Here is a 57,551-nt window from a genome sequence, read left to right as displayed (position 1 = left end):
TCCTTTTTACCGTATTTGGATCCGAGGATCGTTCTTCCGATCCAATCAAAAACGTCCGTGAACACGGTTTGAGGACAAGCCCATCCGCACCAGACCCTTCCGATCAATGTCGTAAAGAAAAATAGGGAAAGTCCCATTCCGATCAGGAAAAGATGTAGGTAGTATCCTTCTTGCGGAGTAAAAATATTTCCAAGAAGATAAAACTTACGATTTGGAATGTCGAGTCGGATGAAGGGGTGTTCTCCCCAACGGAGCCAAGGTAGAAAAAAATAGATGGGAAGTAAGATCGCTTCTACTAAGTATCTTGCCGAACGAATCTTACCGGTAATATGCCTGGAGATGACCACAAAAGTCCTCCTTAGTGGTCTCTGGAAAGAAGGAGAGGTGCAACGCCCGTTGAATTCTCGATTCTTTCCGGAGTAAAACAATCAGACTCTTGGATGAGATCTGTTTCAGGATTTCATCCAAGAATTTCATAAACTACTTCGACGCCTTTAAACTTGCGTTCTGAGTCGCAAGCCAAGCCATCACCTGATATACTTTTTCGGAACCGAGAGAATTCTCATGCGGAGGCATAGGTCCTCTTCCCAGTTTCGTTTTGTCTACTGCGATTCCTTTCATAATCGTCGTGTAAACTTCTGCATCGGTTGAACCGTGGATCCATTCCGCGTCGATCAGGTTCGGACCGACCAAACCTTGACCGGTTGGACCATGGCAGGCCGCACAGACCGTTTTGAAGTTTTTTTCTCCCTCTGCGATCGCTTCGGCGTTTCCACGCATGGGATTGCTTCCGTCATTGCTTGTTACGGCCACCGCTTTCGGAAACTTCGCTTCGTGTTCCTTTACTTCGTTTTCATAGGCAACGTCTTGTTGCCAACTGGAAAACTTATGATAGTAAATCGAATACACGACTGCAACGACGATACTGATCACGAAGATCCACTTCCACCATTCCGGCATCGGATTGTCCGATTGTTTGATACCGTCGAAATCTTTATTTGAATCATGCGTCATGGATCAGTCCTCCTCCAGCATTCTATACTTTGGATCTTCCATTTGTACCTTGCGTTTCTTGTTGTAAACGTATGCGGTGATAAGACCGATCGCTAAAACAAGAACTGGTAGTCTTGCAAATTTGTAGATTTGAATCAGTTCCAGTTCCATACTTGCCTCACTGAATCGACTTGGACAACTCTGCAGTGTCCCTGCCTAATTTTAGGAGATAGGCGATGAGCGCGTCTCCTTCCGTTTTGCCTTCCAATTCTTTCGCCGCGGAAAGATAATCGGCTTCCGTATAAGGAACTCCGACTTTGGAAAGACCTTTCATGTGATTTACGATCTCTTCCGCGTTTACCTTCGCGCTTTCTTCGAATAACCAAGGATAGGCGGGCATTACGGATCCGGGAGAAGTGTCTCTCGGACTGATCAAGTGTGTCTTATGCCAAGCGTAAGAAGGTTGGATCTGAGATTCGTGAGCGAGATCCGGTCCGGTTCTTTTAGATCCCCAGAGAAACGGATGATCGTAGACAAATTCTCCTGCCTTCGAATATCCGTCTCTTCCATAGGATTTCGATGGATCAAAACGATCCACTTCCCATTTGAAAGGACGAATCATCTGCGTATGACAGTTGTTACAACCTTCTTTCTGATAGATATCCCTTCCTGCGAGTTCCAAAGCGGAGAACGGTTTTACTCCTTGAATCGGAACCGCGGTTCTGGAAATAAAAAACGGAGGGATCAACTCGAAGATACCGCCGATCAAAACCGCGATCGTCGTATAAACGGTGAACTTAACTCCTTGTTTTTCCCACTGATCGGTAAAACCAGAAAACCAATCCAGAAGTATGTCGAATAGTTTCATGCTTTTCCTCCTTCCTCTTTCACTCTCAGGTCCACTTCTTGAAAGCCGGAACCGGAGGTTTGAATCGTTTTGATCACGTTATAGATCATCACAAAAACTCCACTCAGGTAAAGAACACCGGCCACACCTCTTGCGAAGCGGAAAGGTTTGAGAACTTCGGTGATTTGAACCCAGTTCGGATATTGAAGAAATCCTTTGGAATCGATCGCTCTCCACATAGAACCTTCCGTGATTCCGGAAACCCACATCGAAACGATGTAAAGAAGAATTCCGAGCGTTGCCAACCAGAAGTGAGTGTTCGCAAGTTTTTCAGAATAGAGATTGGTGTTCCACAATCTTGGAACAAGATAGTAGATCGCGGCGAAAGACATCATTCCCACCCAACCGAGAGTTCCGGAGTGAACGTGACCCACGATCCAGTCGGTGTTGTGACCCAAGGCGCTGATCGAACGAATGGAAAGAAGGGGACCTTCAAACGTCGACATACCGTAGAACGTGATCCCGACGAGCATCATTTTAAGAAGAGCGTCCGTTTTGATCTTTTCCTTCGCTTGTGTTAGGGTGAGAAAACCGTTCAGCATTCCTCCCCAAGAAGGCATCCACAACATGATCGAAAACGCCATCCCCGTCGTTTGAAGCCATTCCGGAAGTGGGGTGTTGAGCAAATGGTGAGGACCAGCCCAGATATAGATGAAGATCAAAGACCAGAAGTGGATGATCGATAATCTATGACTGTAGATCGGTTGTTTGATATGTTTCGGAAAGTAGTAATACATCAAACCTAAAAATGGGGTAGTTAAAACAAACGCTACCGCGTTGTGTCCATACCACCACTGTATGTTCGCGTCGTAAACTCCCGAGAAAACCGAGTAGGACTTAGTTAGTCCGACCGGAACGGAGAGATTGTTTACGATAAAAAGGATTGGAACGGTAACGAACGAAGCGATGTAAAACCAGATCGCCGCGTAGAGTTGTTTTTCCTCTCTTGTGAAGATCGTCGCGAAAAAGTTCACGATGAAAATCACGAACCACACAACGATCAAAAGATCGAGAGGCCATTCCAATTCTGCGTATTCCTTGGACTGATTGAGTCCTAAAGGAAGAGTGATCGCCGCGAGAAGGATTGTCAGATTGTATAACACAAAATGAATCTTCGCCAGAGAATCGCTCCAGATTCTTACTCTACAGAGTCTTTGGATCAAGTGATACGCGGTTGCAAAGATGATACTCAATGCAAATCCGAAGATGGCGGCGTTTGTGTGCAAGGGTCTGATTCTTCCAAAACTGAAATATTGCGTGAAATTCAGTTCCGGATAAACCATTTGAAATGCGGCGAGAACACCCACTAACATGGATGCTACTCCCCAAACCATAGCCGATATGATGAACCCTTTTACGATTGAATCGTTGTATTTGGCGTTCGTTTGGCTCATGAGATTTTGTCTCCTGATTCGATTATTCCTTCGGTCTAAACTCTCAAAGTCAAAAAATTATATACTATTTTAATAAAATAGAATATTCATTTTTAATTTAGAGTTTTATAATTTTACCTTATATGAAAACCGACTTGGAAAGAAAAGAAATCCCAGGGTGATTTCATTGAGATAGGACATGATAATTGTCAAGTTTCCGGGTTTTGCTTGCGGTTGAGGGAAAAAGGGACCGAAAGAATATGGTCTTTCCGAATACGAAGGATCTTGAGATTCTTTCTCAGAATTGGATTCAGTGATGGGTTGTTGTTTCTAAATTGGAAATTCCGCGGAGGGCTTCCAGATTTAAGAAACGAATTCTGTTTTTGTGAATTTCAATCCAATCCCGATTCTTAAAATCCGAAAGGGCACGGACAAGAGTTTCCGTAGTGGTTCCAACCATCGAAGCCATAATTTCCCTCGTAAGATTCAATTCGATTTCCGGTTCGTTTCCGGACGCCGTTTGAAAGGAAATGAGAAGCTCCGCGAGTTTACTGTGAACCTGTTTCGTACCGAGGGCAACGGTCTGATCTTCTAATTCTTTCCATTCTAAGGCCATTTGTTTTAGGATTTCCAATTGAAGTTTTGGATCTTCTTTCATGAGATCTTCTAAAACGCCCTTTTGAATGTAACAAGCTTCCACCGGTTCCAGAGCTTCCGCGTTTTGGGAGAACGTGCTTCCGGCTAAGAGATCTCTAAAACCGACCCATTCTCCGGACCTTCGGATCGAAAACGTTTGTTCTTTACCGGAAGGTGAGTTCCGAAAAATGCGGACGCATCCAGATTTGATGAAATAAAAACCGTCTGCTTTATCGCCTGAATGGATTACCGTTTCCCCTTTGCGAAAAAGTCGGAATTCTTTCGTAGAATTGATCTTATCCAAAGTGTCCATGGAGACACACTTCAAAACCGATTTGTGCCGATTGGAACAAAAATAACAGTCGGGGGAAAGTTGATCCTCGTTCACGAAACCCAGACTCTCCATGTTTTTCGAGGTTGTAAATGCATTTTGTTCTCTAAGCAATGGGACGGTAAAAAAATGGAGATCAAAAAAACGGTTCGAGATTTTTCTCTTTCTTGTAGAATTGGGAAAACGACCGAAACTAAAAACAATGGATCTCAATTTTAAAGATAAGCTCCAATCCGGGATGTCTTCCATAGACAATCTTTCCCGAAATCTTCCTCCTCAGGTGCAGAAGACTCTTTTGTATACTGGAATTTCTTTGGCCGTTCTGGGTGTTTCTTTGGCGATCCTTGTCGGTGTCCAGAGGGGAAAGGAAGGTGCGGCTTTTGAGGACCAAGCGAAAGAATTGGATCGAAAAGCCTTATTCTTAGAAGATATAGAACGCAATTACAATCGAAAACGAAAATCCATCCGCTACAGCGATCCGGATCTTTCCGGGTTAGAAGATTCCTCCTCTCTTGAAATCGATCGATACGAAAGGGAAAAACCGAAGAGCGGACTTTTACCGGAGTCGAATTCTCCAGAAGGAAAGGACCCATTGAGAGATGGAAGAAGGGAAGGCGGAGGAACACCGAAACTTCCGACGGAATCCGATTCTCTTCCAACCAATGACCGAGAGAGAACACCGGACTCGAATCGAAAACTCGAAGATCCGGGAACGGTGACACCCGATCGAGGGAATTCGAATTCTTCCATTGGGGACAAACCGAGTTTGATTCGTCCGCCTAAAAATAATTCGAAGGGATCCCCCGAACTGAGATGAAATCGATTCGAATTTTAATTCTTACCGTTTTCTTTTTCGGAATTTCTTTTTCGATTTTGGCGGATATGCCTCTTCCGTTTCCGGAAGAATCGACAAATTCTTCTCCTGAACCGGAAGTGATTCCGGAGAATACGTCCGGTTCCGCGAAAACACAAACGGAAGAATCGAAGGCATTGTCTTCTGAAAAACCGGATTCTTCTATAAACGCAGACGGCGAATCGAATTCAAAGGCGACTAACGTATCAAACCCTTCGACTGAGACGAAAGAATCAAGAACCTCATCCAAAGACTCTATGGAAGGGACTCCCGATGTTCCGGAAAAAACAACTCTTCCAAATTCTTCCAAGACGAGTTTGAAAAAGAAGAAGGACAAAAAAAAAGAAGATCCGTCCGAAAGCGGTTATAAGAAGGGCGTACTTCGTCTCAGAGAGAATCAGAGAAACAACGCAAAGACCGAGTTCAACCAAGCGAGCGCACAGGGAAAAACAGCAAACGCTTCCAAATTGGAAGATGCAAAGCTGACGGCTGAGAGCGCGAGTGACGCGAGTTCCATCACGGAACAAATCGATTCCGAAGACGAGAAATGGAAGGCAGTTTTTGAAGTAGCCCGTGCATTGCGGGGAAATGGAAAAATTCCGGAGGCGGAATCTCAATATCTGAAGATCATTACCGAGGCTCCGGAAACCTTCCAGATGATTTCTCTCCTCTCGCTCGGAGAAATGCTTTCACCTACGGATCGAAAGGATTCCGCGAGAAGGTACCTGCTTCAGCTCGTAAAACTTCTTCAAAAAAAGCCGGAAATGGATCCTGGGAAGCAAAACCTGGAAAAAGCGGTAACACTCATCGCAAGAATCTACGGAGATCAAGGAAAATACGAAGAGGCGGAGAATTGGGCGAAAGCGTATCTTAGTCGAATGAACCCGGAAGCCTCCGAAGATTCTCCTTTTGTAAAAGAACTCCGGAGAATTCTAAAACGACGATACTATTGAGTTCGGAAGAATTTTTGTTTTGAAGACGAGGGAAAAATCGAGACGTTTTTGAAATCCGAGAAGTAGGATTTTATTCTTTTTCTCCTCCGAAAAAAAAGACGAGATTCCTCCCTTTGAATCTGTCGGAACTCCGACAATCTTTCCGTAAAAGTCGCGCGCCCCACCCAGAATCGGGCGGAGGAGGAGAGGCGGTGGGAAAAAACGGGGAACATTTCTCTATCAGAAAATTCTAATTTTGTAAACTAAAAAAACAGAATGATTTTCTAGGAACTCCCACGAAAATACAGTTCCGGACGTTTTGCTTTTCTCTTCTTCCTTTCGATAAGGGTAGGAAAGGATTGGAAAAACGGAATCGTTACTTTCCAAAGGTTTTCTTCTACAACCGCGCCGGGAAAAAGTGAACCATTTTTTCGAAAGCTTTTGAATAAGGTTCCGGGTTATCGGTTTGAGAACCCGGAAAGGAAGAAAAAAGAAAGAAAATTAGAAAATTCTTATGTTAAAGAAACGTTTACGTCGAGTTTTCCGAACTTGGAGAATAGGCTGATTCCGAGAGAAGGTTTTTTAGGAATCTTTAATGTTTCGTTTTTGGAATCGACGATGTTTGGCGCTGTGATTTCGATAGACTGTCCCGAGGTTGCGAAAATATTCATCGCATTTCCGGTGGTCATGTTTGCGATTTCCCCCAGAATATCTTTATATTCGTTTTTGATATCCTGTTCACTCATTCCAGGCATCAAAACACCCGCGATTTTGTAGGCCGCGTCGTAGTTCAACCCGTAGACAACTTCTCCGTTGAACGTTCCGATTACACCGATGACAATCGAAAGTTCAAGGTTGGTTTCAGGGCTGTCTTTGATACCGATTTTTCCTCGGATGAGGTCCGTTTTTAAGACATCTCTAAAAACGATGGTCGCCGCTTCAAGAAAGGGATTTACCAGTTCAGCCCGGATTTGCATTATTCTTCTGCCTTTTGACCGATCCTTCGTTCAATCGGGTATTTTTCCTGAAGGGCCTGGCTGATTTCCATAACAAACCCGTTCATCAGGTTTGGATTGTCTCTCAAATCGGGGCCCTGGGAAGTAATGATTTTAGACGAATTGATTTCCATGGAAGCAAATTCGACGAAGACATTTTTTTCGGAATCCTTATACGGACCTCCGACTTTTTTAGAACCGAAAGCAACCGTTGTCAAATCTTTCAGAAATTGCGTGTTATTTCCCAAACGAATCGTCTGATTCCCCGATTTTAGTTCCCAGAGATTCAAAAGGGTTTGATCTTTGTAGTCTTGGATCGGAGTTCCTAAGAGGGAGGCGATTTTTTGCAATCCGTCCGGTTCTTCTTGGAGCGCCTTGAGTTTCGCCTTCCATTCGTCCTGAGATTTGGATCTGTTTTCCAAAAGCATCTTGCTCTTCAGGAAATTTTTTCTTTCCTCAAAAGAGACTTCTTTTCCGTCTTGATTCTTCGGAAGTTTTCCGTCTTTTTTCTCGTTTTCGTATTTTGCTCTTAGAAGTTCATCCGAAATCGGAGCTTCCTTTTCCGCGAGTTTGGTGAGTTGGTCGTCGGTATAAGAAAGAATTCTCAATTGGACCCGGGCAGACGTGGATTCTTTTTGAACGTTGATTTCTCCGTCCGTTTTTTTGAGATCGGAATTGAGAAGGGAATCATAGAGAACGCTTGCGTTTTTTCGATCGATTCGATATTGCATTGGAGCGGAATTCAGAATCTGTTTGTAGATCGCCTCGGGTTTACGAACATCCTCGTCCGAATAACCGGCTCCTCCTACGGATTCTCTGTAGATTCTTCTGGCCTCATCCGAAAGTTCTTCTCGAATTCCGGTTTCCGAGACGGAGAATCCAGTAGCGTCTGCGATCTGTTTGGTGACGACCAAACTTCGGATCGTTTGAAATGCGCAGGATTGGAGCGTCGCAGGGTCCTCAGCGAGGGAAGGAGCGATACTTCTATATTGAAAAAAACAATCCCTTCTCGCGGCCTGAAAATAATCCATAGGAATCGAATAATCTCCGATTTTGCCGGCGTTCACGCTGGAGCGACCCGAGATTACGTCAAAAAAGCTTTTTTCGGCGTCTCCGGGGAGAAAGGTGATGATCAAACCACTGACAAGAAAGAAAAGAAAGATAGCGACTACGCCGCGGATGATTTTGTCTTTGAGAGAAACGTTTTCTAATTCCATGTTTGTATCTGTAAACTGAAAGAGTTTGTGAAGGAATATTTCTGTAAAGGAGAAAAGTGAGAAAAACGCTTCAGAAACCGGCTCAATCGACAGATACATAAAATGATGCTCTTTATCGCAATTGCACTCATTCTTGTAGGACTTCTTTGTTTTATCTACGTATCTCTGAACCCGCACGGTTCCGGGCAAGAGCGTCCCACGTCCAAGGTTGGTTCCTCTCGTCCCGGGAATTCGGACATCGATCATCTGATTTCGAGGCCGAATGCGAAGAGGGGAGGGGAAATTCTCCTATCCAATAAGCGGTCTTTGCAGATGGAGAATACGGAAAAGCAGAGATATCTCGAAAACAAATTCGTGGAAGGAAGAAAAATTCCGAAGCAGAGCCCCGTTTCTCAATCTTCCTCCGAATCTCACTTGGAAATCCTTCCAGAGGAAGAGAAAGAATTTATTTCTCAAGAATCGGATCACTCTGGAATTCAGGTTCTGGAGGAATCGGATTCTTCGTCTTTTATAAAAGAAAATAAGCCGGAAGAAGTGAGAGAGATTCGATTTGAAATCGAAGGTCTTCTCTATCTGGATCAGAATCGAGAGATTCCGTTTGAGAGGCTCGCGGATAAGAAGGAAGAACTGACACCGGATCTTTTGAAAGGTCTCAAAAGAATCGGGCCGGGAAAGTTGAACGAGAGCAAGGATTCTCTTTCTTTCGAAGCCCTGAACAGCAGTTATCGATATTCTTTTTCTGAGATTGAAAAGATTCTCTTCTTTGACGAAGGGATCGTCTTAATCCCTTCGAAATCGAATTATCCGGTTCCGGTCTTTTTTACAAAAGAGACGAGCCACCTCAAATCCTATCTAGAAAATTCTTCTCAGGTATTTCCTTCTTAAGGAAATCATTGATTCTTGGTTGAATTTGTCGGAACTCCGACAAATTTTCCGTGAAAACGTCGCGCGCCCCACCCTGATCTTGGGTGGAGGGGAGCGGAGGCGGGAAAACGTTCGTTCGAATTTTTCTCTAACAGAAAATTCTACTTTTTGCAAGTAGAATTTGTGACTTCGACGCTCTGTCGGAACTCCGACAAATTTTTTAGATGTAAGAAATTGCCCTTACCGGAATCGCTCTATAAAAAATTTTCAACGTCCCTCGACGTGAAGAAGTCGAGTTGTCTTTACGATGATTCTTACAAGAATATAAAAAACAAGACCACCTCCGAAAAGAATGATCTGTGGAAGACGGATCGCTTCCAGAAGATTGCTCACCGGTTCATTAAAGTAGACGGCGACTAGGTCGAATACGCTAAAGATCACTAGGATCCCAAAGAGGCTCGGATATTCTCTCTTGATCACATTCCGGATCGAAAAAGAAAGCGTCGGTTTCTTGTAACCTCTCAACTTTGGAATAAAGGCGGGAACCGTGTTCGCCCAAGCAAGATACGCCTCACCGAATTTTTTTCTTAAGAATTGTTCTTCGGCAAACATAATTCTTTCGTAATATACCCAGAAGAAAAGAATAAAAACCGATGCGATCAGAAAGTTCTTAAGGAATAGAACGGCTCCCAAATATAAGAGAAAGTTTCCCAAGTAGAGAGGATGGCGCATGAGGGAATAAATTCCTTCCTGATTTACGACGTCCGCGACTTGTTCTTTCGTATTTCTTCCGGAAGTTCTCGCTGGAGCGTAACCGATCACAAAGCTCCGAACAAAAAGACCGAGAAGGCTGATTCCCAAACAAATCGCTTGGTAATAGAGATGATAGGTGTAAGAATTTCCGGGGAACTGATAAAAAGGCAAAAGCCCGAGGCAGAGGATCAAAATGATTCCGGGGATATAGGATCTCCAACGAAACAGAAAATTCCCCTGCGATTCAAATTCTTCGATCAAAGCCATGCTTTCGTCCTAATTTTAGATTTCTTGTGAAATGAAATTGGAAGCCTCTGGACTGTCAATAGAGAATCCGCTTCTGTTCCGGGAAGGTTAGAAAGAATCGGGGAAGGAATCCTTCCATTCAAATCTCTCTCGAAACCGATTCAAAAATTCGGGATCGAGAACATAAAAAACGGAATCGTTTCCGCTTCGAAAGATTGGTTCTTTTTGTGAGGTCTTTCCGATCCATTCTAACTCGTAGACCGATTCCGAATTTTTTCCGGAGTAAATGTTTATCCTTAGTTTCTCACCAGAAGAAAGGTTTTGGATGGTTTCATAAAACGGTTTTTTAAGAATTCTCTCCGCCTTTGTCTTAAAAAGTCTTTCGACCCAAAGTCCACAATCTTCTCCCCAACAATGATCTTGTTCCGAATTTGTAATCGTCCATTGTCCGGGTGAAACCTGTTGGATTTGTATCGTAGGATTGGTCTTTGAAGAAATCTCTATAAGAATAGTATGAATTTCTGATATTTCCATTTCATCGGGAATCAAGGAATTCGATAGGAAAAAAGTCTCGTTTCCGCGTCCGGCCAAAGGATTGAGACTCTCTTCCACAAACCAGATTTCCTTGTTCTCGGGGATTCTCACGAAGGTTCCCGTTTCCTGTTTTCCGGAGACTCCGATCTCCAACTTCCCGACTTCTCCGGATTCGGTCTGGATTTCGAGTTTTAGTTCTTCTCCGTTTAAACCGAAGTCCTGATTTTTTGAATGTGTTGCGATCTTGGAAAACTTTCTTAGCTTTAAGACGGCTGAAAGAAGTGATTCTATCTTTTTGAGATCGGGTCTTGCGGTTGTTTCCGGTATCTGTACGCTCCAGTTTCCATTCTTTCTTTCCATAAGAATTTCGTGTCCTTTTCTTCCGATTCGGATTCTTTCGATTTCGGAACTCTTGTAAGGAAAAAAAGGCTCCGCGTTGTGATAGGATTTTTGAAAAAACAAAAACGGATCCGAGAGAAGAAGAAAGATCGTTCCTAAAAACAGGTTCATCAGAAACAAAGAAAGGGCTTTGTCCTTTTTGAAAAAATTCAAGAGGGAGGCGATCCAAAAAGATCCGGAAGATAGAAAACTCATTTTGTTTCTTCTTCTCCTCGAAAAGAATTTCGATGTCGAATTCTTAAAAACGTATAGAGACCGAGTAAGAATGGAATCCCCAAAAGATTCAAAAAGCTCAAAACGAATTTTTCCCTTTCGGAGAAAGGTTTTAACTTCAACACCGCGGATTTTTTACCCCGGATTTGAATGAGATCCGTATCACCGGAGGAAATATCTAATGAATTCAATAAAAATGGAATATTCGATTCTTGATAAATGTCTCTCGTTTCCGGAAAGACGAGTAGGTCGGAAACAACGTAAGGAGAGCCGATTACGAGAATCCGAGACGTTTTTCCAATCTGTGTTTTTGAAAAAAAAGTTCTTCCGTCTTTTGGATTCGGCGGATTTGAATAACGGGAATCGAAACTTCCTTCCAAGAGCGCTCCGATGATTTGTTTTTTTCCGGACGGTCGAGGTGTGGTTGCAAAAATTTGTTTTTCTCCTAAGGCGACAATCTCGGAACGGACTTCGGATTCTTCTCCTGCGAAAAGGATCGGTTGCATTCTCACGTTCGGTTGTCTTTCCGGATCCAAACTCACACTGGAAGACCAAGGGATCAGTAGATTCTCCAGAGGTGCGGTGAAAGGATTCTCTTCGCTTAACAATTTTTCCTTTTTCCCTGCCAGAATCCATGCAGGATACGGAAATCTTCCGATCACACCGGGTTCGATTTCCATAAGAGGTCCGATCGGAAGGGAATGTTCCAGATCGAGAACGATGTCCTTGTTCACACTGAAGCCGTATGAGGAGAAGATGGAATTCAATTCTTCGATTTCTCCAGTCGGTCTCGCGATCCCCGCATTGTTAGGCGACATTCCGATTCCTTCCTCTCGATTCGGAGTTTCCAAACGAAAGTCCATCGACTTTGCGAAAAGAATCAAACTTCCTCCGCGTAGTAGGAATTGATCCAGTTGATAAGCGCCTTTTTCGGTTAGGGTTCCGGATCCGATCCAAAGAAGAGTGTGAATTTCTTCCGAAAGTTCTTCTTCGTTTAACAAAATTTCAGGGATCGGACCGTATTCTTCCTTAAGAACCTGGTGCGCCAAAACACCGATACTGTCCTTCCCACTTGCGGGTCCGGGAGGATCCGTCGATAGAACTCCGGGAACTTGAACGAGTGCGATGCCCGATTCTCCGGGGTTTCGAATCATTTTTCGAAGCGTTGTCAGTACCTGGTATTCGATCTGTTCTGCAAAAAATGCGACTGGGATCGTTTCCTTGAACGCTCCGAGTGAAAGGGTAATTCCCATATAAGCCTGTTTTATCTGAGAGGAACCTCTTTCGTTCTTTTCCAAAATCTGCGGTGAAATCCCCGATTCGATCGCTTTTTTACGATCCTCTTCCGAGACGTCCGGATCATGAAATCGTAATATTACGTTGGAACCTCCGAGGTCGCTCAGTTCGTTTAACAATTCCTTGGTGAGATCCAAAGAGGTTTTGTATTCTCCGGGAATCTGAGTGGAATAGTACGCGTCTATAATGAGTGTTTGATTCAAATTTTTGAATATATTTTTCGTACTTTTCGAAATTTCAAAACGTCCTGAAACGGAAAGGTCCTTTCTACAGGCGAAGTGACCCAGGATCCCGTTCGCGAAAAGAAAAATCAGAAAAATCTGGGAGAATAAGAATGCGGAGTTCGAGTTGAACTTCAAAAAGAGGGCGCGTATTTTTGAGATCATCGTTTCGACCTCAATCGAATCAAATTTGCATACAGAATTGTGAAGGAAAAACTCAGATAGAAAAAAATCTCTCTTCCGTCCAGAATTCCCAAACGAAAGGTTTCAAAGTGTTTCGACAAAGAAAGATACGATAGGATTCTACTTAGATCCGGGCCGAAAAATGGAAGAAAGGGTTTGTAACCCAGAAGAAAGAAAAGGAGACAAAAGATGAGCCCCAAAAGATACGAACTGATCTGATCCTTCGTCAAAGAGGATGCAAGACTTCCGAGCGCGAGATTTGCACCTCCCAAAAGAAAAATTCCGAGATAACCGGCGAACGTGGTTCCTATATCCAAATCTCCCAAGTAAAGGATCGTCGTCGGAATCGGAAGAGTGAACAAAAGAACAAATCCCAAAAAGGACCAAACTCCTAAAAATTTTCCGAGCACCAATTCGAATTCTCTGAAGGGAAGCGTGAAAAGAATTTCCAAAGTTCCGGAACGTTCTTCTTCGGCCCAAAGACGCATGGAAAGAGCGGGAATAAAAACCACATACAAGATCGGAACCCAGAGAAAGTAGGCCTCCATACTCGCGGATTTGAGATCCCAAAAAGAACCGTCTCCGAATCCAAAAAAGAAAAGGAAAGAAGTTAAGAATAGAAAAAACGCGGCAAAAATCGTTCCGATCGGGGAGTTGAGATAAACCGAAAATTCCTTCCAAAAGATCGTCTTCAGGTTTCGAAAGGACGCAATGATCGGATCGGAAAGATTCATTGCTTCGATTTTCCTGTCAGAGTTTCAAATACGGATCCTAAAGAATTTTTTTCCGGGATCAGGGAACGAATTCGAAACGGAGCTTTTTTAAGAATTCCGAATACTTCTTCCGCTCGGAATTCGGAGGATCGAATTCTGAATTCCTGAAAGCCTTCTTCCTTTTTATCCGTTTTTTGGATTTCATACGTTTTATCAGGGAAGAATTTGGAGAATTCTTCCAACGATGTTTCCGCCAAAACAAGACAACCTTCTCCCTTGGAAATGGAGGAAACCGATGCGTCCGCGATGAGTTTTCCTTCGGACAAAACGAGAATATGATCGCAGATTTCCTCCACCTCCTGCAATACGTGGGAGGAAAAAAGAATCGTTTTATTCTTTCCTAATGTACGGATCAGACTTTTTAATTCTCCGATCTGAAGCGGATCGAGACCGCCGCTCGGTTCGTCTAAGATGATATATTCAGGATCTTGAATGATCGATCCCGCGAGGGAAACTCTCTGTTTGAAACCCTTTGATAAAAAGGAAATCGGTCGATAAAGAACTTCTTTTAGACTCAAAAGTTCGACGGCGATCTCGACCTTATTTTTGAGAAAATTCTTTTCAATCCCTTTTGCGGAAGCCAAGAAGGAAAGATATTCAAAAACGGTAAGATCGAAATAAATCGGAGACGACTCGGGAAGATATCCGATTTGTTTTTGGATTTCGATTTTGTTTTCTAGAAAGTCGCGTCCATCAAAACGAATGGAACCGGAAGTGGGGAGGAGATAACCCGTCAAAAGCCGAAGTGTTGTCGTTTTGCCAGCTCCGTTCGGTCCTAGGAGCCCCGTGATTCTTCCTTTTGGAATTTCAAAGCTTAGATCGGAGACGGCGATCTTTCCGGAATAAGCGCGGTTGAGTTGTCTTACGGAAATTGTTCCCATTGGGATAATCACAAAGACTGCGGACGAACGAAGAGCGGCAATCGTTTTTCAAACGGTTAAAGACCTAATTTACCGTCCACTTTGAATTTTCTTAAAACTTCCAAAAGGTCCGGGCTTAAGTTTTTGATCTTCATCTTTACACCGAAGTTATCCATAAGATTTTTGAGAGTGAGTAGTTTTGCGATTCCGCTGGAAGTGATTTTTTTTACACTTTCTACGTGGAATTCCACATCGGAAATGATTCCACCGGAAGCCTTTCTGGAAACCTCGTCAAAAATTTTATCGTAACCGTCGATTACAGTTGTATCGATGACTACCTTTCCCGATTTTCCTTCTACATTGAATTTTGACATACGATCTTCCTTTCGTTCCCTATCTCTTTTTCATTTTTCGGACTTGTTGCAAAGTCATTCATTTTCACTCGGAAGGAATTCTTCGCGGAGTGAAGTACCCATTCCATTTTTTTCTACAGCAATAGACGTAATAAGTTGCAATCCTAAGAAGATGATATATGTCATCGATTTCGTAAATTAATTTCTGTACTTCGGCAGATATAATTTAATAAGGACGCGTCTTCCTCCAGAATCCAATCCCTGTAATCCGATCCTTCTTCCAAAAGTTCGAGTCCGCATTGCTTAAGAAGTAAATGAATGCTATTTCTCGGAAAATACGTGTGTTCATGTACTTCGGAAAATTCTTCCTTCGTGAGTTTGTGGGAGAAGGTGAGAATGGATTCTAAACGATTGGATTTTTCTAAAAATCGATTCTTCCATCGAATTTTAAAATCTCCGACCCGTTCGTGAAACGTCTGACCGTCGAAGTGAGTTTTAAAATTGTATAAACTACTCAGGTCAAAGAAGAACAAACCGTCCGGAGAAAGATGCCTTCGGATTCGTAAAAAGGCGGATTTGAGTTCGGATTCGTTTTTGAGGTAGTTGAGGGTGTCGTGTGTGGAAAGAATCAGATCAAAATTCTTCCTTTCTAGATCAAAGTTCAGTAAATCAGAATGGACAAATTCTCCATCAATCGGCTTTTTTTGAGCAATTTCGAGCATTTCCAGACTTGAGTCTACGCCGGTCCATTGGATCGACCGAGGAAATTTTTCCCAAAGTTTGCAGGTTCCACAACCCAGATCCAAGACCGTTTTGGGGAGAAATTTTTCGCTGTGATTGGAGTAGGAAGAGAGGATGAACTCGGCCCAGCGATCGTACTGGACATCTTTCATAACTGCATCATACACGGTGGAAAAGCCGGAATAAGGCTTTTTTTTAAGCATAATTTAATTTTTTCTTGCTCTTTTTACGATCTTTCCAATAGTCAATCGTAATTTGATGAGACATAATGTTTCAAGGAAAATTTCAGCTCATTTTAGAATTCAATCCTTCCAATCAGGAAGATCTCGGAAGAGTTGCAAAGTTTTCGGCTGATGCTCGCATTCTTATGTCTATGGTAAACAAAATTCAATGGGAATAGAATTACTCCTGCCGTTTATAGCCAGTGTAGGAATTACAATCCTTCTTAGAAGGCTCGATAAATCCAACTATAAACTCAGTCAAATCAAACGTTTTACCGGAAAAATTCAAGATGAATTGAGTGATATCGCTCTTGAAAAAATTCAATCCGTAAAAGACGCAGGAATCGATTTAGAAATCAGCCTCAAACAAACTCGTAAACTCGCAAACGACGTACACGGATTAAACGAAGAATCCAGACAATTATTAGAATCCATTAAAACAAACCGTGATTTTTTAGACAGCGTCGCGAGAGATCTAAAGGAAGTCGTTCAACTTTCCTCGGACATTCGGGAAGAATCGAACGCGATCCAACAGGGACTTCTTCGTATGGAATCCGGTAAAAAGGAAATCCAACTTTTGGATCAGAAGATCCTTGATCTTCGTTCCGAAGCGGAAGCGATTCTGGAAGTTTTTTCCGATAAAGTCAATCTTCGATCCGACGAACTCTTACAATCCCTCGCTTCCAAAATCGTAGAACTGGAAGAATTATTAGAAATCAAAAACGATAAGATCGATCAAGGTTTGAACGCGATCGCATCCAATTACAGAGAAACTCTCGATTCTCATACGAATTCTTTACTCAAGGAATCGGTAGGAAGGGTGGAACAACTTCGTTCCGAAATCACTTCTCTTTTTGAAACGATCACAAACAAAGAAGAAGATCTGGATCTAAGATCCGAAAAACTACAGACCGTATTCTTAACCGTAAGCGATAAACTGGAAAGACTCGATTCTCGTGTGGAAGAAAAAGCGGAAGCCGCCGATCGTAAACTCGAAGACATGGCGAGACTTTCCGAAAAATCGGTTCAGGATAAACTGGATCGAATTTTAGAACAAGTCACTCATTCGAAAGAAGCGTTTATCAACGGAGTCAAACTCGAAGTAGATTCGATCCGGAGAGAAATCGAAGGAATGAGCCTTGAAACGATGACCCGGAGAGACGAAATTCTCAACGAAACGAGACGTCAGGCGGAATCGATCAACGAATCCATTCAATTCTTCCAAGAAAAATATCTGGAAGCGGAGAACAAACTTCTCAGACAAGCCGACGCAAGAAAATCGGAACTTCTTCGCCAGATCGACAACTTCGAAGAAGAATTCAATCGTATCAGCAGTAATCTAAGAAGCGAATCCGATAGCTTGAAAAAAGATATTTCCATGGGTTTGAAAGAATTTCATTCCGCACTGGACTCGGCAAGGGACGAGGCGAAGGAAAAAACCGTCGCCGGTATCGAGGCCTTAAAACAAAATTTCGAGGTCGAACTGGCTCGCGTGCACGCCGAACGATCCGCTCTGATTCAACAGGATCTGGAAGCGGTTCGTCAATCCATCATCACACTCGACAAACAAATTTCCACTCGGATCAAGGATGTGGATTCGTATTTAGGCGATCTTCAATCTGCTATGGAATCCAGCGCCGGAGATCTTTTATCCCAAGTGGAAGGAAAGATCGATCTTCTTTCCGGAACTGTGGACGAAGAAGTCCGTAAAATCGATCAGAGATTCGAAAATCTCGGTCGTTATTGGGAAGAAGAATTGGGAACGATCCGTCTCAACACGCAGGATTCTGTTTCACATCTCCAGGAAAAACTCGGCGGAATTCACGTCGAAGGAAGACAACTCCTGGAAGAATTCAAAAACGAATACAATATTCAAAAAGATAGAATCGAAGAATTCGTTTCCCGTTATAAGTCCAATTTCCAAAAAGAAGGAGATTCTGTTTCCGATCGTCTTGGAGAATCTCTGCGGAATATCAAAGAAGAGGGAAATCACATTCTTCAAAACCTTCGGGAAGAATTTTCCGGAACCATCGATAAGATGGAACAGATCGTCAAGAAAAACGAAAAAGTTCTCGAGATCCACGCGGAAAAAATCCGCAACAGCGTGGAATCCAATCTGGAAAACGCAGGAAGAGACGCCGAACGTGTTCTGGATAAGCTAAGAGATTCCGCCGAAGATTTTTTTGAAAAACAGGAAGAGAAAATCAGTCGTCTGAACGGAACGATCGACGCGAAAATTTCAAAACAACTCACTTCCCTTATGGATAAGGGCCAGCTCCAACTCGGACAACTCGAGGAAAGAATCAGCAAATATATCCTCGATGTAAAAAAGAATCTGGAAGAATCTCTCAAAGAATCCCGCAAGAACAGCGACGAACAAATGAAAGGTTTCCAGAAACAGCTAGAACATCAGCTCCGCGAAATGGAATCCGCTTCCGAAGAATTCTTACGCTCCGGCAAAGAAGAATTCAAAGATTCTATGGAAGAATATAGATCTCTCCAGTTGGATCTCAAGCGAGACCTCGAAGAGATCGCGAACGCGAAAACGAATCTTGTCAACGAAATCCAAGAAGAAGCGGAAAACCTACGTTCTCGCGTGGAAGAAATCACGGACAAGATGGAAGAACTCGGAGAAAAAGCCGAACTCTTTCAGAAAGCGAGCGAAGTCGTCGACAGAACCGATTCTTATATACAAACGATGGAAGAACTTCTTTCGAGAGCGGACGAAAGAACTCCGTTGTTAAACGAACTCGAGGAAAAACTCGAAGAGTTGCAGACGCTCAAACATTCTCTTGTGTTGGAAACCGAGGACCTAAAAGTCAGATTGGATTCTCTTGCGTCCATCAAGGAATCCTCCGATTCCCTTCGAAAAGAATTCGAGGAATTACAAAGCAGATCTTCCGATTGGGAAGATACGTTTACAAGACTTCTCAACGCCGGCGAAAAAGCACTCGAGATGGAAGAAACATTCGGCGATCTTACTTCCAGACTCGAAACTCTCGAAACCGTTCGCGAGGAAGTCAAAGGTCTTTTTGATGAGACCGACGCGCACAAAGAAGCGGCTAAAGGACTTACGAACAAACTCTATTCTCTTCAAAACGACGTGGAGATTTTGGAAGCCAGGGAAAAGGAAATCGCGGAGACCGTTCGTAAGACCGATGATCGGATCGAGTCTTTGTTTCGTAAGAAGGAAGAAATTCGTTCCGTAGAAGCCAAGTTTGAAAAGATAGAAGACTTGATGGTCGATCTTTCGGAAAGACACAAACAGATCTCGACTCTTCAACATCGTATGGAAGACTTAAAATCGGGTGCCCTCGTCGTTAAGGAAGATCTGGAAGGTTTATTAAGCGAAGCGGACGATAAGTTCGAAAAGCTTTCCGGATTTTTGGATGCAGTAGGCGCCGTTACGGAAGGAAATTCTTCTTCCGGTAAGTCTAAAGATTCTTCCAAGGATCATCTGATCCAAAGAAAGAAGGCGACCGTATTGAATCTCTATCATAACTTTCAGTGGCCCGCTGAAACGATCGCTGAAAAGTTAAATTTAGAGACGGGACTTGTGAACACGATTTTACAAAGCGAGTCGGCGAAGAAGAAATGAAATATTTCTTGACGTCCTTTGGGTTGTCTTCTATGTCTCATTCTGTTTCATTGAAAACGGAAAACGGAACGAATCGGAGTTTTGGATCGTTCTTCGTTGGTTTGGTATCATTTTTTTTTAAAACAAAGGTAAGGTCGCAAAGGGGAAAGTTCTAAAAGGTTGTTCTTTTTCCGGGTTTCTGAAAAGAATGCAAACAGGAACCGCTAACGGAGTTAAAAACAATCGGACGACCGTGAACCGGAGCAATATTGAAGATGGCACAAAAGAAGAAAACTAAGACAGAGAGGAAGAACTCAATGGCTGGAAAGAATGTCGAAAAGGAAACCCTGATCGTAACGAGCAAAGTAAAGGCTTATATCAAGTCGAAAGGATTTATGACTTCCGGGGATGCAATTGACGGTTTGAATGAAAAGATTCATCAACTCATCGACGATGCAGTGAAGCGTACTGAGTCCAACAAAAGAAGTACGGTTCGCCCGACTGATTTCTAATTCGATTTGATCTTCATTAAGAATAAGAGCGAAATCGAAAAAATGAGGGCGGCTGGGAAACTGGCCGCTAAGCTTTTAGACTATATTTCTTCTTACGTTCAACCGGGAGTTTCGACTCTTCAGTTGAATGATCTTTGTGAAGAATTTACGAAGAAGCACGGAGCGAAGTCGGCTCCACTCGGTTATAAAGGATTTCCAAAATCGGTCTGTACTTCCGTAAATCAAGTTGTCTGTCACGGGATTCCCAAAGCGACTGAAGTTTTAAAGGAAGGGGATATCATCAATATCGATGTCACTCCAATATTGGACGGATATCATGGTGATTCTTCTCGCACCTTCATCGTAGGTGGAAAGACGAGTCCAGAAGTTGCCACCTTGGTTGCAGATACGGAACGGGCGATGTATATCGGAATCGAGCAGATCAAACCCGGAAACCGAGTTCATGATATCGCAAATGCAATCGATGATTTTCTAACTCCCAAAGGATACGGAATCGTTCGAGACCTGATGGGGCATGGAATCGGAAGAGGCTTTCACGAAGACCCGCAAATTCCTCACTTTCGTCAGAATCGAAAGCTCGCAAAGTTAGAACCTGGAATGATTTTCACGGTCGAACCGATGGTGAACCTCGGTACATGGCAGGTAAATTTTTCCAAAGAAGATCATTGGACGGTGACTACGAAAGATAACAAGTGGTCCGCGCAGTTCGAGCATACGGTTCTGGTTACCGAAAAAGGCTATGAAATTTTAACCGTATCAGGTTAATCTGGTGTCATGGAAACAGTACTTGGTTATCTGAGCACATTAGGTAAAGACGCGGTATTCTTCTTAATTAGTTTCGTTCTTTTTTATATCGGTAAAAAAATCAAAGACTGGATCGAACCAGGAGATCTCGACCATGAGATCATCATCAATAACAATACGGCGGTTTCCTCCGGACTCGCAGGGTATTATCTCGGGTTGACCTTGATTCTTCTTGTGATTCTATCTTCTCCCGGAGTGGATTTTGTTTCGGATTGTTTTCAAGTTCTATTCTACGGACTTCTCGGAATTCTACTCTTAAATCTATCTTATTTTATCAACGATAAGGTTATATTCAGAGCTTTCGATTTTAACGAGTTGATTTATTCGGGGAAAAATGTGGCGGTAGGGACGGTTGTGTTCGGAAGTAGCATCGCTTCTTCGGTCATCATCGCGGCCTCATTGAGCGGGGACAGTTCCGCACTTTCTCTTTCCGTATGGAAGGACTGGGGACTCTTAGAACCGATTCAAAAACTTTTGGACGGAACCGTCCTTGGAATCGTATTTTTCTCGATAGGCCAAATTGCACTCATTCTATTTACGTTTGCGTATCGCAAAATGATTCCGTATTCTTTAGATCTGGAACTGAAGGATCGAGAGAATCTTGCGGCGGGAATCTCATATAGCGGAGCGTTGATCGCACTGGGAATCATCATAGCAAGAGCCTTGCATAAGGATCCGGTTTCCATGGAACTGACCCTGTTTCATATCTTTTTGGACTTTATCTTAGGTCTGATCGTTATTCCCGCTGTAAGACTTCTCACCGATGCCGTGATCCTACCCGGAAGCACGTTAAAGGAAGAAATCAGCCGGGATCAAAATGTGGGAGTCGGTTTGCTCGAAGCGGTCGTTCTGATCAGCTTTGCTGGAATTTTATTCTACGCGGTTTAAGAAGAATCAAAAGATTTCTCTCGATGTGTAAAGTTTCCATTCCAAGTGGTAGACTTTTCGGATTCCGAACTCGAAGGCTTCTTTTAGAATTTTGATTCTTTCTTCGTTTGAAATTTGATCGATGCTACCGATGTCTTTCATCGTATTTAAAATCTCCGAACTCAATTCTCCAAAGATATATTTATGATTGGCGTGAAACGGTTTCAGATCTCTTTCTTGAAATCCGCGAAGAGCTCCAACTACGGAAGCGAATACGATTTGTTTTGCGAGTTTTTCTTCGGGAAGTGTTACAAGACGAATCGCACCGATGACATCGGAATAGGGAAGCGCTTCGGAATTTTTAGGAAGTAAAGAAAGATCGGTCTTAGGAAATTTGATTCTTTCGGATAATTCTTTTTGCATACTTCTTCTATATCAAATTTATGATCGAAAGTAAAGAAATAATTTCCGAACTGTCTCCTTTGATTGAAGAATGCGGATTCGACTTCTATGGAATCAGTGAAGCCGTGATCCCGGAAACGGATCGAAAGAATATCCTTACTTGGGTGCAAGAAGGGAAACATGGTAAGATGGATTGGTATCCTAAGAATATGGATCTGCGTCTCCATTTTAAGAATCTGGGATTCGAACCAAAGTCCGTTATAGCGCTCGGTACTCTTTATAACGATTTAGATTATGATACAATTTCCAAGACGATGTCATTTCGGTTTTCCCGCTATGCGGTCGGAGAGGACTATCATCAAGTTCTCAGAAGAATGGCGAATCCCTTGCTCCAAGAGCTAAGAAAAAAATTTCCGTCGAATCAATTCCGTCAAGGTGTGGATTCTCTTCCGATATCGGAAAAGGTCTTAGCAAGAGAAGCCGGACTTGGTTGGCAAGCGAAGAATACGAATCTCATACATCCCGAATTTGGATCTTATTTTTTTATCAGTGTCATTCTCACCGATCTTCCTATTTCTGTGGCTAAGATCCCAGTTAAAGATCGATGTGGAACTTGCAACGCTTGTATCGATGCCTGTCCAACAAACGCTCTCGCTCCGTACCAAATCGACGCCGGAAAATGTATCTCACATCATACTTTGGAGGATCGCTCCGAGAAGATTCCGAATACGTTCGGTTGGATCGCCGGTTGTGATATTTGTCAGGACGTTTGTCCTTGGAATCAAGTGAAGGCACGTAAGAAAGGGATTCAAACGGAGAGGGAAGAATTGAAGACAAGGCCGATATTCAAGGAAAATCCCGAATCCATTTTAGATTTGGATCAAGATGGCTTTGAACGAAACTTTGGGGATTCGGCGATTTCCAGGATGAATTTCAAAATGTTCCGGAGAAACGTAGAACTCGCGAAAGAATGGGCTCTGAAGAAAGAAACGTTTTGAGTTTTCTATTTCGGATTTTGCAACCGATTTTTTTCAGAGGTGCTATTTGTTCCGACGAACCGTCGGTCGTCGAAACAATTCGTTGGGGATTGCAATTCGATCTTTGCATAGGGAGCCAGAGTCTTTGAGAATATGAGACTTTTTAAAAACTAAAATGTGGGAACTCTTACGAAAGAATGGAATGAAAAAGAGGGATTGAAGGTTTGCGATGGCCTTGCCGGAACTGAATTTGTAGGAACTCACGCATAAGATTGAAATTTAAAAAGAATTTCTTTTTGTTCCCTATAAACTTTTTAAAGAACCTGTTTCGCTCCTTTCAATAGAACCTGTCCCTTTTATTTCGAATTTTTCTTTGTCCTTACGCTCTTTTTTTAAAAGACATCGTCTAGTTTATAATATTCTAATAACATGTTTTGCGCGAGGGAGAGCGCGTCCTGCAAAAGAACTTCTTTTCGATCAAAATTCCACTGAAGATATAAACCGTCGAACAGCGCGATGAGAAGAGAGGCTTTAAAAGAGAAGATTTAGAATTGGGCTTTCCTAAATCGACGATTGTCTCGGAAAATATTTCCGGATAATCTTATCCATCTCTTAGACTTTTTTTCGAACCTTGGAATTCGAAGGTTCATTCAGGATGAGAGTCAAAACTCCATTCGCCTCCGGAGCCTCTAGAAAGAATTCAGTATATTTTTCGAACAAACGTGGAAGTGGTTCTTATCTCTTTTGCAAGACCTTCTCGTACTGATTCCTCCACTTCGAGAAAGAGTTTAGCGAGGAGCTATATGAAAATACTTTTCGGAACCGAAATGCCAGAGAATCCTCTTCTTCGTGGTACGAGAAGGTTCAGAAAGACGATCCAGACTCGTATTCATGATTCCGTGAATCGTAACAAGATATCTGAAGTCCCGAGAGTATTTTTTCTTTTTTAATCTTTCCTCTCGAAGTCCTTCCCAGATTCACCATGTTTATCCCAAGATTCTAATTTTTTTTGCCGGCGAGAAGACGGAAGGAGCCATAATCGTAAAACTCGGATTCGCAGAAGAAGACGATGGAAAGACGGAAAAAACGCTTAGATAGAGATTTTTCGTTCCGTGAACACGGCGTGAACTATCGACTACGAAAGTTTTCGGATCTGTACCCATACTACAGCCGCCACTCTAGTGCGGAGCCGGCATCAAGGAAGTCACTGGTTCGGGAGCAAGCAAATCGATTTTGACATTCGGATCTTGAGCGAATGGTCAAGGAGTCGAATTCGGAATCAACACACCGTTGGCCCCGTTTTCAGATTGAGTAAAACATGTTTTTTGTAAGTATCTCGCATCGTTTTTTGTGAGCCGTCCGAAGGAATAATTTACGTTCCTTCTTTTTTTCTTTACGCGGACGTTTCTCAGTTCCGTTTTTTTGTTGTCCATCCACGCGATCGTTTCGCCCATTTTTGGTAAATTTTCCGTACCAATGCGTATGTTGTTCTCCGAATCCGGAAATTGTCGCGGCGATCGCACTAGAAAAAGGGTGTGTGGGAACGGACTTTTTGCGAAGTCTACTGAATTCTTTTTGAAAATGGAGGGTTTTGTTCTGTATCGTTTGTTTTTTTCCGCAAAAGGGAGTCGAAAGTCATAAATAGAAATTTATTTCCTAAAAAGTGATTTCAAAAATCCAGATGTTCGGATAAATCTTGTATCCCTTAAGTGCTTGAGGAGGTAGTTGGCGTATGAATTCCCACTTTGGATCTCGAGAAAGCCACCCTCCCATCTTTCACACGAATAAGTTCGGGGAATATCTATCTTCGAATCCTCAGTTTCTGACTTTTTTAGAATTAGAATCAATCGAGGACACTGCAACCGTCTTCTCTCAATCCGCTTCCGAAATCTTTGCCGAATTCGCAAAGAATGCCTTCGAGGACAAGGTCATCGTTTCTGTGGACTTTCGGATCCCCTCCGGCTTTATCAAACGAAGGTCCGTTTTTATTCGAAAGATCATACAAAGCGAGGAGGTGTTGGAAATCGAAGGAGTCGTTCTCCCCGAAATTCCGAAAGCGAAAAAGGCCCGGGGAAAAAAGACGATCGCCGTGAATCGATCCTATTTGATTCGAAACGAGGTGAACCAATGGATTTTACGATCCAAATCCGTTCAAGAACTCTACGACGGAGTCTGTAGAATTCTCAAAGCAGAGGAGAATTTCGGTTTTGTTTGCTTCGGTGCCGTCGAATCTAGAAAAAATATAATATTCCAAGTTTCTTATGCGGGCGAAGATCCTTTTTTCTTGAACACGGACTCGAAAACGATGAATTTAGGACCCGGGATCAAAGTTTTAAAGACCGGTCAACCGCTGATCATTGAAGATATCCAAAACGAGGTCGATTTTGATCAATGGAAAGAAGCCTGTCTCCGGTTCGGCTATCAATCGATGGGAGTTTTTCCGATCTTTTTGTTAAGCGAATTGATTTCAGTGCTTTGTATCTTTTCAAAGGAGAAATACTATTTTTTAGAGGATGAGGCCGGGATTTATACAGAAATCGTAAAGGACTTGGCCTTGGGTCTAAAAAACATCCGAGAGAGCGAGCAAAGATTCCTAGCTGTCAACGCGTTACGCGAAAGCGACGAGAGATTTCAAGCTATTTTCGAAACAGTGGTGGATGCGATCATCATGATCACTCCGAAGGGTTCGATTCTTATGTTCAATACCGCCGCTGAAAAAATGTTCGGATATTCTTTTACGGAAGTCGTAGGAAAGAATGTGAATTTTCTGATGCCCGAACCGTATCACTCCGAACACGACGATTATTTAAAACGATATAGGGAAACCCGTGAGAAAAAGATCATAGGAATCGGTCGGGAGGTAGTCGGCCTGAGAAAGGACGGAACTACGTTTCCGATCGAACTCGCGGTTTCCGAATTCTTCCAGAATCAAGTGCAATACTTCGTAGGAGTCATTCGTGACATGAGTGCGAGAAAGAAGTCCGAGAACGATCTGAGGGAAAAAACTTGGGCCTTGGAGGAGTTGAATCGAAGTCTTGAGGCAAGAGTGGATTCCGAAATTCAGAAAAGAAGAGAACAGGAAAAGACGATGATCGTTCGATCCAGACTCGCCGATATGGGCGAAATGATAGGGAATATCGCCCATCAGTGGAGACAACCGCTCAATGTGATCGCTCTTTGTGTTCAAGACCTATCGTACGCTTTCGAAGACGGGGAACTCGACGAGGAATATATAAGCGATTCCACAAAAAAGATTATGAATTTGGTGGAACAGATGTCCGGGACCATCGACGATTTTCGGAATTATTTCCGTCCGAATAAAACAAAGGAAAAATTCTCCTTAAAGTCTTTGATACAAAAATCTTTCTCTCTCGTGTCCGAAAGTTTAAAAAATCAAAATATTAGTATTTACTTTAATCCTAATGAAGATTATGAGGTATTCGGTTTCCCTAATGAATTCTCGCAGGTGATCCTGAATATAATTGCAAATTCAAGGGATGCGATTATGGAATCACAACCCTCCGATCCGTCTATTCACGTCGATATTCGAAAAGAAGGAGATAGGAAAATGGTTACGATCAGAGATAACGGCGGAGGAATCGGAGTATCGGCCTTGGAAAAACTTTTTCAGCCGTACTTTACGACTAAGGATCAAGGTAAGGGAACTGGCATCGGTCTTTATATGTCTAAATCAATCATCGAGAATAATATGGGTGGAAAGATACACGCGTACAATTCGGAAGAGGGCGCGGTGATGGTAATAGAACTGCCATGAAACGAATCGCATTAAAAATTCTTTATATAGAAGACGAAGAATTGATCCGAGTGATGATGGTTCGATTCTTAGAACGTTTTTTGACATCCGTTCGTTCCGCTGAAAACGGAAAAGTCGGTTGGGATGTGTTCCTTGAGTACCAACCGGATGTCGTAATTACAGATATCAAGATGCCACTGTTAGACGGCATAGAACTCACAAAAAAAATTAGGGAACACGATTTGAATATTCCGATTGCCGCGATGACCGCCTTTTCAGAACCTGAGATAATCGAGGAAGCTCGAAGGGCAGGAGCGAACGAAATCTTTATCAAGCCGGTTAACGTGGAAAGGATAAAGGAGCTTCTGCTTACATATGAAAAATAGAATATTTGTAATCCGACGATTGTCTTATAACTAAGGTCTTTAAGACCGAAAGGAGTCGGTCCCTTGTCCGAGAATGACGTTGCGCAAGCGGAAACGCAGAAAAATATTCAGAGAGAATTGACTCTCGAAATCGATACAAACTACGCGGTCGAAATCGCCGAAGACATCTACTGGATCGGATTCTACGATCAAAAAGAATCCCTCCATTGTAACCCCTACATGATCAAAAACGGCGATAGCACCATTTTGATCGACCCAGGCTCTATTCCTGACTTCCCAGTCGTAGCCCGAAAGGTATTTTCTCTCGTGGCGCCGAATTCCATAGAAACGATCATCTTACAACACCAGGATCCGGATCTTTGTGCCAACGTTCCCATCTTTGAGGATTTAAGCGGAGACAGTCCCGTTCAGATCATCGCGGAAACCAGAACGGTATATTTGATCAAACACTACGGAGTAAAGGGAAGTGTGATTCGAATCGGAGACGAGTTGACTTATTTCTCGACGCCGAGCGGGCGAGAACTTCAGTTTATCAGCACTCCATTCGCACATTCTCCAGGAGCGATGATTACCTTCGATATAAAATCCAGAGTTCTTTTTACGAGCGATATTTTGGGTGGGTTGGGAAGAGAATGGTCCTTGTATCACGACGCAAAGGCATTGGACAACATGAAGGCATTTATGCAAGCCTATATTCCTTCTAATCTCGCTTTACGTTATGCGCTCTTGAAGATTTTGAGTTTTGACGCGGAAGTAATCGCGCCACAACACGGACAAATCATTCGAAAAGAACAACTTCCAGCGATCATCGACGAACTCTGGAATCTACCTTGCGGTCTTGATCTGATCAAGGACGATTGGATTCAAAAAGCAAGAAAGGGTGAACTGCGTTGAACGAGTTAGCCGAATTCGCGAAAAATATCGCCCTCGGAACTCCCGAAGACATTATTCAAAGAGAGGAAGATTATTTTCGCGCGTTGAGTAGAATCGTACGTTATCGAAATAAGGAAGCTCTAACTCGAGAAATGATGAATCACATCGTAAACAGCGATCGCAACAGAATTCTCGAAGAGAAAAAAAAGGCGGACGTACTTTTACAGAATATTCTTCCCGAATATATGATCGAAGAACTGAAGCTAAAAGGAAAAGTTCGCCCGATCCAACACGAGAATGCGGTCGTCATTCTTACGGACTTTGTCGGATTTTCTGATATCAGCCGTTATATGAGTCCGAACGAACTCTTAAAGGAACTTTCCATCTACTTCGATGAGTTCGAAAAAATCTGCACCCAACATAGGATCGAAAAGGTTAAAACGATCGGGGACGCGTTTCTCGCTGTAGGCGGGTTAGGCGGATATAAAAGAACTGCGAAGTTGGATTCTCTTCTCGCTTCCCTCAAGATGATGGAATATACAGAAAATCGAAAGAAAGAAAGAATGAAGAACGGAGAGGATGCTTGGGGTCTTCGGATCGCGATCCATTCTGGAACCCTCATCGCGGGAGTCGTCGGGCATACCAAGATCGCGTTCGATATCTGGGGTCATACGGTAAACCTCGCTTCCCGCATTGAAACGATCGGAGAGCCGGGAAAGATCACCGTTTCAAAATCCATCTACAACGACGTTAGGGACTACTTCGACTGTTCTTATGTAGGAATGAAAGAATTGAAAGGGGTCGGTTCCCACGATATTTACACGATCGATTCCATCAAAAAGAAATTAGCAAGTTCGGAATCCGTTTCGGTGCCCGGTCCGAATTTCGAAAAACTGTATCGAGCTTTGGAGAAAGGAAAACATATCATGTTGATGGACGGAAAATACCATATTTCCAATCCAAGCAGACCGGAGAAAATAAACGTCCTTACCAGAGATTAAAGGATCGTCTTTCCTCTAAAATAAATCGAATGAAATTTAAGAATCCCGTGAAAACAGGATTTACCTTCGTTCGCCGTATTGTTCCATGTAAAGAAATCGATCTTCTTTACGACAGTGGAATTCAAAAAAGACCCAATTTCCCCAAATCTTCTTTTGAAACTCAGAAAATCCTTACTTTCCTGGTTTCAAAAAAACAAACGGGATCTACCCTTTCGACTCAACAAAAACGCCTATCGAATTTGGGTCAGCGAGATCATGCTCCAGCAAACTCGTGTCGCGGCCATGCTCCCGATTTACGAAACGTTTTTGGCGCGATTTCCAAATCCTTCCGCCTTACAAAGCGCGTCCGAAGACGAGGTGATGAAATATTGGAAAGGACTCGGTTACTATTCCCGAGCTCGGAATTTAAAAAAGGGCGCGAGCCTTTTGGTTGAAAAATTTGCGGGAGAATTTCCGGAGAAGTATGAGGATGCTTTATCGATACCGGGGGTGGGAAGTTATACCGCGTCGGCGGTTCTATCGATCGCCTACGGAAAACCACACGCGGTTCTGGACGGAAACGTAAAACGTGTTTTATCCAGACTCTTTTTGATCGAACAAGATCCTGGACTCAATTCCACAAATCAACTTTTGGGAAACCTGGCTCAGGAATTTTTAACTCCGGAATCTCCTGGAGATCACAACGAAGCGATGATGGAGCTGGGAGCCTTGGTCTGCGTTCCGATTCCTCTTTGTGGATCCTGTCCCTTGGCCGAACACTGCGAGGCAAAAATCGCAGGAAGGGAACGAGAGATTCCGGTTTCCAAATCGGTCGACAATTGGATCGATCTGGATCTGAATTTTCTATTCTTGAAATCGAAGGAACGGCTTCTTCTACTAAAGTATCCAGGAAGAAGATTTTTTAAGACGATCTATTCGCTTCCGTTTCGAATGGAGGGGAAACATCCCTATGAAACGGATCCGATCGTAGAATCGTTGTTTGACGAATCGAAATTGAATATAAATTCGAATCGAGTTCGACACTCCATCACAAATCATAGAATTCAACTCAGGTTCAGCGAACGATCCGAAGACGATCGAACGTTGATCGAAAGAACCTTCTCTAAAAACGAGGACATACTTTTCAAATGGGTGCGAGAAGAAGATCTTAAGGAAGAATTTCCTTCTTCGATCGCGGGAAAGTTGATCAAACTCAAACATAAAACGATAAAACAACCGGAACTTCCGGCGGGAAAAATATGAAAATCAGATCCACAAGCGCATTCGTAAAAGAACTTCAGAGACAAAAAGAACTCCTCGTAATCGAAGAGGAAGTGGATCCGATTTTAGAATTGGCCGAAATTCAAAGAAGAGTCGTCGCCAAACGAGGTCCGGCAGTTCTATTTCGAAACATAAAAGGTTCTCGGTTTTCCGTGGCGACCAATTTATACGGTTCGAAAAAACGGATGAGAATCGCCTTCGGCGAGGATCCCGTAAAGTTCGTGCAAAAAATTGCATATACGATCCAACACTTTCTTCCTCCTTCTCCTTCCAAAGTTTGGGCTCTTCGACATCTGGCCTTTCAAGCCTTACGAGTCGGTTTGAAAAAAGTGAATTCAGCACCTGTCTTAGAAAACACATTAGAAAATTTGCATGAACTTCCTACGATAAAATCCTGGCCGAAGGACGGAGGTAATTTTGTAACCTTACCTTTGGTTTATACGGAGAGTCCGAAAACGGGAAAAGGAAATCTCGGAATGTATCGGATCCAAATCCACGGACCGATGGAAACCGGAATGCACATCCAAATTCATAGGGGTGGTGGAAATCATTACTTCGAAGCGGAAAAAGAAGGAAAAGGATTACCGGTTCATATCTACGCAGGAGGTCCTCCCGGTCTAACGATCGCGGCGGTCGCTCCTCTTCCCGAGGAAATCAGCGAACTCATTCTCGCATCATTATTGTTAGGTGAAAAACTCAAAGTTCATAGGAATTCGAACGTAAGTCCGCTTCCGATCGTTGCCGACGCCGATTTTATGATTGCGGGAATAATTCCGCCGAAAATTCGGAAGCCGGAAGGTCCGTTCGGAGATCACTACGGATATTATGCGCTTCAACACGATTATCCTGTGGTCCAGGTTCAAAAACTCTTTCATAGAAAGGACGCGATCTGGCCCGCGACGGTCGTAGGACGTCCCCCACAAGAGGACCACTGGATCGCGGAATATCTTCAGGATTTATTGTCGCCCATGTTTCCCGTAGTAATGCCAGCCGTAAAAGGCGTTTGGGCTTACGAAGAATCGGGTGTCCATTCCCTTGCCGCCGCTGTCGTGAAGGAAAGGTATCAAGGAGAAGCCTTTACGGGAGCCCTCAGAATATTAGGAGAAGGACAACTTTCCTTAACCAAGGTTCTTCTTGTTACTGATCAGAACGTGGACCTCAAAAACTTTAGAAATACGTTTATGAGTGTATTAGAAAGAATGAATCCGATTACGGATCTTCATATTTTCTCGAATATCTCGCAGGACACTTTGGATTATACGGGACCGGAAGTGAACAAGGGAAGTAAGGCAATCTTTCTCGGTTCCGGTAAAAAGAAGAATTCCTTAAAAACCGGATTTAAAGGTAAGTTCGTAAATTCCTCTTTTCAAGATCCGATCGTAGCGTATCCCGGAGTGTTAGTCGTTTCCGGAAAAAAATACAAGAAGAACGACGGACTTCCGTTAAAACTTCTGAAAGAAAAATGCATACAGGAATTTTTGCTCGTTTTTATCGTAGACGATTCCAAAGACGCGACTCGTTCGGATCACGATTTTATATGGTCGATATTCACACGTTTCGAACCGGCCGGAGATATCTACGCGGACACGAAATTAATCCGAAATCACCCAGGTTTATATCCTCCCGTCGTAATCGATTCTCGACTCAAGGATTGGTATCCTCCTTTGACGGAGCCGGACGAGCAGACTGTGAAAAGGGTGGACGACAGATTTGGTAGACTCTTAGACTCTCTTTAGGAAATTAGAATTCTATGACGAAAAAAAGATGTATAGTCACAGGCGGTGCGGGACTCATCGGATCCAATTTGATTGAGGAGCTCAATCGCCAAGGAATCGACGATATTTTGGTCGTCGATCATCTCGGAAATTCCTCCAAATGGAAGAATTTAGTGGGAAAGAAATATTCCGATTATCTGGAAAAGGACCATTTTTTGGAACTTGCGATTCGCTCGAGTCTATTCAAAGATTATGATATTCTTTTTCATTTGGGCGCATGTTCGTCGACGACCGAAACGGACGCTTCTTATCTGATCCAAAATAATTTCGAGTATACGAAACTTCTCGCAAAGGAATCGCTCAAAAACGGAGTTCGTTTTGTCTACGCATCCTCTGCGGCGACCTACGGGGACGGAGCAAACGGTTATGACGATAAAGGGGATATCGAAGCGCTCAAACCATTGAACATGTACGGATATTCCAAACATATGTTTGACCTTTATGCAAAAAAACATTCGTTCCTCAATAGGATTACCGGAATCAAATACTTCAACGTATTCGGTTATGGGGAAGGTCATAAAGATGACATGAGGAGCGTGGTTCTTAAGGGCTACGAACAGATTAAAAAGGAAGGAAAGATCAAACTTTTTAAATCCTACAGGCAGGAATATAAGGACGGGGAACAAAAACGCGACTTCCTCTACGCAAAAGATGCGGCGAAGATCACCGCCTATCTCGCGTTTGGCGGTCATGGGGGGCTTTATAATCTGGGAAGAGGTGTGGCTGAGACTTGGAACGACCTTGTATCCGCGATTTTCGAAACTCTCGGATTGCCAAAGAACATTGAATACACGGAAATGCCCGAAAGCCTCAAAGCAAAGTATCAGTACTTTACATGTGCAGACACTACAAAACTGCTAAAAACCGGTTATAGCGAAGGATTTACGTCGTTAAAGGAAGCGGTGAAAGAGTATGTAACCCTCCTCGATCAGGAAGAGGGTACATAATGGATTTTGAATACGTTTTCGAAAATCAACCGTAGATTTTTACGATTGTACGGATCAAATCCTTGTATTTACCGTCTTTTAAGTAATAGAAAACCTGATTGGATTCTTTTCTGCTGGAAAGGATTCCGTTGATTTTCATTTTACTCAAATGTTGAGAAGCCGCAGATTGGCTGATTCCAAGTAAATCTACAAGTTCGCCTACGCTGTGTTCTTTTTGAGAGAGGAAGAAAAGAATCTGCAGACGGTCTGGGTGTGCGATCCCCTTGATTCCGCGAATTGCCGATTCTAACTGGGTTTTCTTTAATACTGATTTTTCTTTAGACATTGTTTTACTCTTTTTTAGATTTCTAAAAGAAGAAGATGCTTTTCTCTTTAGACTGGATTATTGAATTACGTTTATTCAGCTTTAGTAAACCATAAAGACTTAATTCAATAAATTACAGTCAATTATATTATAATTTTCTCTTAGTGTAAAGTTCTTTTCTGAAAAAATCGATTTCCGATTAAATTTTTACTCCACCTGAAATTTCTAATACAACTCCGGACACTAAATCATTGTTAGCAATGAACTCTGCAGTCATCGCGATTTCATAAGGTTCTCCTAATCTACCAATCGGTATTAGAGATTCCCATTTTTTTAACGCTTCTGGATTCATGTCTTTCATAACCATCTCTGTTTTTATAAATCCCGGTGCGATTCCTGCCACACGAATGCCGTATCTACTTAACTCTTTTGCCCATAGTTTTGTCATTGCGGCAACACCCGCTTTCGCCGCGGAATAATTTGTCTGACCCGGGTTACCGTGCATCGCGACGGAAGCGATCGGAATGATGACACCTTTGCTTTTACTTTCGATCATCTGAATCGCGGCTTCTCTTCCGGTAAGAAACACTCCGGTGAGGTTAACGTCGATGACCGATTGCCAATTTGCTAATGACATTTTGGAGACTACTTTGCCGGTTTCTTTATCCGTTTTCACAAGAAGACCGTCTCTTAAAATTCCCGCATTGAGAACGGCGACATCTAAACTGCCGAACTGACTTACCGCGGCCTTCATAAGCTTTTCTGCATCTTCTTCTTTGGATACGTCCGCTTTAAAAGAAAACACTTCGGCACCAAGTGACTTGATATCGTTTTCAGCTTCTTTTAATTTTTCTTCAGATATGTCTGAAAGGACGATTTTTGCCCCTCTTTTGGCGAAATGTTCCGCCATTGCTTTTCCCAAACCACCGGCGGAGCCGGTGACTAAAACAGTTTTACCTTTGATTTCCAAGATTATTTTCCTTTAATTCCTTACTTCGAATGCTGATATAATTTTCAGAAAACGGAATTTCGACCCTCGCAACGGTTTCGTGTTCGTGAGTCATGATACGAAATAGGTGCGGATCTATATTCTCACTTTTTAATAGAATCATGATCAAAGCGATACCAAGACCCGCTCCTTCCGTATTATCCATGTTATCCATGTAGAATTCAGCGATATCGTTGTAACCCATCGCCTTTCTCATTTTCTCCCGCATCCTTTCCTGTTCTTCAGCGATTACCGGAGTGTTGTTTGTGACTTCAACGACGATACCGTCCAACGTATAAGTAATGTTTAATTTTACAGAAATTCCACGAGCAAGACATCTCTTGCCATATTCGTCCGCCATTCTTTCCGAAAACTTCGCTTTGAAAGCGGCGACACCTTTTTCGTATTCTTCCGGATTGCGAATATCCAAGCCTTCGTCTTCAAAGAAAACTCTCTTTTGATTTGCTTTCACTCCGTTGATGGACATTTCCTTGGTGATGGTGTACAACATCTCGACATAACGGCTTTGTCCGACTTTGGCGAGAATTTCCGTTATGATTCGAAGTACATATTTTTCAAGTTTGGAGTTCATCCGGGAGGATTGAACTGTGATTCGGGAACGTGTTTGAATGAGTTCGCTCAGTTTTTGATCTAAGTCTTGAAAACTTTTTGCCATATTTCTTTCTATCCCCGTTGATTCCGGACGCTTATCAATTTTCTCTGTCAGTTTCGATGACAAAGAGATTGAATCAATCAAATTCCAGAATTACGATATTCTAAAAATCGGGTAAATCCTCGAAAATCCAAACTCATTCTTTTACTCCGTTCGAAATCGGAATTCCCGAATTCTTTTTGCAAGGTAACGGCTTGTACATTAACCTTTCGTGAACCTTTTTTTTTCAAAGATTGAAAAGAGAAGGAAAGAATAGATCCTAAAATCAGAAATCGATCGATTTCAAAGTTCATTTTCTATAAGAAAGGAAGTTTTGTTTTATTTATAAGGAAATAGGCATAAGAACACCATAAAATTATCATAAAGTAGAATTCTTCAAAGTAGATCCGGCACTTTCTTTGTTTGATTTCGGAAAGAAAACAATAGAATTCAAAATTTAGAATGTTTCCTTGGCGGTCGCGATTTTTTATTCGGATCGGATTCTACGTTACGAGCCGTTTTCCTTTACAAAAGAAAATCAAACGAGTAATGGATTCCTAATACCAAATCGTTAGCGCGTGTTTGGCGGAAATCGATCCGGAGAAGAATTTAGATTTTTTTAACCCAAAAAAAGGATTTTGAATAAAAAAATACTTGCTACCATATGTATAGCAGTTATATGAAGGGTATAATTTGTTTAGTATCTCGAGGTAAGTATGCTCAAAACCCTGAATATAAGAGATTTTGCTCTCATAGAAGAGGCCTGTATTGATTTTCAAAAAGGAATGACGGTGATCACGGGAGAAACGGGAGCCGGGAAGTCCCTGATCTTGGACGCGATTTCTTCTCTCTTGGGCGGAAAGAGTAGTCCGATGGAAATTCGGACCGGCGCGGCCAAATACGTATTGGAAGGGGTTTTCGACCTTTCTCAAAATCCGATCGCCTTGGATTGGCTCAAAGAGAAAGGTTTTCCTGCCGATTCCAAAGAGCTTACATTGCATCGAGAATGCAGTCGAGATGGGAAGTCTCGCATCTTGATCAACCAATCCTTGGCTTCTTCTACGACTCTCAGAGGACTGGGAGAATTGCTCGCGGAAGTCCACAATCAAAACGATCAGATTCTTCTTTTGGATCGGAGCGAACAGCTCGACATCATCGATTTGCACGCGGGTTTGATTCCGCTTCGCAATCAGGTGAAGGAATGTTTTTTAACATACAAAAGTTTAAAAAAACGTTTGGAAGAATTGCGGAAGAATGAGGAAGAGAAGTCCAAACGAATCGAATTTCTTTCGTTTCAAATTCGGGAAATCAAAGAAGCGGATTTGAAAGACGGAGAAGAGGAGAGTTTAAGCAAAGAAGAACGTCTCTTAGCGCACGGAGAACTGTTAGCCGAGAATTTTGAAATTCTTTCTTCGTATCTCGCAGATTCCGAATCGGCAATTCTTCCTTCGTTTCCGAGACTTTTGAGCGCGGCGGAAAAGATCAAATCGATTCAGCCGGACTTTGGAAAGACCTTGGATTCTCTTCAGGAAATTTATATCCAGCTGAAGGAAATCAATTCTTCCGTGTTGGATGAAAAAGAAGAAATTTTCTTTTCACCGGATCGTTTGCAATTCGTGCAATCCAGACTGGACCTGATTTCCAAATTAAAGAAGAAATACGGCTCCGATCTCTCTGAGATTTTGGATTGTAAGAGAAAAGCAGAACAAGAATTGGAAGCGATGGAAAAAAATTCAAAGAACAAGGAATCGATGGAGGTGGAAGTTGAGAAAGTCACCGCAAGACTTGGTTCTCTTTCGATTCAACTTTCCAAGGCGAGAAGGGAATCTCTTGTTCGTTTTGAATCTTCTCTCAAATCCGAATTGGAACATCTGGGAATGTCGGGCGCGGCGGTGCAGGTTGTTCTCCGTTGGGAGCCTAGCCCGGATGGAGAAATTTCCGCTTCGGGAAAAAGTTATATCGTAAACGAAACTGGATTGGATCAATTAGAATTCTATTTTAGCCCCAATCCGGGGGAAAAGCCGAGACCACTTCGAAAAATTGCATCCGGGGGAGAAGTTTCGAGGGTGATGCTTGCGATTCGTTCCATCCTTGGAGGTGAATCGCATCTGAGAGTGTTAATATTCGATGAGATCGATTCCGGTTTAGGAGGAGAGATTGCGATGGATGTGGCTCGGAAACTTCGAAATTTGGCCTCTAACCACCAACTCATCCTGATCACACACCTTCAACAAATTGCTTCGGCGGCGAATGATCACCTAAAAATCAGTAAATTCGTAGAAGGTGGAAGAACCTTTTCGAAAGCGGAATTTTTGAGCTTAGAAGAACGAACCTTGGAACTTGCGAGGATGATTTCGGGTCAGAGGGTATCGAAAGGCGCTCTTGAACACGCTAAGGAACTGCTGAAAAAACAGGCGGTTTGACAATGGATCTTTTCTATTGAGATTCCCCGCAAAAAGGGTGGGCGCAGATTAGAAAACTGTTTGGCAGTAACAAGAGAGTTTTAAACTCTACTTATGGGAGAATTTTACTCAAATGTTTTTAGCCAAATCTGATTCTCTAATTTCTGCGATCCCTCCGGAATCGGTTCCTATCGTTATCGTTTTAGTTTCTATCGTAGGTTTCACAATCATCATCGAAAGGATGCTCTACTTTTCGAAATGGAAGCCGATCGCCCCGAATGATTGGCGCGCACTCAAGGACCTGTTTCGTCAGAAAAACTGGGACACCGCAACTGACTTTCTCAAAAACTTAAACAACGGTCCCGCATCCCAGGTTCTTCAAGCAGGAATCGAATCTTCTCGAAAGAATATGGATTCTGCCGAAGAGGAAATGCTTTCCGTCGGGTTTGCTCAAATTCTTAAGATGGAAAGATTTCTTTCCGGCTTAGGAACGATCGCGACAATTTCTCCACTTCTGGGGGTTTTAGGTACGGTCTTAGGTATCATTCGCTCTTTTGAAGAAGGTTCGGGAACCCGGGGTGCCGAAGTGGGAATCAGCGAGGCCTTGATCACGACGGCGATGGGTTTGGCGATTGCGATTCCGGCTTACGTTGCCTACAATTACTTTCAAAAGAAAAAAGAAGATACGATCGCAGAGATGGAAAACCTTTCCGGTCAAGCGATCAAATATCTAAAGTAATATGAAATTTAGAAAGTTCCGATCTTCAGCGGGTAGAGCAGGCCAAATCGAATTGGCTCCTTTGATCGACGTTATTTCCTTTATCGTAATATATTTTTTGATGAATGCGACCTTGGAAAAATCGACTGTGATGAAGATTGAACTTCCTCGCTCTTCCTCCACGGCGCAGGAGAAGAAAAAGGACGAACTCGTCATCACGATCAATAAAGACGGAAAGATTTTTTTAGATAAAGACACAGACCCCGTTCCGTTGGAAAAACTCACGGAAAAAATAAACGTATTTTTAGGACCGGTGGATAAAAGAGAACCTGGAAAGAATCGTGTGATCATTCGTGGTGACGGAACGGCGAGTTATCAAACAGTAATTAAAGTAATCGATAAGGTAAACGAGGCAGGAGTCAGTAAGTTTAATCTAGCCATGGTTAGACAATCGGGAACCGGAGAAAAATAAATACCGGCCTTTAAGCGGTTTGATTCTGTAAGCAAATATCTGGTGGCTCAGTCTTTAAGTTGAAACGAACATTTTCCCTCATTCTGAAAGGATCTATTTTAGCCATCCTCCTTGGACTTTTATTCTATTCAGGCGAATTGACTCAACTTCTTTCCAAAAGAAGCGATTACCTCGGAAAGGTGATCAAGGAAGTTAAGTTCAAGGGAAATAAAAACACACCGGATAGCGATCTCGAATCGATGATCGATATGCGAATCGGAAAACAACTTACAAAAAAAGTTTTAGACAAGGATCTAAAGACACTTTTTAATTCGGGATTTTTCTACTTCGTTGACATCCAAGCGGAAGACTTGGGCGACGGAGTTCGGGTCGTATTTGAATTAAAAGAAAGGCCGCGTGTAAAAGAAGTCGAATTCGTCGGCGCTGACGAGGTTTTTCCAGCGGATCTACGCGACAAACTTCCTCTAAAAGACAATGAAGTCATTACTCCTCAAAAAATCACAAAATCCAGAGATCTGATTTTACAAAAATACAGGGACGAAGGTTTTTTTCTCGCTTATGTAAAAGTAGAATTGGGAAAACCGGATCCGAAAACAAATCTTGTTCGCGTTCGATTTATCATAGACGAAGGAGAAGAGATTCCCGTATCCAAGATCAACGTCTATGGGAACGAATCCGTGGAAACTTCCGAACTTCTTTCCGTGATGGAAATGAAAGAAGAGGGAGTTTTTGAAGGCGGAAATTTTAAAGAATCTTCTTTCGAAAAGGATAAAGATACGATCATCGCGTATCTCAAAAGTAAAGGTTATTTAGACGCGGAACTCATGCGCGAAGGTACCAACTGGGAAATCCACTGGGAAAATCCGGAAAAGAAAGATCGAAGGGTGATCATCGTAAATATCAAGATTTCGGAAGGACAAGTCTATTTCTTCAACGGTTATACTCTCAATCACGATAAGACCTTGGACGCGGAAGGAAGACCTCTCTTTTTGAATAAAGAAAACAACCCTCCCGAAACCCCCAAGGAAGAGTTAAAGCCTCTCTTACCAGTCAAGGAACTGGAGCGGAACTTAGACTATAGCGACGCAGACGTGGGTGTTCTCTTCGATGAAACTCGTTTTATGCGGGATCGAGGAACCATGAACGAACTCTATAGTTCAAGAGGATATCTCTTCGCTCAGGTAATTCCTCGACGAAAGGTAATCTCGCTCGATCGCGAAAATATAGAATACTACGAAAACTGTTACACTCGTAAAACGGAAGAAGAAAGAAAAGTCTGCGAGACCGAATATTCTCAACTTCATATCAAACGTTTAAGACAACTCTATAACACCAAACCCGAGTTACACGGAAAAAAATTCGTTCACGTAGATTTTAATATCCGCGAAAACAACTTGGCGTATGTTGAAAACGTTGTTATCAAAGGAAACAAGAAAACTCAAGATCGGGTGATTCGAAGAGAATTACTCTTCAAACAAGGCGATCTTTTTAATTCTTCTCTCGTAAACCGCTCTCGGGAAAGAATCTATAACCTCGGCTACTTCAAAGAGGTCAACTTCAACATGAGGCCGGGTTCCGATCAGACGAAGATGAACCTCATCATCGAAGTTCTCGAACAGCCGACGGGAACCGTTTCTATGGGGGGCGGTTACGGAACGATCACGGGTTTTTCCATCTTTACCGAAGTGGGAGAAAACAACCTCAACGGAACCGGGCAAAAAATATCCGGAAGAATCGAGTTCGGTCCCTATCGAAGATTGTTCCAGGTGACATGGACGGAACCTTGGCTCTACAATAAACCTTGGTCTCTTTCGCTTTCCCTTTTTTATTCCTCAAGGATTTACAACGTAGGAGCGGTTTCCATTACGGAAAACAACAACCAGCAGTCGATCAAAGAACAGGCGATCTATTCTCGGGACGGGGTCGGTTTTACGGTCGGGATCGGACATCGTATTTTTATCAACTGGACTCACTTCCACCGTTACTCTCCGAGTATCTATGCTTCCACTAATCCATCCTCCCTCGTTTCCGATCAGGTTCTCGCGGAAGTTCGAAGAGGTTGGCAGTTCCGTTCCCAGATTTCTAACGGTCTTGCCTATGATATTCGTGATAACGTCTTTAATCCGACTCAAGGTTACGACCTTCTTTTTCAGGTGGATAACGTTGGTCAGTTGTTAGGCGGTCAGTCCCATTTTGACCAGTATCGTATCTTAGCGGAATACTATCATACTTGGTTCGATTATAGTCTTTTCGGATTGTTTAGAAACAACGCGCTTCGTCGTTGGAGAGTCGTTCAAGAATTCAGAAGTTCTTCCCTTTTTACGTTCCAAAGGGTTCCGTCGTACGGAAAACAGGATCCAATTCAAAATCCGTATATCCAGTTGCAGGACTTACAATTCCTCGGCGGTTACGAATCGCTTCGGGGTTGGTTTTATAACGATGCAAAATACCCGACCGAGTGGAGGGACGGGGCCGCGAGTCGTATGATTTTCGGATCCGAACTTCGATTTCCGATCGAACCAAGTTTACTCTGGCTCGTAACCTTCTTCGACGCGGGAGCGCTTTACGAAGAAGTGAATCGTGCGCAAGGTGTTCGAAGAGATCTTTTTACGACGTATGATCAACGTATTTTAGAAGCACAACAGAAGGATCCCGTCGGTTATGCGCTTACGAATTCTTACAATCTGACCGCTCTTCGAAAAGCGGATTATACATATGAAGAATTGAATAATCCTGCGAACCTCGTTCTTTCCGGAAACAATATCGCGCTCGATAAGTTCCGATTCTCCTGGGGGGTTGGTCTTCGGATTCAAATCCCGGTTCTTCCACTTCGGATTTACTTCGCACAAAAACTAAAATACACCGGAGTCGCGGATCACCCTTTCACAAAATTCGATTCCGACAACGCGTTTCAGTTTGTCTTCGGGATCGGAGATTATAGGTTTTGACCGTGGATCCTCTCCTCGAAGGTTTAAACGAAGAACAAAAAAAAGCCGTCCTCCAAGTTTCCGGTCCAGTCCTGATTTTAGCGGGAGCGGGTTCGGGCAAAACACGCGTGATCACTCATAGAATCGCGAATCTTCTTATCAATCACGGGATTGATAGAATCTGCGCCGTTACGTTTACGAACAAGGCGGCCGCCGAAATGCAGGAACGAGTCAAACACTTAGTTCCATTCTTACCCGCCAATCTTCAGATCAAAACGTTTCACTCACTTTGTCTTTATATCCTAAGAAGAGAAGCTTCGTTTTTCGGTTACGCCGGCGGTTTCACAGTTTACGATACAACTCTGCAAGAATCACTTCTCAAACAAGTCGTGAAAGACCTTTCTCTTGATCCAAAATTTTACAAGCCGTCGATGCTTGGAAATTATATCAGCGGTCTCAAAGATAAGATGTTGTCTCCGGAAGCTTATCTCGAAAAGGAAGGACGGACCGATTTTTCTAAGAACGTTTCCGCGATTTATAAAGAATACGAAAAAAGAAAAGAAGCAAGCAAGGCTTTCGACTTCGGGGATCTCATCTGGAAGACGGTTCAACTCCTGCAAAAATCTCCGGATGCGCTTTCGAAGTATCGTCACAAATGGGAATACGTCATGGTCGACGAGTATCAGGATACGAACAAGGTCCAATACGAACTCGTGATTCTTCTCACGGGCGAAAAAAAGAATCTCTGCGTCGTGGGTGACGACGATCAATCGATCTATTCCTGGAGGGGCGCGGATATCGCGAACATTCTCAACTTCGAAAAGGATTTTCCGGATTCGACCGTGATCAAACTCGAGGAAAATTACCGTTCCTCTTCGAACATCATTCTCGCCGCATCACGCGTCATCTCGAACAACACACAACGCAAACAGAAGGAAATTTTCACAAACAACCCGAAGGGTTCTCCGGTGGTTCTCACCGAGTTCCAAAACGAGTCCGAGGAAGCGCACGGAATCATCACCCGAATCCGGTCAGCGTATTCTTCCGGAACGGAATATAAGAATATTGCAATATTCTACAGAACGAATTCTCAATCCAGATACTTCGAAGAAGCTCTTCGCAATCTCGGAATACCGTATAAGATCTTCGGAGGCTTTCGGTTTTTCGATCGAGCCGAGATCAAGGACTTTATCGCATACTTAAACGTTGTTTCCAATCCGGTCGATTCGGTATCCCTCCTCAGAATTGTAAACTATCCGCCTCGGGGAATTGGGGATTCCGGAATCGACAAGATCCGCGAATTCTCCCTCGAAAAAGGAATTTCCCTTTTGGAAACCTTGGGAAGGGAAGAGATTCCATTAAAGAAAGCGGCGAAGGCAAAGGGCAAAGAGCTCTTTCATCTGTTTAGCGACCTCATCGAAAAGACCGAAAAAGGTTCTTCTCCTTCCGAAATTGCGATCGAACTCTTGAATCGCTCCGGCCTCATGTCCTATCTCAAAGAAGAAGGAACGGAAGAATCGATCGCTCGTCTGGAAAACCTGCAAGAACTCGTAAACTCGATCGAAGAATACGAGAAAAATTCTGATTCTCCCTCCTTGGAAGAATATCTCAACCAGATCAGTCTTCTCACGAGTGAGGAAGATACGAAAGAACTGACCGACTACGTGAATCTTATGACGGTGCATAACGCGAAGGGACTCGAGTTTCAGATCGTCTTTTTATCCGGATTGGAAGAGGGCACCTTTCCTCACAGTATGAGTCTGGAAGATTCTCACTTTGGAGACGAAGAAGAACGTCGCCTTTTTTACGTCGCTCTGACTCGGGCTCGAAAGGATTTGTATTTGAGTTTTTGTAGAACTTCCCGTAAATTTGGAAAGGTAGAAGACAGAATTCCATCTCGGTTTTTGGCGGAGGTTCCGAAAGAATGTTTCGGAGAACAGCAATTTGCGACGAGAGAGCGCACGGCGAGACGTCCCCAGGGGCCGCCCCTCGCTTCTAAGATCCGTGAAACGGAAGAGGAATTCGATTCCGGTTTTTCCGAACCGCCTTCACCGGACAATCTCCAGTTGAAGGCAGGAGATCGGGTAAAACACAAACAATTCGGGATCGGCACGATTTTAACGGTTTCGGGAAAGGAAAAGAATACCAAGGTCGCGATTCGTTTCGGGAACGTGGAGAAGAACTTTTTTGTTGCCTATACTCCGCTTGAGAAATTATAAGGAAGGGGTAAGTTTACTTCCCCGAAATCCGATACTAGTAGCAGACAGGAAACCCAGATGAAGAAAATATTCGCGATATCTTTATTACTTCTCATTACCACTTCCGGAATTTACGCCGGAAAGTCTCAAGGTGTTGTGGAAGAATTCAACAAAGTAGAAGAGTTTAACAAAAATATCAAAATTTCGGACGCTTTTAAAAAGGCAACGCTCGAAAAAAATCTGCTCTCTGCGGTAAAATATACGCTCCATCATAGATACCTCGAATACAAGGAGATCACAAAGGATCTCAATGCGGAAACGATGTTGTATGAACCTCAAAAAGGGACTTACACTGTTTATGTGAAGTATAAGAAGTTTCTCTTTTTCTATAGTTATAAAATGGATCCGGAAATCTATCTTCAGACTCCTGAAAATGAGGTTTTTTATATCCGTCCGGAAAACTTAGACGACCCTCACAAAGAAAGCGCAACCACTCCGGAATCGAAACCCGTTAAGTGATTCATTTTTCCTGAGTATTTTCTTTTTTGGATTCGATTCAATATCTACAGCCCGCGATTGATTCCGTTCTGGAAGCGGGAAAAATCGTATTAGAAATCTATCATTCCGATTTTAAGGTCACGGATAAGGGAGGGAACGATCCCGTCACCGAGGCCGATCTCAAAGCGGGAGCGTTTATCGCGGAAAGTCTAAAATTCACGAAGATTCCCGTTCTTTCGGAAGAAGACAAAGAACGAAAGGATATCACCGAACTGACCGCGGCTTGGATCCTGGATCCCATCGACGGCACACGAGAATTCGTTCATAAGAATCCTGAATTTGCGATCAGCCTTGGTTTATCCGTTAAGGGCAAGGCCGTGTTGGGTGTGATCTTGAATCCTGTCACAGGCGAGTTGATCTGTGGAGCCGAAAGTTTAGGAGTGGATTCCATTCAGTTTTCGGAAATACCGGATTCTTATAAAATCGATTCGAAACGGTTTTCAAAAAAATTACATTCTAATTCTCCAATAAAAACGGTTCTGATTTCCAGAACGGAAGAAAGAGAAGGGCTTTTTAAACCGAGTATGATTCCCGCGGATTGGAAATTTTCCGCTATGGGTTCAATCGCGTATAAGTTAGGACTCGTAGCCGCTGGAATTGCTTCCATTTCCATTTCCCTCAAACCGAAAAACGAATGGGACGTTTGCGCGGGAATAGCGCTGGTACGGGCATCGGGGGGAACCGATCTCGAAATTCAATCCGGCGAACCGTATCGGTTTCAAACCGCTTCCGGAAGGGGAGAGGGTTTGATCGCGGGACATTCCGAATCTTTGGATCTTCTCTGGAAAACTTCGAAGGGATATTTTCAATCCAGTCTGAGGGATTGGACCTGATCGGGGAAATCTATATGAAAAAAAAAGAATATTCTAAACATATAATACAAAAAATCAGAATCGGCGTGGACGCCAGACCTTTTTCGACCCCGGTATCCGGCGTTGGAAAGATGATCCACAGCGCTCTTTTGGATCTGGGAAAGGATCCCAGTTTTGAATTTTATCTTTTTTCCCACAGAGATCTTCATCCGAGTTATGCGAATCTTCTGGAGTTGCCCGGAATTCGATTTATCAAAGGGGAGGGAATTCTTTCTAAAAAAGGAGGGATTTATTTCGCGATCGCGCTTCCTCTCCAACTTCGTAAAATCCAGCTCGATTTGTTTTGGGGAACACAACAGGTATTTCCACCGTTTCTTTCCAAAAAGACGGCGACTGTTCTGACATACAACGACTTAGTCGCGTATCGTTTCCCGGATACGATGCGAACCTTGGCTCGATTGCAACAGAAATTCTATCTTTCGCGTTCCGTACAACGTGCGGATAAACTGCTTCCGATATCGGAATCCACCCGAGACGAAGTCGCGGAATTCTTTCATATCCCGCTTGAAAGAATGCAAGTTGTTTATCCAGGAATCGAACTTTCCGAATTCCAAGGACTTCTCAAAAAAAAGCCGGGAGAAAGGATCGATTCCCTTCCTAAAAAATACTTTCTTTCGGTTTCCACCGTGGAACCTCGAAAAAACTACACCTTCCTGTACAATGCTTATTTGGAATATTCAAAATTTGTAAAGCCGAGTCAGAAGTTCGCTTGGGTGATCGGAGGAAAAGCAGGTTGGGAAAATCCCGAATTTATCGAAACACTCCGAAGCCCCGAAAGTAAAAAATTGGGAATCCATTGGATCGAAAGTCCCTCCGACGTGGAACTCGCCCATATGTACAAAAAATGTTCCCTCTTTTTGTTTTCTTCCTTGTATGAAGGTTTTGGAATTCCTCTTTTGGAAGCTCTGAGTCTGCAAAAACCTGCGATCGTTACTGATCTTTCCGTTTTTCGAGAAATCGGTGGAAACCAGATTCAATATCTAAAATTAGAACGGGATCTTTGGGTAAAGGCATTTCTGGATTATTCAAAGAAGCCTTACGCAGGGAAAAAAGTGGATCTTCGAAAATTCTATAGAAGTGTTGCCGCGAAGACGATCGCCGATCAGATTCGGGACGTGTTACGTTCTAAAACCATTTCTTCCACCCGCTGAGCCTCGTTAGGGTTCCCGAAAACTCAAGTCCAATTTTCGAATCGATCTGAAGATGAATCCTTTCCCGATCCAAAGGTTGCAGTCGAATCGTAAAAGAATCCTCTTCGTTCTTAAAACTCAAATAATCGGGCAGAAATTCGAGGAGATTCGTTTTAGAGTTTCCGTTGAGTGGAATCGTAAAATTCTTAGCGGTTTCTTTTCCCTTTAAAAAAATAAGAATCTGATTTTCCTGAAGTTCCAGTTTTGCTTTTCGATTGGTTTCGGAAAAATACGGTTCTTTTGCAACGGGAGTGGAGATCATTCCCGAACCTCCGAATCGATCTTTCTTTAGATACGTTAAGAATTCTTCCGGACCGGAGAAGTAATTGTAAAAGACGGGGTTCACGGGTGTCATCCCAGTTTCAAAGGAGGTCCTTGGCTGGAAAGATTTTTTCCATTTACATTCTTTTCCGATGTAAGAAGATGTATGGAGATGTTTTCAATTCGGATCGTATTTACCCTTTTCTTAATTTTCCTTTCTGCCTGTCATTCTTCGAAAGAAGAATCGATTCTCTACAAACTCAAACTTTCCGATCCGGACGGTAATTCCGTGGATCTCTTGGCTTACAAGGGAAAGGTTTTACTTTTGGATGTCTGGGCTTCTTGGTGCGAACCTTGTAAGGAAGCCGTTCCCGTTTTGGAAAAACTTTCCAAAGATTTGCAAGGGAAGAATGGGGTTCTTTTGGGGATCAATACCGAGCCGGAACACAGCAAAGAGGAACATTTGAAAGCCGCTCAGGAATTCGGGATGACCTATCCGTTCTTAATCGATCGGGACTTCGCTTTGATAAACGAATACAAGGTAGAAGGGCAACCGGCGCTATTGGTTTTCAGCCCATCCGGTAAACTTCTGAAAATTCAATATGGAATTCAGGAACGGGATTATCCGAAACTCAGGGCAAGTTTTTCTAATTGGTTCACTGCACCATAGTATTGTATAACATGATGAATAAATAAGAGCTTCTCGAATACGGTAGAAAAAAAAGGGTTTATTTCTGAGCTTCGATATTTAATTTTGAATACTTGCCGGCAGGATCTTGCCGGAATTCCTAAGTTGTATTGAACTAAAGATATCAGGAGTGAATGAGTTTCATGGCGGAAAACTTAGCCCAGCTATTTCGTGAATCTGCGGAAAAATTCCGGGACCTACCGGCGTTCTTTTCAAAAGATTCCAAGAAGGACTATTATCCTACTACATACGGTCAAGTGTACGAGCAAGGTTTGAATCTTGCGGAAGCCTTGATCGAGTTAGGTGTTCAACAAAAACAGAGAGTAGGTTTACTCGCAGATAATCGTATCGAATGGATCATCGCAGACTATGGTGTGATTCTGACCGGCGCCGCCGACGTTCCACGCGGAACTGATATTACAGATTCTGAAATCGTTTATATTCTCAATCACTCGGAAGTCGAAGTCGTTTTTATCGAAAACGATAAGATGCTCGAGAAGTTTAATAGAAACAAATCACAGCTTACCAATGTGAAGACCATCATCCTGATGGATCCTGCGAGCACCGCCCCAGGCGTTTTGAAAATGCAGGACCTCATCGAAAAAGGAAAGAAACTCAGAGAAGGTGGTTCTAGAAAAGCGGAAGAAAGAATCTCCGCGATTCAACCGGACGATCTTTTCACTCTGATCTATACTTCCGGGACTACGGGACTTCCCAAAGGTGTTATGTTGAAACATTCCAACATGATGCACCAAGTGAACCACGTCAGCCCGATGTTGAAGATCCAACCGAATGCACGTCTTCTTTCCATTCTTCCGATCTGGCACGTTTTCGAAAGAGTAGTCGAATACGTTTGTCTCGGACTCGGAGCGGCGACCTATTACACGAATGTTAGAGACCTTCGCCAGGACTTGGCGACGGTTAAACCGACGTTTATGGGTTCTGCACCAAGACTCTGGGAAAACATCTATAACGGAATTTATACGAGAATCAACGATCCTGCTCAGACTCCGGCGCTTCGCAGAGGACTTTTCAAACTCGCGTATTTTTTCTCGAGTAAGAAAAACCAAGCGGTTCGTTTTTTAACTGGAATCCAAGTGGACTATCATGGAAGAAGTCCGATCACTTCTTTTTTCTACGGAATTCTCATGTTCATCCAATTTCTCCTGACAGGTCCATTCACGCTCACCGTCATCGCGGGTGCGTTAGGCGCCTTTCTCGCGGGAACCGAATTTTATTTTTTAAGTTCGCCTCTCTATACGATCGCAGGACTTGCAGTGTTCCTCAATAGCTTTACTCTGGATCGAATCGTTCTTGCCAAGATCAGAGCGGCTACGGGTGGGCAACTCAAAGCTTCGATTTCCGGCGGAGGAGCTCTTCCAAGGCACGTAGACGAATTCTTTGGAAACATCGGAATCAACGTTTTGGAAGGTTATGGAATGACCGAAACGTCCCCGGTAATCTCCGTGAGAACCTTTGAAAAATTGATCATCGGTTCCGTGGGTGTGGTCGCTCCGAAAACAAAACTCCAGATCCGCAACGACAACAATGTCGTTCTCACAGAGATCGATGAGGACGGAAACGTTTCTCAAGGAAAACTTGGTCTCAAAGGTGTCGTCTTTATCAAGGGACCTCAAGTGATGAAAGGATATTTCAAAAACGAAGAGGCTACTTCCAAAGCGATCCAAGACGGATGGATGAACACCGGCGACATGGGGATGATCAACTTCAAAAAGACCCTAACTCTCACCGGGCGTGCAAAAGACACCGTAGTTCTCTTAGGCGGGGAAAACGTGGAACCGGTTCCGATCGAAAACAAACTTCAGGAATCCGCGTATATCAGCCAGTGTATGGTGATCGGCCAGGATCAGAAAAATTTAGGTGCGATCATCGTTCCGGATTTTGAAAAACTCCAGGAATGGGCGAAAGAAAACGGAATCAACGAGCCGAGCAACGAAAAGCTGATCGAAAATCCGAAAGTCTACGATCTTTATAGAAAAGAGATCAAGGCGCTCAATAATACGAAAAACGGATTCAAATCCTTTGAGCAAGTGACTCCATTTATCATCATCTCCAAACCTTTTGAAGTGGGTGAGGAATTGAACAATATGATGAAAATGAAACGTCACGTGATCACTGAGAAATACATCGACAAGATCAAAAAAATCTACGCGACAAACCAAGATTAGAATTTTTCGATTTTTCGAACTGAAATCAGCCAGCCCTAAAAAAGCTGGCTTTTTTATTTCTTCTGAGAATGAAGAGCCGTACCGATAGGAACAGTATATGGCCGGCACTCAGAAACAAATCCAGAAATCTTCCGTATTTTCCCCTTCCGGGCACGGAGATTTATACGCACTGGACAATCTCTATCTTTCCCCCATGAGAGAGAACGAGGTTTGGAACTTTTCCCAGGTTTCCCAATTCTCCCCTTACAACTTGGGATTTTTATGTATGCGCTCGATTCTGAACGCCAATCTTTCCAAAAATGCGATTACGGTGGGTGGACTCACTCCCGGGTTTATAAGAGGACTTTCTAGAATAGAAGGATTTGAAAATTGGAAACAATTTCGAACGGAAGGATTTATACCGAGAGTGGTAGGAAAAGAATTCCCTCTCACGCTGAATTCCGAAATTCATACGATCCTGAATCCTGCGTTGGCGACTTACGAAAAGGAGTTATTCGAGGAATGGAATCCCAAAGCCGTGACCATTTCCGGAACCTGGGAGAATCAGGAAATACTCATGACCGGAGTCTCGTTACCCGAAAACGAAAAAAATCTTCCGAAATTATTAAAGGATCTGATTCAGCTTCTTTCTGGAACCACCGGAAAATTTTATCTTCGTACCGATAAACATTCGTATCTTTGTTTGAAGAAAGATAAGGAAACGTTGGGTCCTGTCTTTTTTCAGGAGAAGGAAAAAGTCTGGGATTCTTTCGTGTTCTTGATTTTGGAAAAAGAAATTTCTAACTGAGGTGTTTACTGAAAAGAAAGGCTTCGATATTTTCGTAGTTTTCTTCTTCGGAAAGTTCTAAAATCTTTTTCACCAGAATTCCCGCTTGATGGAGCGAAATGGAACGAATGATTTTTCGTATCGGATTCAAAAACGGGATCGATACCGAAAGATCCCGAATTCCGATTCCGATCAAGAAGATCGTAAAGTTCGTATCAGAAGCGAGTTCCCCGCAGATTCCCAGAGGTTTGTCATAATCCCTTGAGACTTCTACGATTCGAATGAGCGCGCGTAAAAAGGCGATGTGATACGGATTGTAGAGGGAAGAAACGTGGATATTATTTCGATCCACAGCCATGATATATTGAAGAAGATCGTTCGTTCCCACTGAGAAAAAATCCGCTTCTCTGGCGATCAGATCCAAGGCAGAGACCGCGGCGGGGGTTTCGATCATCGCGCCGACCTTAATTTTCTTATTAAATTTCTCTTTTTGAGCGCTGAGTTTGCGTTTACATTCTTCCAGTAAGGCTCTGGTCTTGATGATTTCCGCCGGGCCGGTGATCATCGGAAGTAGAATGCTTACATTCCCGAAAGCCGAGGCTCGCAAAATCGCTGTTAGTTGTTCACTGAACCACTCCGGATTGGAAAGGGAATATCGAATTCCTCTATTTCCCAAGAACGGATTCTCCTCTTCTTCTCCCGTAGAAAATTTATCCGCTCCGATATCGAAGGTTCGGATCGTAACGGGTTTGTCTTCCATTCCTTCAGCGATCGCCTTATACGCGCGGAACTGTTCTTCGCCGGAAACGTTGCTGTCTTGGTATTTTAAGAATAGGGATTCACTTCGAAAGAGGCCAACGCCTTCTGCACCGGAGCGAATCGCCTGTTCGCAGTCGAGTTCTGATTCTAAATTACATTTGATTTTGACTCGGATTCCGTCTTTGCTTACGGCTCTGATTTTTTTTGTTTCGTTTTCTTCGACCGGGTATGTGGATGAAAAACCGTAGTATTTGACTTCTTCCAAAGTCGGAAAACGAACTACGTGTCCTGCTTCCGCATCGAGAAAAATGAATTCGTTGTCTCTTACATAGGTGGAAAAATCTTTCAAACCGACCACCGTAGGAATTCCATAGTTCCTCGCGAGGATCGCCATATGCCCCGTTTTTCCGCCGAGATCGGTGGCGATTCCGCGGATTCTCGATTTGTCCATAAGAATCATCTGAGACGGAGTGAGTTCTCTTGCGACCAAGATCAGATCCTCTTTCAAACCGGACAAAAAAGAATCCTCTTCCTTTTTGCCTGCAATGAATTCGATCAACCGATTAGAGACGTCATGAAAGTGATCGACCCTTTCACGAAAAAATTCACTTTCCATGGCTCGGAATTTCTCTGAGATTTCGTGTGTTACGTTTTGAACTGCAAGAATCGCGTTTTCTCCCAGATCCAAAATTCTTTTTTGAACCGAGGTGGAAAGGCTCGGATCCGAACAGATCATCGCTTGGGTTTCTAAAATTTCCTGAACTTCTTTGTGGTCTGGACCGGAGGCTTCTACGGAAGTGATTAGGATGCGAAGGCTTTCGAGGCTTTCTTCTAATGCGGTTTTGAATTTTTCGATTTCTTCTTCTTTGGCGGATTCATGGACGTAGGTCCCGGTTAGAATGGTATTCCTCTTTTTTCCGGTTTTGAGGACTTTACCGTATAGTTTTCCCGGGAAAGCGGTGATTCCGGGAAAAACTGTCCGTTTAGAGGGGATCATTGATAGAGTTGATTTCCGAGCAAAACTCGACTACAGAATTCTCGAAAAGAAGAATCTGACAATTCTTTTCTAAAAAAGCCGAAACTCTGCGGGAATACGACTCGACCCTAAAAAAAGAGGTCGAAATCGGAAGTTGAAAGAATTCTTAAACGACGATCGCTTTTCTTTTGAAAAGAGGAGTTCTTCTGCTTTTGTATTTGCTGATTTCGTCTCCGGTGACGCTACTCATCACCAATTTCGCCATGGAAATATCGAGGGCGTGTCCGGCTTTCGATGCGAGATAATGACCGATGATCGGGCGACCCGCGATGGAAATGTCTCCGAAGAGATCCAAAATCTTATGGCGCACGCATTCGTTTTCAAAACGGAGTTGTTGGTTTAAATATCCGTCTTGGGTCAGGACGATCGCATTGTCTAAGGATCCGCCCATCGCCAATCCTCTGGCTTGAAGCGCTTCTACGTCTTTCAAAAAACCAAAGGTTCTTGCGGGAAGAATCTCTTGTTTGATCTTATCTCTATCCAAAGAAATCGTAATACTCTGTCCTTTGAGAAGAGGATGGGGAAAGTCGATCGTATAGGTTACTTTGAGTTCGTCGCTTGGAAGCAGAACAAGGTATTTATCCCCGTCCACAACCCAGAGTGGATTTTGTACGTAAATCGGTTCTACGATTTCAGGATATTCTACGATTCCAGCGGATTCCAGAGCTTGTAAGAATGGAAGGGAAGAGCCGTCCATAATCGGAACTTCGACAGCGTCGATTTCAAGAATGAGGTCGGTCAGTCCTAAGGCGTAAACCGCGGCTAACAGGTGTTCTACTGTTTGGATTCGATAAAGGCCGTCTCCAAGCGTGGTTGCATTGCTTGTATCTACGACGTTACTCAGTTCTGCCGAGATCGAGGCTTTTTCCTGACCTTTTCGATATTCAAAAACGATTCCTGTACCAGATGGGGCCGGATGGGCGACTAAGTTTACTTCCTTTCCGGAATGAAGCCCGATCCCTTTGATTCTAACTGTATCCTGTATGGATCTTCTATATATGGTTTCTTTCATAGTTGTGCATTTTCGATTTCACAGGAAAGTCCTATTTGAAAGGACTGCCCGGGTCACATCGAGGTTCGCTTTTCGTATTCAAGAGGATCGAATTCGACCGTTTGTTCCGGAGCTTCGTCCAGTCCTCTTGGTCCTATATAAGCAAGGTCTATGCCAAAGGGTGTATTAAAACCGGTTTTTTCAGGGGTGTAAGAGGGCGTTTGGAGCTGGATGCGACATAATTTGAAATAAATTTCTGACAAACCGTCTCTTTTATACAACAGTGTATCGGTAGGGACACAGGTTATTGTCCCATCGATCACCAGGGTAATTCTTCTCCGTTCTGATGAAAGAATCTGCCCGAACTCGCAAGGTTCAGCGCTTCGATCCGTTCTGCTAAACCGACAACGCTTTCTTGTGTTGAAATTCCTTGTCTTCCGGTCATTTCCGTCGCAACCATTCCAGGATGAAAGATTCCTACGGAGATTCCTTTGGGTAAAAGATCTCGAGCCAGGCTTACTGCGAATGCGTTCAAGGCGGCTTTGGATGCGCGGTATCCGTAGTAGGCGCCGGAAGTATTGTCCGCGATCGATCCCATTCTGCTCGTTAAAAATACGAGTTTAGAATCTGCTTTGAGCGAGGGAAGGAGCGCGTGGACGATCTTCAACGGTCCGAGCGCGTTGACCAAGAACTGCGTGATGATATTGTCCTCATCGAGACTTTGTAGATTGTCCGGTATCAAGATACCAGCGTTATTGATCAAAATATCGATTTTTGTATCCAGAATCTTAGAACTCAATCCTTGAATCGAGTTTGAGTCGAGAACGTCGATGCCTTCGAAAATTTGGGTGGGTTTGAGACGAGAGAGTTCTGCGGAACTTTTTCTGCAAAGCGCAAATACTCGATCTCCTTTTGATAGAAAGTGTTTTGTGAGTTCCAATCCGATTCCGCGATTGGTTCCCGTGATGAATACGTTTCTTTGTGCCATAGTGTTACTCCAATGTAATTCTTCGGATCGCTCCTGAAAACACTTTTCGATTGACGTTTGAGTCAATTTATTTACATTGCTGGTTCTATGAATTACGAGATCATCCACAAACCTTCGTATTCTTTTCTAAAAGTAAAATTGTCGCCAGGTGAAACCATCAAAGCCGAAGCAGGCGCGATGGTCTATATGACTCCCGGGATCGACGTTGAAACCAAAATGGGAAGCGGATTCCTTTCCGCCCTCTCCAGACGATTTTTCGGCGGAGAATCGTTCTTCTTCAATATCTTCAAGGCTCCGTCCGCGGGCGCGGAAATCGGCTTTGCTCCCGAACTTCCCGGCGACGTGGTAGGAATCGATCTTACGGACAACGGACTTCTTGTGGAAGCAGGCGCATATCTTGCTTCGGATGAAACGATCACGATGAAACCGAGGTTCGGAGGTTTGCGTTCCTTTCTCGGCGGAGAAGGTGTGTTTCTTTTGGACGTTACCGGTAATGGAAAACTCTTTTTGAATTCTTATGGAGCCATCCTTCCGATCGAAGTACAAGGAGCCTATACGATCGACACAGGGCACGTCGTCGCCTTTGATAAAACGCTTCAGTATAAAATCGGAAAGGCCGGAGGAAGTTGGAAATCTACTCTTTTCGGCGGTGAAGGTTTGGTGATGGAGTTTACCGGTCACGGAAAAATTTTAATTCAGACTCGAGTTCCATCGGGATTCTTATCCTGGCTGACGGGACTCCTTCCTCAATAAGGAAAAGGTAATATTATGAATATTGAAATTCTTAGCAAACCGTCGTATAGTTTTGCAAAGGTGTCTTTGAACGGCGGAGAATCCATCAAAGCGGAATCCGGTTCGATGATGTCGATGAGCAATGGAATCACGATCCAAACTCACAAGGCGCAACAAGGCGGATTTTTAAAAAGTTTAAAAGCGGCGTTCCTTGGCGGAGAATCCTTTTGGATGAACACCTTCACCGCTTCTTCCGGAAACGGAGAAGTTCTACTCGCACCGACTCTTCCGGGTGACGTAGATAAGATCGATCTTGCGGGAACCGTTTATGTTCAATCGAGTTCGTTTCTCGCGTCTTCGCCTAACATAGAGATGGATACGAAGTTCCAAGGATTGAAAGGATTTATCAGCGGAGAATCTTTATTCTTCTTAAAACTTTCCGGTAACGGACCTCTTCTCATTTCCAGTTACGGCGGAATCGATATTCTGCAAGTCGACGGTGAGATGATCGTGGATACCGGGCATATCGTCGCGTTCGACGAAGGACTCAACTACGAGATGACCAAGTTCGGCGGTTGGAAGTCTTTCTTCTTGGGTGGAGAAGGATTTGTCGCTCGTTTTAAAGGAAGAGGAAGGGTTTGGATCCAATCCAGAAACGTTCCGTCCTTAGGAAGTTGGTTCCGCAATCAACTGCCTCCGATCAAAAGATAAGGAGAATGAATCGTGAAACACGAAATATTATTAAAACCTGATTTTCCAATCATTCAAGTGGAATTAGAAAACGGAGAAACGATCCGTGCCGAATCGGGCGCCATGGTCGCGATGAGTCCGACGGTAAAGATGGCGACAAAAGCGGAAGGTGGAATCTGGGCTTCCGCCAAACGCGCGTTACTGAGCGGAGAATCTTTTTTCCAAAATACCTTTAAGTCGGAAGGTGGGACGGGAACCTTATTCCTCACGAGTCAAACTCAGGGCGATATCGAGTACCGCAAGATGAAAGGAGAAGAATTGATCTTGAGTCGAGGCGCTTACGTTGCCGGCTCGGAATCCTTGGTCATCGATAGCAAATGGGGTGGATTCAAAGGATTTTTTTCCGGTGAAGGTCTTTTCTTTTTGAAAGTCAGCGGTGCCGGAGATCTTTTCTTCTCGAGCTTTGGTGCGATTCACACGATCGAAGTAAACGGTCAATACACCGTGGACACCGGGCATATTGTCGGATTCGAAGGAACTTTGAACTATACGATTCAAAAGGTCGGCGGTTTGAAGTCTTTGTTCTTGAGTGGAGAAGGTTTGGTCGCGGTTTTTTCCGGAAGCGGGAAACTTTATATTCAATCTAGAAATCAGAACGCATTCGCAGGCTGGGCGAACCAGTGGAGAAGAGTGGAGAAATCTTCCTCTTCGAGCTAAAACCTTTTTGTAGAAAAATAGGATTCACCTTCGGGTGAGTCCTATGAAATCTTTCTCAATTTTCTACTCGTAAATTCCTCTTTTTGTCATCTTCGTGATTTCTAAATTTCAATTTTACTCCATTTTCAATATAAGAAATCGACGGTTGAAAATTTTAGAAAAATAGAATATTCTATAAATCTTATATTTTTTAAGCTTTTTTGTTTTTTATGAAACGCGAGTTTTAAAACTCTATTCTTTATAAAAGGAATCAGGGTTCCTTCTTAGATCGCAGGTTTTTTAAATCCGGGATTGGGAATTTCATTTGGACCTGAGAAAAAGGACCTTAGTAAAAATGGAATCCGAGGACCGTAAGTGGTTCCTGAAGAGGTTTATTTCGATTTCGACGAGGAGTTCTCCTTTTACAATCATGCTCCATTCAAGAACAAATTGTACTTATAAGAAGCAAGTTTAAAACGGATCGGCATTTCTTAAGTATCGTATAACAAAACTAAGCGATTACATGCAAAAAACAGAATGAAACGATGATAGAAAAAAATTTGAAGAAATCGATATCCTACTTGGAAAAACGGAACGGTAGTGCGAAATCAAGCCAATCGATTTAGGAGTAGGACCATGAAAAAAATCATAGCGCTTGCGCTTTTTCTTTCCGTGTTTGCCAACGGAGTTTTTGCTCTTTCGGAAATAGAGACGTTGCTTATAAAGGAGGCAACGAACCCTGAGTTAAAGAAAATTGCCAAAGACTATTTGTTGAAAAAAGCCAAAGACCAAAAGGATTTAGCTGAAAAATACAAATCCCTTGCGACTCGGAGCCAGGGAGGGAAGGCGACCTCTTCAAACGAAGAGCATAAGAAATACAAAAAATTAGAAGAGCATTGTATCAAAGAGGCGGCCGAATATGAGATGGAAGCCGGAAAACTCTAAACCTTAGACAAAAAAACCTCCCTCGGTATTCATTACTGAGGGAGGTTTTTTAAGAATCAATCGCCAAGGATATAGGAGTTCTACTGAACTCTCTATTCCGTTGAGACGATTCGAAATCTCTTTTATTCTGCGACCGCTTCGCCTTCGATCTTGATCGAAACTTCTTCACCCACCAACACACCGCCGGTTTCCAAAGCCTTGTTCCAGGTCAGACCGTAATCCTTACGATTGATTTTCGTTTCCGCTTCGAATGCGAAGTGAACCGTTCCCCACGGATCTTTTGCGGAACCGTTGAACGTTACATTCAAAACGACAGGTTTGGTAACACCTTTGATTGTCAGTTCCCCGGCAATCTTAGAGACAGCTCCTTTTTTTACCGTAGCCTTTGCAGACTTAAACGTAATCGTAGGAGCTCCTTCCGCGTCGAAAAAATCTTTCGATTTTAGATGACCGTCTCTTTTTTCATCGTTCGTAAAAATCGAAGCAGTTTGAATCGTAAC

General features: G+C 43.2%; 57 protein-coding genes and 1 pseudogene (2 of these 58 cut by a window edge). 31 read left to right on the top strand and 27 right to left on the bottom strand.

What is annotated here, in order from left to right:
- The 6 genes from ccoG to DLM75_RS11795 all read right to left on the bottom strand — a co-directional run.
- A protein-coding gene (gene ccoG / locus DLM75_RS11820) for a cytochrome c oxidase accessory protein CcoG (protein WP_118968720.1) crosses the window boundary here: on the bottom strand, positions 1–347 show its 5' end (the start). The gene continues 979 nt to the left of window position 1, outside the view; the window shows 347 of its 1,326 coding nt (coding positions 1–347); the start codon lies at positions 345–347; its stop codon lies off the left edge, out of view.
- Positions 348–480: 133 nt separating this feature from the next.
- Complete coding sequence (locus DLM75_RS11815) at positions 481–1,014, bottom strand: cbb3-type cytochrome c oxidase N-terminal domain-containing protein (protein ID WP_118968719.1); 534 nt, start codon at positions 1,012–1,014, stop codon at positions 481–483.
- Positions 1,015–1,017: 3 nt separating this feature from the next.
- Positions 1,018–1,164 carry a cytochrome oxidase maturation protein gene (locus DLM75_RS11810; RefSeq protein WP_069607514.1) on the bottom strand — a complete coding sequence of 49 codons (147 nt, stop codon included), beginning with the start codon at positions 1,162–1,164 and terminating at the stop codon, positions 1,018–1,020.
- Positions 1,165–1,171: 7 nt separating this feature from the next.
- Positions 1,172–1,861 (bottom strand): cbb3-type cytochrome c oxidase subunit II, encoded by a 690-nt coding sequence (locus DLM75_RS11805; RefSeq protein WP_118968718.1) that lies wholly within the window; start codon positions 1,859–1,861, stop codon positions 1,172–1,174.
- On the bottom strand, positions 1,858–3,294 hold the full coding sequence (gene ccoN / locus DLM75_RS11800; RefSeq protein WP_118968717.1) for a cytochrome-c oxidase, cbb3-type subunit I: 1,437 nt from the start codon (positions 3,292–3,294) through the stop codon (positions 1,858–1,860). The genes DLM75_RS11805 and ccoN overlap by 4 nt, the downstream gene beginning before the upstream one ends.
- 289 nt (positions 3,295–3,583) lie before the next feature.
- Positions 3,584–4,315 carry a Crp/Fnr family transcriptional regulator gene (locus DLM75_RS11795; protein WP_118968716.1) on the bottom strand — a complete coding sequence of 244 codons (732 nt, stop codon included), beginning with the start codon at positions 4,313–4,315 and terminating at the stop codon, positions 3,584–3,586.
- Between the two features lie 127 nt (positions 4,316–4,442).
- Between DLM75_RS11795 and DLM75_RS11790 the strand changes: the two genes are divergently transcribed.
- A complete protein-coding gene (locus tag DLM75_RS11790; protein WP_118969160.1) occupies positions 4,443–5,057 on the top strand; it encodes an LIC_11485 family protein in 615 nt (204 codons plus the stop codon).
- 317 nt (positions 5,058–5,374) lie between these two features.
- Positions 5,375–6,046: pseudogene (locus tag DLM75_RS11785) on the top strand (hypothetical protein); the annotation flags it as partial.
- A gap of 491 nt (positions 6,047–6,537) precedes the next feature.
- On the opposite strand, the gene DLM75_RS11775 reads toward DLM75_RS11785, so the two are convergent.
- Together DLM75_RS11775 and DLM75_RS11770 are read right to left on the bottom strand one after the other, a co-directional pair.
- Positions 6,538–7,002: a chemotaxis protein CheX gene (locus DLM75_RS11775; RefSeq protein ID WP_118968713.1), complete on the bottom strand. Its 465-nt coding sequence runs from the start codon at positions 7,000–7,002 to the stop codon at positions 6,538–6,540.
- Positions 7,002–8,336, bottom strand: coding sequence for a hypothetical protein (locus DLM75_RS11770; protein WP_118968712.1), 1,335 nt, complete (start codon positions 8,334–8,336; stop codon positions 7,002–7,004). The genes DLM75_RS11775 and DLM75_RS11770 overlap by 1 nt, the downstream gene beginning before the upstream one ends.
- Before the next feature lie 3 nt (positions 8,337–8,339).
- Here DLM75_RS11770 and DLM75_RS11765 point away from each other — a divergent pair, with 3 nt between their 5' ends.
- A complete protein-coding gene (locus DLM75_RS11765; protein ID WP_118968711.1) occupies positions 8,340–9,122 on the top strand; it encodes an LIC_11490 family protein in 783 nt (260 codons plus the stop codon).
- A gap of 246 nt (positions 9,123–9,368) precedes the next feature.
- Here the strand turns inward: DLM75_RS11765 and lmtA are convergent, their stop codons facing one another.
- From lmtA to DLM75_RS11730, 7 genes are all read right to left on the bottom strand, one after another.
- On the bottom strand, positions 9,369–10,121 hold the full coding sequence (gene lmtA / locus DLM75_RS11760; protein WP_118968710.1) for a lipid A Kdo2 1-phosphate O-methyltransferase: 753 nt from the start codon (positions 10,119–10,121) through the stop codon (positions 9,369–9,371).
- 87 nt (positions 10,122–10,208) lie between these two features.
- The gene (locus DLM75_RS11755; protein WP_118968709.1) at positions 10,209–11,228 is read right to left on the bottom strand and encodes a DUF4340 domain-containing protein; all 1,020 of its coding nucleotides are present in this window, start codon (positions 11,226–11,228) and stop codon (positions 10,209–10,211) included.
- Positions 11,225–12,928: a GldG family protein gene (locus DLM75_RS11750; protein WP_118968708.1), complete on the bottom strand. Its 1,704-nt coding sequence runs from the start codon at positions 12,926–12,928 to the stop codon at positions 11,225–11,227. Before DLM75_RS11750 ends, DLM75_RS11755 begins: the two co-directional genes overlap by 4 nt.
- The gene (locus DLM75_RS11745) at positions 12,925–13,680 is read right to left on the bottom strand and encodes an ABC transporter permease (protein WP_118968707.1); all 756 of its coding nucleotides are present in this window, start codon (positions 13,678–13,680) and stop codon (positions 12,925–12,927) included. Before DLM75_RS11745 ends, DLM75_RS11750 begins: the two co-directional genes overlap by 4 nt.
- Positions 13,677–14,600 carry an ABC transporter ATP-binding protein gene (locus DLM75_RS11740; protein ID WP_118969159.1) on the bottom strand — a complete coding sequence of 308 codons (924 nt, stop codon included), beginning with the start codon at positions 14,598–14,600 and terminating at the stop codon, positions 13,677–13,679. The genes DLM75_RS11745 and DLM75_RS11740 overlap by 4 nt, the downstream gene beginning before the upstream one ends.
- Before the next feature lie 56 nt (positions 14,601–14,656).
- Positions 14,657–14,953, bottom strand: coding sequence for an STAS domain-containing protein (locus tag DLM75_RS11735; protein WP_118968706.1), 297 nt, complete (start codon positions 14,951–14,953; stop codon positions 14,657–14,659).
- A gap of 161 nt (positions 14,954–15,114) precedes the next feature.
- A complete protein-coding gene (locus DLM75_RS11730; RefSeq protein ID WP_118968705.1) occupies positions 15,115–15,876 on the bottom strand; it encodes a class I SAM-dependent DNA methyltransferase in 762 nt (253 codons plus the stop codon).
- A 65-nt stretch (positions 15,877–15,941) separates the two neighbouring features.
- Between DLM75_RS11730 and DLM75_RS24825 the strand changes: the two genes are divergently transcribed.
- The 5 genes from DLM75_RS24825 to DLM75_RS11710 all read left to right on the top strand — a co-directional run bounded on the left by DLM75_RS24825 (position 15,942) and on the right by DLM75_RS11710 (position 21,675).
- A complete protein-coding gene (locus tag DLM75_RS24825) occupies positions 15,942–16,073 on the top strand; it encodes a hypothetical protein (protein WP_277738615.1) in 132 nt (43 codons plus the stop codon).
- Complete coding sequence (locus DLM75_RS11725; protein ID WP_118968704.1) at positions 16,064–19,492, top strand: SpiroCoCo family coiled-coil protein; 3,429 nt, start codon at positions 16,064–16,066, stop codon at positions 19,490–19,492. Before DLM75_RS24825 ends, DLM75_RS11725 begins: the two co-directional genes overlap by 10 nt.
- A gap of 296 nt (positions 19,493–19,788) precedes the next feature.
- Positions 19,789–19,983 (top strand): hypothetical protein, encoded by a 195-nt coding sequence (locus DLM75_RS11720; protein ID WP_003008197.1) that lies wholly within the window; start codon positions 19,789–19,791, stop codon positions 19,981–19,983.
- Positions 19,984–19,989: 6 nt separating this feature from the next.
- Positions 19,990–20,748 carry a type I methionyl aminopeptidase gene (gene map / locus DLM75_RS11715; protein WP_118968703.1) on the top strand — a complete coding sequence of 253 codons (759 nt, stop codon included), beginning with the start codon at positions 19,990–19,992 and terminating at the stop codon, positions 20,746–20,748.
- Positions 20,749–20,757: 9 nt separating this feature from the next.
- Positions 20,758–21,675: a DUF350 domain-containing protein gene (locus tag DLM75_RS11710; RefSeq protein ID WP_118968702.1), complete on the top strand. Its 918-nt coding sequence runs from the start codon at positions 20,758–20,760 to the stop codon at positions 21,673–21,675.
- Positions 21,676–21,681: 6 nt separating this feature from the next.
- Here DLM75_RS11710 and DLM75_RS11705 read toward each other — a convergent pair whose 3' ends face one another.
- Positions 21,682–22,077: an LIC_11502 family protein gene (locus DLM75_RS11705; protein WP_118968701.1), complete on the bottom strand. Its 396-nt coding sequence runs from the start codon at positions 22,075–22,077 to the stop codon at positions 21,682–21,684.
- A 20-nt stretch (positions 22,078–22,097) separates the two neighbouring features.
- Here DLM75_RS11705 and queG point away from each other — a divergent pair, with 20 nt between their 5' ends.
- Entirely contained in the window at positions 22,098–23,054 is a 957-nt protein-coding gene (queG, locus tag DLM75_RS11700; protein ID WP_118968700.1) for a tRNA epoxyqueuosine(34) reductase QueG, read from the top strand.
- Positions 23,055–24,019: 965 nt separating this feature from the next.
- Here queG and DLM75_RS25015 read toward each other — a convergent pair.
- Together DLM75_RS25015 and DLM75_RS11685 are read right to left on the bottom strand one after the other, a co-directional pair.
- The gene (locus DLM75_RS25015; RefSeq protein ID WP_118968698.1) at positions 24,020–24,196 is read right to left on the bottom strand and encodes a GMC oxidoreductase; all 177 of its coding nucleotides are present in this window, start codon (positions 24,194–24,196) and stop codon (positions 24,020–24,022) included.
- A 96-nt stretch (positions 24,197–24,292) separates the two neighbouring features.
- On the bottom strand, positions 24,293–24,487 hold the full coding sequence (locus tag DLM75_RS11685) for a hypothetical protein (RefSeq protein ID WP_118968697.1): 195 nt from the start codon (positions 24,485–24,487) through the stop codon (positions 24,293–24,295).
- A 278-nt stretch (positions 24,488–24,765) separates the two neighbouring features.
- Between DLM75_RS11685 and DLM75_RS11680 the strand changes: the two genes are divergently transcribed.
- The 7 genes from DLM75_RS11680 (at position 24,766) to rfaD (ending at position 33,029) form a co-directional block, all read left to right on the top strand.
- A complete protein-coding gene (locus tag DLM75_RS11680) occupies positions 24,766–26,808 on the top strand; it encodes a GAF domain-containing sensor histidine kinase (RefSeq protein ID WP_118968696.1) in 2,043 nt (680 codons plus the stop codon).
- Positions 26,805–27,173, top strand: coding sequence for a response regulator (locus DLM75_RS11675; protein ID WP_118968695.1), 369 nt, complete (start codon positions 26,805–26,807; stop codon positions 27,171–27,173). The genes DLM75_RS11680 and DLM75_RS11675 overlap by 4 nt, the downstream gene beginning before the upstream one ends.
- Before the next feature lie 63 nt (positions 27,174–27,236).
- The gene (locus DLM75_RS11670; RefSeq protein WP_118968694.1) at positions 27,237–28,067 is read left to right on the top strand and encodes an oxygen-binding di-iron domain-containing protein; all 831 of its coding nucleotides are present in this window, start codon (positions 27,237–27,239) and stop codon (positions 28,065–28,067) included.
- Positions 28,064–29,047, top strand: a complete 984-nt coding sequence (locus tag DLM75_RS11665; RefSeq protein WP_118968693.1) for an adenylate/guanylate cyclase domain-containing protein — start codon at positions 28,064–28,066, stop codon at positions 29,045–29,047. The genes DLM75_RS11670 and DLM75_RS11665 overlap by 4 nt, the downstream gene beginning before the upstream one ends.
- Before the next feature lie 153 nt (positions 29,048–29,200).
- Positions 29,201–30,289 (top strand): A/G-specific adenine glycosylase, encoded by a 1,089-nt coding sequence (gene mutY, locus DLM75_RS11660; RefSeq protein ID WP_429945461.1) that lies wholly within the window; start codon positions 29,201–29,203, stop codon positions 30,287–30,289.
- On the top strand, positions 30,286–32,043 hold the full coding sequence (locus tag DLM75_RS11655; protein ID WP_118968691.1) for a UbiD family decarboxylase: 1,758 nt from the start codon (positions 30,286–30,288) through the stop codon (positions 32,041–32,043). Before mutY ends, DLM75_RS11655 begins: the two co-directional genes overlap by 4 nt.
- A gap of 14 nt (positions 32,044–32,057) precedes the next feature.
- On the top strand, positions 32,058–33,029 hold the full coding sequence (gene rfaD / locus DLM75_RS11650) for an ADP-glyceromanno-heptose 6-epimerase (protein WP_118968690.1): 972 nt from the start codon (positions 32,058–32,060) through the stop codon (positions 33,027–33,029).
- A 25-nt stretch (positions 33,030–33,054) separates the two neighbouring features.
- On the opposite strand, the gene DLM75_RS11645 is transcribed toward rfaD, so the two are convergent.
- The 3 genes from DLM75_RS11645 to DLM75_RS11635 all read right to left on the bottom strand — a co-directional run bounded on the left by DLM75_RS11645 (position 33,055) and on the right by DLM75_RS11635 (position 34,997).
- Positions 33,055–33,354: an ArsR/SmtB family transcription factor gene (locus tag DLM75_RS11645; RefSeq protein WP_069607487.1), complete on the bottom strand. Its 300-nt coding sequence runs from the start codon at positions 33,352–33,354 to the stop codon at positions 33,055–33,057.
- A gap of 178 nt (positions 33,355–33,532) precedes the next feature.
- Positions 33,533–34,303: an SDR family oxidoreductase gene (locus tag DLM75_RS11640; protein WP_118968689.1), complete on the bottom strand. Its 771-nt coding sequence runs from the start codon at positions 34,301–34,303 to the stop codon at positions 33,533–33,535.
- Entirely contained in the window at positions 34,287–34,997 is a 711-nt protein-coding gene (locus DLM75_RS11635) for a histidine kinase (RefSeq protein ID WP_118968688.1), read from the bottom strand. The genes DLM75_RS11640 and DLM75_RS11635 overlap by 17 nt, the downstream gene beginning before the upstream one ends.
- Positions 34,998–35,689: 692 nt before the next feature.
- Between DLM75_RS11635 and recN the strand changes: the two genes are divergently transcribed.
- The 8 genes from recN to DLM75_RS11590 all read left to right on the top strand — a co-directional run bounded on the left by recN (position 35,690) and on the right by DLM75_RS11590 (position 46,271).
- Positions 35,690–37,396 (top strand): DNA repair protein RecN, encoded by a 1,707-nt coding sequence (recN, locus tag DLM75_RS11625; RefSeq protein ID WP_118968686.1) that lies wholly within the window; start codon positions 35,690–35,692, stop codon positions 37,394–37,396.
- A gap of 112 nt (positions 37,397–37,508) precedes the next feature.
- A complete protein-coding gene (locus DLM75_RS11620; protein WP_118968685.1) occupies positions 37,509–38,114 on the top strand; it encodes a MotA/TolQ/ExbB proton channel family protein in 606 nt (201 codons plus the stop codon).
- A gap of 1 nt (position 38,115) precedes the next feature.
- Positions 38,116–38,565, top strand: coding sequence for an ExbD/TolR family protein (locus DLM75_RS11615; RefSeq protein ID WP_118968684.1), 450 nt, complete (start codon positions 38,116–38,118; stop codon positions 38,563–38,565).
- Positions 38,566–38,624: 59 nt separating this feature from the next.
- Entirely contained in the window at positions 38,625–41,513 is a 2,889-nt protein-coding gene (locus DLM75_RS11610) for a BamA/OMP85 family outer membrane protein (RefSeq protein ID WP_167731757.1), read from the top strand.
- Positions 41,514–41,515: 2 nt separating this feature from the next.
- Entirely contained in the window at positions 41,516–43,711 is a 2,196-nt protein-coding gene (locus DLM75_RS11605; RefSeq protein ID WP_118969158.1) for an ATP-dependent helicase, read from the top strand.
- Positions 43,712–43,768: 57 nt separating this feature from the next.
- Positions 43,769–44,209, top strand: a complete 441-nt coding sequence (locus DLM75_RS11600) for an LIC11625 family surface-exposed protein (RefSeq protein ID WP_118968682.1) — start codon at positions 43,769–43,771, stop codon at positions 44,207–44,209.
- 26 nt (positions 44,210–44,235) lie between these two features.
- On the top strand, positions 44,236–45,081 hold the full coding sequence (locus DLM75_RS11595) for a 3'(2'),5'-bisphosphate nucleotidase CysQ (protein WP_118968681.1): 846 nt from the start codon (positions 44,236–44,238) through the stop codon (positions 45,079–45,081).
- Between the two features lie 14 nt (positions 45,082–45,095).
- Complete coding sequence (locus tag DLM75_RS11590; RefSeq protein ID WP_118969156.1) at positions 45,096–46,271, top strand: glycosyltransferase family 4 protein; 1,176 nt, start codon at positions 45,096–45,098, stop codon at positions 46,269–46,271.
- Here DLM75_RS11590 and DLM75_RS11585 read toward each other — a convergent pair.
- A complete protein-coding gene (locus DLM75_RS11585; protein ID WP_118969157.1) occupies positions 46,246–46,656 on the bottom strand; it encodes a hypothetical protein in 411 nt (136 codons plus the stop codon). The genes DLM75_RS11590 and DLM75_RS11585 overlap by 26 nt on opposite strands.
- 87 nt (positions 46,657–46,743) lie before the next feature.
- Between DLM75_RS11585 and DLM75_RS11580 the strand changes: the two genes are divergently transcribed.
- From DLM75_RS11580 to DLM75_RS11570, 3 genes are all read left to right on the top strand, one after another.
- Entirely contained in the window at positions 46,744–47,241 is a 498-nt protein-coding gene (locus DLM75_RS11580) for a TlpA disulfide reductase family protein (protein WP_118969155.1), read from the top strand.
- A 161-nt stretch (positions 47,242–47,402) separates the two neighbouring features.
- A complete protein-coding gene (locus DLM75_RS11575) occupies positions 47,403–49,448 on the top strand; it encodes an AMP-dependent synthetase/ligase (RefSeq protein WP_118968680.1) in 2,046 nt (681 codons plus the stop codon).
- A gap of 97 nt (positions 49,449–49,545) precedes the next feature.
- Complete coding sequence (locus tag DLM75_RS11570) at positions 49,546–50,235, top strand: LIC11631 family protein (protein ID WP_118968679.1); 690 nt, start codon at positions 49,546–49,548, stop codon at positions 50,233–50,235.
- Here DLM75_RS11570 and ptsP read toward each other — a convergent pair.
- The 4 genes from ptsP to DLM75_RS11550 all read right to left on the bottom strand — a co-directional run bounded on the left by ptsP (position 50,228) and on the right by DLM75_RS11550 (position 53,988).
- On the bottom strand, positions 50,228–51,970 hold the full coding sequence (gene ptsP, locus DLM75_RS11565; RefSeq protein WP_118968678.1) for a phosphoenolpyruvate--protein phosphotransferase: 1,743 nt from the start codon (positions 51,968–51,970) through the stop codon (positions 50,228–50,230). The genes DLM75_RS11570 and ptsP overlap by 8 nt on opposite strands.
- Before the next feature lie 145 nt (positions 51,971–52,115).
- Positions 52,116–53,021 (bottom strand): UDP-3-O-acyl-N-acetylglucosamine deacetylase, encoded by a 906-nt coding sequence (gene lpxC, locus DLM75_RS11560; RefSeq protein WP_118968677.1) that lies wholly within the window; start codon positions 53,019–53,021, stop codon positions 52,116–52,118.
- Positions 53,022–53,074: 53 nt separating this feature from the next.
- On the bottom strand, positions 53,075–53,263 hold the full coding sequence (locus DLM75_RS11555) for a hypothetical protein (RefSeq protein WP_147456628.1): 189 nt from the start codon (positions 53,261–53,263) through the stop codon (positions 53,075–53,077).
- Between the two features lie 56 nt (positions 53,264–53,319).
- Positions 53,320–53,988, bottom strand: a complete 669-nt coding sequence (locus tag DLM75_RS11550; protein WP_118968675.1) for an SDR family oxidoreductase — start codon at positions 53,986–53,988, stop codon at positions 53,320–53,322.
- Between the two features lie 87 nt (positions 53,989–54,075).
- On the opposite strand from DLM75_RS11550, the gene DLM75_RS11545 reads away from it, so the two are divergent.
- The 4 genes from DLM75_RS11545 to DLM75_RS11530 all read left to right on the top strand — a co-directional run bounded on the left by DLM75_RS11545 (position 54,076) and on the right by DLM75_RS11530 (position 57,051).
- Positions 54,076–54,741, top strand: coding sequence for a TIGR00266 family protein (locus tag DLM75_RS11545; protein ID WP_118968674.1), 666 nt, complete (start codon positions 54,076–54,078; stop codon positions 54,739–54,741).
- Positions 54,742–54,756: 15 nt separating this feature from the next.
- On the top strand, positions 54,757–55,431 hold the full coding sequence (locus DLM75_RS11540) for a TIGR00266 family protein (RefSeq protein ID WP_118968673.1): 675 nt from the start codon (positions 54,757–54,759) through the stop codon (positions 55,429–55,431).
- A gap of 12 nt (positions 55,432–55,443) precedes the next feature.
- Positions 55,444–56,127, top strand: a complete 684-nt coding sequence (locus DLM75_RS11535) for a TIGR00266 family protein (protein WP_069607468.1) — start codon at positions 55,444–55,446, stop codon at positions 56,125–56,127.
- Between the two features lie 615 nt (positions 56,128–56,742).
- Positions 56,743–57,051, top strand: coding sequence for an LIC_10421 family protein (locus DLM75_RS11530; RefSeq protein WP_118968672.1), 309 nt, complete (start codon positions 56,743–56,745; stop codon positions 57,049–57,051).
- 122 nt (positions 57,052–57,173) lie between these two features.
- Here DLM75_RS11530 and DLM75_RS11525 read toward each other — a convergent pair whose 3' ends face one another.
- On the bottom strand, positions 57,174–57,551 hold the 3' portion of the coding sequence (locus DLM75_RS11525; protein WP_118969154.1) for a YceI family protein. 210 nt of this gene lie beyond the right edge of the window; only the last 378 of its 588 coding nucleotides appear in the window; its start codon lies off the right edge, out of view — the gene reads right to left on this strand; it ends in the stop codon at positions 57,174–57,176.

The organism is Leptospira stimsonii (assembly GCF_003545885.1).
GTDB classification, from domain to species: domain Bacteria; phylum Spirochaetota; class Leptospiria; order Leptospirales; family Leptospiraceae; genus Leptospira; species Leptospira stimsonii.
This window is presented reverse-complemented; position numbering and strand designations above follow the sequence as displayed.

What these genes read in the sequence shown, in the direction of transcription:
- DLM75_RS11805 (WP_118968718.1), bottom strand. Translation starts at nt 1,861, where the DNA reads ATGAAACTATTCGACATACTTCTGGATTGGTTTTCTGGTTTTACCGAT.
- DLM75_RS11680 (WP_118968696.1), top strand. Translation starts at nt 24,766, where the DNA reads ATGAATTCCCACTTTGGATCTCGAGAAAGCCACCCTCCCATCTTTCAC.
- DLM75_RS11685 (WP_118968697.1), bottom strand. Translation starts at nt 24,487, where the DNA reads ATGGGCGAAACGATCGCGTGGATGGACAACAAAAAAACGGAACTGAGA.
- DLM75_RS11755 (WP_118968709.1), bottom strand. Translation starts at nt 11,228, where the DNA reads ATGAGTTTTCTATCTTCCGGATCTTTTTGGATCGCCTCCCTCTTGAAT.
- DLM75_RS11725 (WP_118968704.1), top strand. Translation starts at nt 16,064, where the DNA reads ATGGGAATAGAATTACTCCTGCCGTTTATAGCCAGTGTAGGAATTACA.
- DLM75_RS11600 (WP_118968682.1), top strand. Translation starts at nt 43,769, where the DNA reads ATGAAGAAAATATTCGCGATATCTTTATTACTTCTCATTACCACTTCC.
- DLM75_RS11635 (WP_118968688.1), bottom strand. Translation starts at nt 34,997, where the DNA reads ATGGCAAAAAGTTTTCAAGACTTAGATCAAAAACTGAGCGAACTCATT.
- DLM75_RS11765 (WP_118968711.1), top strand. Translation starts at nt 8,340, where the DNA reads ATGATGCTCTTTATCGCAATTGCACTCATTCTTGTAGGACTTCTTTGT.
- DLM75_RS11705 (WP_118968701.1), bottom strand. Translation starts at nt 22,077, where the DNA reads ATGCAAAAAGAATTATCCGAAAGAATCAAATTTCCTAAGACCGATCTT.
- recN (WP_118968686.1), top strand. Translation starts at nt 35,690, where the DNA reads ATGCTCAAAACCCTGAATATAAGAGATTTTGCTCTCATAGAAGAGGCC.
- DLM75_RS11775 (WP_118968713.1), bottom strand. Translation starts at nt 7,002, where the DNA reads ATGCAAATCCGGGCTGAACTGGTAAATCCCTTTCTTGAAGCGGCGACC.
- DLM75_RS11530 (WP_118968672.1), top strand. Translation starts at nt 56,743, where the DNA reads ATGAAAAAAATCATAGCGCTTGCGCTTTTTCTTTCCGTGTTTGCCAAC.
- DLM75_RS11810 (WP_069607514.1), bottom strand. Translation starts at nt 1,164, where the DNA reads ATGGAACTGGAACTGATTCAAATCTACAAATTTGCAAGACTACCAGTT.
- DLM75_RS11815 (WP_118968719.1), bottom strand. Translation starts at nt 1,014, where the DNA reads ATGACGCATGATTCAAATAAAGATTTCGACGGTATCAAACAATCGGAC.
- DLM75_RS11735 (WP_118968706.1), bottom strand. Translation starts at nt 14,953, where the DNA reads ATGTCAAAATTCAATGTAGAAGGAAAATCGGGAAAGGTAGTCATCGAT.
- DLM75_RS11730 (WP_118968705.1), bottom strand. Translation starts at nt 15,876, where the DNA reads ATGCTTAAAAAAAAGCCTTATTCCGGCTTTTCCACCGTGTATGATGCA.
- DLM75_RS11540 (WP_118968673.1), top strand. Translation starts at nt 54,757, where the DNA reads ATGAATATTGAAATTCTTAGCAAACCGTCGTATAGTTTTGCAAAGGTG.
- DLM75_RS11710 (WP_118968702.1), top strand. Translation starts at nt 20,758, where the DNA reads ATGGAAACAGTACTTGGTTATCTGAGCACATTAGGTAAAGACGCGGTA.
- ccoN (WP_118968717.1), bottom strand. Translation starts at nt 3,294, where the DNA reads ATGAGCCAAACGAACGCCAAATACAACGATTCAATCGTAAAAGGGTTC.
- DLM75_RS11790 (WP_118969160.1), top strand. Translation starts at nt 4,443, where the DNA reads ATGGATCTCAATTTTAAAGATAAGCTCCAATCCGGGATGTCTTCCATA.
- DLM75_RS11645 (WP_069607487.1), bottom strand. Translation starts at nt 33,354, where the DNA reads ATGTCTAAAGAAAAATCAGTATTAAAGAAAACCCAGTTAGAATCGGCA.
- DLM75_RS11570 (WP_118968679.1), top strand. Translation starts at nt 49,546, where the DNA reads ATGGCCGGCACTCAGAAACAAATCCAGAAATCTTCCGTATTTTCCCCT.
- DLM75_RS25015 (WP_118968698.1), bottom strand. Translation starts at nt 24,196, where the DNA reads ATGGGTACAGATCCGAAAACTTTCGTAGTCGATAGTTCACGCCGTGTT.
- rfaD (WP_118968690.1), top strand. Translation starts at nt 32,058, where the DNA reads ATGACGAAAAAAAGATGTATAGTCACAGGCGGTGCGGGACTCATCGGA.
- ptsP (WP_118968678.1), bottom strand. Translation starts at nt 51,970, where the DNA reads ATGATCCCCTCTAAACGGACAGTTTTTCCCGGAATCACCGCTTTCCCG.
- lpxC (WP_118968677.1), bottom strand. Translation starts at nt 53,021, where the DNA reads ATGAAAGAAACCATATATAGAAGATCCATACAGGATACAGTTAGAATC.
- DLM75_RS11575 (WP_118968680.1), top strand. Translation starts at nt 47,403, where the DNA reads ATGGCGGAAAACTTAGCCCAGCTATTTCGTGAATCTGCGGAAAAATTC.
- DLM75_RS11745 (WP_118968707.1), bottom strand. Translation starts at nt 13,680, where the DNA reads ATGAATCTTTCCGATCCGATCATTGCGTCCTTTCGAAACCTGAAGACG.
- DLM75_RS11615 (WP_118968684.1), top strand. Translation starts at nt 38,116, where the DNA reads ATGAAATTTAGAAAGTTCCGATCTTCAGCGGGTAGAGCAGGCCAAATC.
- DLM75_RS11655 (WP_118968691.1), top strand. Translation starts at nt 30,286, where the DNA reads ATGAAAATCAGATCCACAAGCGCATTCGTAAAAGAACTTCAGAGACAA.
- DLM75_RS11550 (WP_118968675.1), bottom strand. Translation starts at nt 53,988, where the DNA reads ATGGCACAAAGAAACGTATTCATCACGGGAACCAATCGCGGAATCGGA.
- DLM75_RS11720 (WP_003008197.1), top strand. Translation starts at nt 19,789, where the DNA reads ATGGCTGGAAAGAATGTCGAAAAGGAAACCCTGATCGTAACGAGCAAA.
- DLM75_RS11590 (WP_118969156.1), top strand. Translation starts at nt 45,096, where the DNA reads ATGAAAAAAAAAGAATATTCTAAACATATAATACAAAAAATCAGAATC.
- DLM75_RS11620 (WP_118968685.1), top strand. Translation starts at nt 37,509, where the DNA reads ATGTTTTTAGCCAAATCTGATTCTCTAATTTCTGCGATCCCTCCGGAA.
- DLM75_RS11545 (WP_118968674.1), top strand. Translation starts at nt 54,076, where the DNA reads ATGAATTACGAGATCATCCACAAACCTTCGTATTCTTTTCTAAAAGTA.
- DLM75_RS11750 (WP_118968708.1), bottom strand. Translation starts at nt 12,928, where the DNA reads ATGATCTCAAAAATACGCGCCCTCTTTTTGAAGTTCAACTCGAACTCC.
- DLM75_RS11580 (WP_118969155.1), top strand. Translation starts at nt 46,744, where the DNA reads ATGTTTTCAATTCGGATCGTATTTACCCTTTTCTTAATTTTCCTTTCT.
- DLM75_RS11795 (WP_118968716.1), bottom strand. Translation starts at nt 4,315, where the DNA reads ATGGAGAGTCTGGGTTTCGTGAACGAGGATCAACTTTCCCCCGACTGT.
- lmtA (WP_118968710.1), bottom strand. Translation starts at nt 10,121, where the DNA reads ATGGCTTTGATCGAAGAATTTGAATCGCAGGGGAATTTTCTGTTTCGT.
- DLM75_RS24825 (WP_277738615.1), top strand. Translation starts at nt 15,942, where the DNA reads ATGTTTCAAGGAAAATTTCAGCTCATTTTAGAATTCAATCCTTCCAAT.
- DLM75_RS11770 (WP_118968712.1), bottom strand. Translation starts at nt 8,336, where the DNA reads ATGTATCTGTCGATTGAGCCGGTTTCTGAAGCGTTTTTCTCACTTTTC.
- DLM75_RS11675 (WP_118968695.1), top strand. Translation starts at nt 26,805, where the DNA reads ATGAAACGAATCGCATTAAAAATTCTTTATATAGAAGACGAAGAATTG.
- queG (WP_118968700.1), top strand. Translation starts at nt 22,098, where the DNA reads ATGATCGAAAGTAAAGAAATAATTTCCGAACTGTCTCCTTTGATTGAA.
- DLM75_RS11740 (WP_118969159.1), bottom strand. Translation starts at nt 14,600, where the DNA reads ATGGGAACAATTTCCGTAAGACAACTCAACCGCGCTTATTCCGGAAAG.